This is a genomic window from Dechloromonas denitrificans (genome assembly GCF_020510665.1).
In the GTDB taxonomy this organism is placed as follows: domain Bacteria; phylum Pseudomonadota; class Gammaproteobacteria; order Burkholderiales; family Rhodocyclaceae; genus Azonexus; species Azonexus denitrificans_B.
This window is the reverse complement of the sequence record NZ_CP075187.1, coordinates 1,961,109-2,016,315: the sequence shown is the minus strand read 5'-3', so window position 1 is coordinate 2,016,315 and position 55,207 is coordinate 1,961,109. Positions and strand designations below refer to the sequence as shown.

The following is a 55,207-nucleotide window of genomic DNA, read 5'->3' as shown; positions in this document are numbered from 1 at the left end:
GTTTTTCCGGTACCGCAAGGTACATCGCTGAGTTAAGGACAACTTGCAGGGCGATTGATAAATGCTGCTAAAGCGTCGCTTGCTACCCAGCCCCCGGGTGCCGGCTTCGCCGGCTTGAACGGGGGCAGGAGCAACATCATGGTGATTACCGATTTTGAGCTGGACTCGTTTTCCAGAGAAGCATCCGGCCGTTTTCAGATTGCACTGCCTTCAGTCAGGCGACTCGCTGTGCCGGCGATCGATCAATCCGCCATCCAGCGCCAGGTCGAACAGGCAAGGTGTCGTGCCGATGCGTATGCCAATGCCTGCCGGATCGAGCGGTGGGGTGATCGATGACTGATCAGCCTGCGCGGATCAATGCGGCGCGAATGCGTTCGATGGTTTCTTCGACGGCGGCCTTGCGTGACACTTCCAGGCCCAGTGCACGGGCGATGGCGTTGACGCGTGCCGGGTTCAGGGGGATGCCGCCGCGGTCGACGGCCGAAATCAGCGCTTTTGCCTGAGCCAGTTCTGAGGGCTGGCCGGATGTGCCGATGAAACGGCGTCTGAGCCAGCTCCAGAGACTTTTGCCGGGATGTGCTTGCATGATTTCGGCTCGGTAGTTCTGGCTCAGTAGTCCTGGGTGTCCGACCACATTGCCGGCGCAAAGCGAACTACCCGGTTGCGTCCCTGTTCCTTGGCCTGGTAAAGCGCCACATCGGCGAATTTGACGGCTTGCCAGAAAGTATCGCTGTCGGTCGGAAAGTCCGAAATGCCGATCGAAATCGTCTTTTGAAGCACCGTGCCGGCAACCTGGACTTTCAGGTTTTCGATGGCTGCCCGGATATTTTCGGCAACTTGACCGGCCGCATCACCCTGGCTGTCGATCAGGATGATCAGGAATTCCTCTCCGCCGTAGCGAATGACCAGATCGGAGGAGCGCACGGATTGCTTGAGAACGGTTGATAGCGCCTTGAGCACGGCGTCGCCGGCATCGTGGCCGTAGGTGTCGTTGACCATCTTGAAGTAGTCGAGGTCGAGCATCAGGATGGCTGCGTGCGTACGCTTGCGCTGGACGCTGGCAACCAGTGTCTCGACATACTCTTCGAGGAAGCGGCGGTTGTTCAGGCCAGTCATCGGGTCGCGCAAGGTCGAGTCGCGCAGGCTTTCCATCAGGCGTTTCGTTTCCAGGACCGGGGCGGTTTCTCGCAGGTAAACGTTGATGAATGGGATCTGCGACTTCAGTTTTTCCTGCTGTGCCGGCGAGGCAATCAACTGCACAACGCTGCCGACCGAACCGGACTGGATGACCGGGAAGCAGACATGATGTCGTTCGCCGATTTCGGCCGGGGGGCGGAATGAGGTGCAGATATCCGGCGTGGTGATGCCATCGACGACATGGCCGGTACGCCGGACGCGGCAGGCCTCGGGACGCACCAGGATTTGCGGGTCGCACCAGCGGCAGGTGTCGGCCACTTCACCATCGACCATGATGCCCTTCATCTGCTTTTTGTTGCTGCTGATTTCGTAGAGCGAAAATTCCTGCAGGCCGAATTCGCTTTTCAACGTATTTGAAAGGCGCTGGTAAATCTCGGTCTTGACCTCGTCCTCCTCGATGGCCTGCTTGAAATGTGCTGCACGGGTCAGACCTTCGACCATGTCGATGGTTGCTGTCAGCAGATTCTCGCCCGGCGCCGGTGTGCGCTCGGTGAGTCGGGCGACATTGCTGCCGATCCGGTTCAGGCCATCGTCGAGGAAGGTCAGCAGGCGGTTCATATCGGTTGCGATCTGGCCGATTTCATCATCCGTCCGCTTCTCGACATGCGCCTTGAAATCACCCCGCAAAGCGTGTTGCACCGCATCTTCAACTGCATTGGCGGTATCGGAAATCGGACGCAACAAGCGGCGGAGCAGCAACACCATCAGGATGACAAAGGCCATCACGGCACCGGTAATGCCGGCTACCGTGATCAATGCCTTTTCCTTCAGCGCATCGATCGACATGCTCATGCTGACCGCGCCGAGTACGGCGCCTTCGCTGACCTTGTGGCATTGCAGGCAATTCGGGTTGCCGCTGGACGTGGCAATGTAGGGAATCGTGCCGCGAAAGATGGTTTCATCGCCCTGGGTAATCAGTTCGAAACGCGGCTTGCCTTCTGCCAGGACGGTGCGTTCTATTTCGTCGGCGGCCGATTCCACGGTCAACCCCTTGCCGAACTGTTTTTCCACTTCCGGCGAGCGCACCACGCGGGCCGACTTGAGGCCCTGGACTTCGACCAGTCGTTGGAGAAAGCGCTCGCGCTTGTCGATCACGCCGTTGATCATCGACTCCGTCAGATGAACACGGACGATTTCACCCGCCGTTCTGATGTGTTCGGTGGCCGAAGCAATCGAAAAGCTGCGGAAGGCGTACAGGCTGATCGCGACCAGAACAGCAAGCAGGCCAGCGGCGATGCCGATGAAGAAAAGAGTAACCTTGGCGTTGAGATTCACGGTGAAGTATTTCAGAAACACTATGGCTGGAAGCTGCGCATTATGTTCGATGCGCTCGTTAAGTCAAAGTGATTAGGCATAAAGTAAGTAATATTCCACAATTCGTTGTCAATGGGCCGGTTCCAGCCGTTCTCCGTGCACATGGAGCGACGCTCCGGCTACACTCGCAAATCCCCAATCCACAGGAATCAAGGCATGGCCGTTCGAACAATATTGCGCATGGGCGATCCGCGCTTGCTGGCCCCGGCGCAAGCAGTGACCGATTTTGCGACCCCGGCGCTGGCCGAATTGATCGATGACATGTTCGATACCATGGCCGCCGCCGGTGGCGTTGGCCTGGCAGCGCCGCAGATCGGCGTTGGCCTGCAAGTCGTGATCTTCGGCTTCGAGCAAAGCGAACGTTATCCCGACGCCGATGCCGTGCCGCAGACGATCCTGATCAATCCGGTCATTACGCCCCTGTCGACCGCGCAAGAAGCGGGCTGGGAAGGATGTTTGTCGGTGCCGGGGCTGCGTGGCGAGGTGCCGCGTTTTCCTGCCATCCGCTACCAGGGTTTCGATCCTTCCGGCCAGCCGATCGATCGTCGTGTCGAAGGCTTCCATGCGCGTGTTGTGCAGCATGAGTGCGACCATCTGATCGGCATGCTGTATCCGATGCGGATGCGCGATTTCAGCCGTTTTGGCTTTACCGATGTGCTTTTCCCCGAAATGGGCAAGGAGAGTTGATTGGATATGCTGCTGCCTGCAATCGAAATCGAGTCGGGTAAGAACCCGCAATACGCCGTGATCTGGCTGCACGGCTTGGGGGCGGACGGTTCGGATTTCGTCCCGGTGGTCCCTGAACTGGGGCTGGAAGAGGCTCCCGGTGTGCGCTTCATTTTTCCGCATGCGCCGGAGATTCCGGTGACCTGCAACGGCGGCTACATCATGCCGGCCTGGTACGACATCATTTCACTCGACAAGCATAGCCGGCGGGTCGATGAGGGCGGCATCCTGCATTCACGCAATGCCATTCGTCTGTTGATCGAACGCGAGATCGAGCGCGGCATTCCGTCGGAACGTATTTTCCTGGCCGGCTTTTCGCAGGGCGGGGCGATTGCCTACACCACGGCGCTGACCCATCCGGCAAAACTGGCCGGGGTCATCGCGCTGTCAACCTATATTCCATCGGCCGGCTTGCTGGCCGAGGCTAGCGCGGTCAACCGCGATATTCCGGTGTTTTCGGCGCATGGCAGCGACGATGATGTCGTGTCGATCGAACTCGGTCTGGCGGCACGCGATTGGCTGGTCGAGCACGGTTATGCGGTTGAATGGCAGGTTTATCCGATGCCGCACTCGGTTTGCATTGAAGAGGTGCAAGCCATCGGTGCCTGGCTGCAAAGCCGGATCGGCGCAGCATGAGCGACGTGGCATTCAGCCGGGCATCGCTCAGTGAAGCGGAGTTGCCACCTTATCCCGGTATCGGGCTTGAGGCGATCACGCTGGTCGCCGATGCATCAGTTGCGCAGGCGGCATTGGCCGATTTGCTCGCCGCCAAGGTGATTGGCTTCGATACTGAATCCAAGCCGACTTTCCTGAAAGGCGAAGTGTCGACCGGGCCGCATCTGGTGCAACTGGCCACTGACCGGCACACCTGGTTGTTTCCGATTGTGCGCGGACGTAGCGTGGCTGAATTGAAGGCGGTGCTTGAGTCGCCGGATTTGCTCAAGGTTGGCTTCGGGCTGGGGAACGATCACAGCGCCTTGAAATCGCGGCTCGATATCGAGGTGCGCAACGTGCTCGACCTGGGCGAAATCCTGCGGGGGCCGGCGCATCGCGGTACGGTCGGTGCCAAGGTGGCTGTCGCGCATTTTTTCGGCCAGAAATTGCAGAAATCGAAAAAGATCGGCACCAGTAACTGGTCGGCCGCCCGCCTTAACGAACGACAGGTGCTTTACGCCGCCAACGATGCCCATGTCGCGCTGCAGGTTTATTACGCCTGGCAGGCCAGCCGTCGCGCTGCGCTGCCAGCCTGATTGCTTCACTGGAAAGAGAATGATGTCCCTGTTGCCGACACTGTCGCCGATTGAAAGCCGAATCCTCGGAACGCTGGTTGAAAAGCAGCGCACTGTGCCCGATACCTACCCGCTCTCACTGAATGCGCTGGTCGCTGGTTGCAACCAGAAAACCAGCCGCAGTCCGGTGATGGAAATCAGCGAAGCCGAAGCGCTTGCCGCGGTCGACCGCCTGAAAGAGCATCAATTGGTGCACGAAGTCAGCGGCAGTCGTGTCGTTCGCTTTGCCCACAATCTGGAAAAGCAGTTCGGCATCCCGACCCAGGCGTCGGCCTTGCTCACGGTGCTGCTGTTGCGCGGCCCGCAAACGGCCGGCGAGCTTCGTCTCAATTGCGAGCGGCTGCACAAATTTGCCGATATTTCATCGGTCGAAGCATTTCTCGATGAATTGGCCTGTCGACCGGAAGGCGAGATGCTGGTCATTGAATTGCCGCGTTTGCCCGGCGCCCGTGAAAATCGCTGGATGCATCTGCTCGGTGGCGAACCGCTCATCGACGCCCCGGCCCATGCCGCCCCGGTTGGGTCATCTGGTGCCGTGATTGAAGCGCTGACCGAGCGTGTCGCAACGCTGGAGGCCGAACTGGCCGCATTGCGCAGCCGATTCGAGGCTTTTGTTGCAGAAATCGGCGGCTGAAACAGCATGATTGAGCAAATGACCGCTCCGGAGAATGAATGATATGGAACGCTGTCCCTGGTCCGAGGGTTTTGATCTTTACCGCGAATACCACGACCGGGAATGGGGCGTGCCGCTGCGCGACGACCGCGCCCTGTTTGAACTGCTGATCCTGGAAGGAGCACAGGCCGGTCTGTCATGGGCTACGGTGTTGAAAAAGCGGGCGCACTATCGACAGGTTTTCGATGGCTTCGAGCCCGCCCTGATCGTCTGTTACGACGATGTCAAAGTGGCTGCTTTGCTGGCCGATCCCGGCATTATCCGCAATCGGGCCAAGGTCGCGGCGACGATACAGAACGCCCGTTCCTACCTCGCACTGCAGGCCGAAGGGCAGTCGTTCAGCGACTTTCTCTGGCAATTCGTCGGCGGCGAGACGATCCACAACCACTGGGCGACGATGGCCGAGGTGCCGGCCAAGACGGCGCAGTCGGATGCAATGAGCAAAGCCTTGCTGCGCGCCGGCTTCAAGTTTGTCGGTTCGACCATTTGCTATGCCTTCATGCAGGCTTCAGGAATGGTCAACGATCATCTGCTCGCCTGCCCACGTCACGCCGAGGTGCAGAAGCGCCAGCCAATTCAGGCTTGATGCGAAAACGGGCCGTTTACCTGCGTCGACCGTGGCAGTTCGTGCATAGCTTGATATACTGTATGGATGAACAGTCAGTTGCGTATTGCTCATCTCGACATGGATGCTTTTTTTGCCTCCGTCGAGTTGCTGCGTTATCCCGAATTGCGTGGCCAGGCCGTGGTGGTCGGTGGGCGCAATGTCGCCCAGCCGGCGCTGCAGGCTGACGGCAAGCGGCATTTTGCCCGTTTGCGCGATTACGTCGGGCGTGGCGTGATCACGACATCGACCTACGAAGCGCGGGCGCTCGGCGTTTTTTCTGGCATGGGGCTGATGAAATCAGCCCAGCTGGCACCCGATGCCATTCTCTTGCCGGCCAACTTCGAGGCTTACCGGCACTACTCCAGAGGCTTCAAAGCGGCGGTGGCGCGCATTGTGCCGTGCATCGAGGATCGGGGCATCGATGAAATCTATATTGATTTCGGCGAGGGTGTGGAGGATGTCCGGTCGCTTGCCTTGCAAATCAAGACTGCCGTTTTCGAGGCCACCGGCTTGAGCTGTTCGATCGGCGTCTCGCCCAACAAGCTGTTGTCGAAAATTGGTTCCGATCTCGACAAGCCGAATGGCCTGACTCTTCTTGAAATGGCTGATGTGCCGGCGCGCATCTGGCCTTTGCCGGTGCGCAAGATTGGTGGCATCGGCCCGAAGGCCGGTGAAAAACTGGGGCGCCTCGGGATTCGGACCATCGGCGAACTGGCTGCCGCGGCTCCGGAATTCCTGGTCGGGAAATTCGGGCGCAGTACCGGCGAGTGGCTGCATCGCGTGGCGCATGGCATTGATGAGCGGGGCGTGGTGACCGAGTCCGAGCCCAAGTCGATCAGCCGTGAAACGACATTCGAGCGCGATTTGCATGCCCGGCATGACCGGGCCGAACTCTCCGAAATATTTACCAGCCTGTGCGTACGGGTGGCCGACGATCTGGCGCGCAAGGGCTATCTCAGTCGAACCATCGGCATCAAGCTGCGTTACGCCGATTTTCACGCCGTAACGCGTGATGTCACCTTGCCCCTGTGCATCGGCGAGGCGGCAGAGATCAGGAAGGCAGCCGGGGAATGCCTGAAGCGCGTTCCGCTGCTTCAGAAAATTCGTCTGCTCGGTGTGCGGGCTGGTGGTCTGGTGGCGCGGAACGAAACGCCGGCCGCTCACGTTGCGATCCAGGCCGAGTTGCCGTTCTGAACCGGCCGGCTGAGTTACCGGCCGCGGCCGTGTCTAGCGAAACACCCGGCAGGCGTGTTCGGTGCGCGCTTCGATCTTGCCGAACAGGCTGTTCATGTCCTGCGTCCAGTCCAGGCCAATCGCGTTGCAGGCCGGCTCGGACAGGCCGGCGACCTGATTGTCTTCACGCCCGGTCAGGTCCAGCGCATTGGACAGCACTTCGGCGACATGGATCAGGTCGACCAGTTTTTCTGCCAGGGCCGGGCTGGGGTCGTGGTGATAGCGAATCGCTGCAATGACGCGTTCGGGCAGCCCCCAGAGCGTGGCAAGTTCGCCGCCGATCTCGCAATGATCCATCCCGAAATACTGGCGCTCGACCTCGATAATGCCTCGTTCGCTGACGTTGACCGCGGTACGCACCATCTGGAATTCGAGCGGGTAGAAGCGGGCCATCCAGAGTTGGCCGATATCGTGCAGCAAGCCGCTGACCATCGCATAGTCGGCCGAGATGTGCTTGAAGCGACCGAGTTCCTGTGCCGTGATGGCAACGGCCACGCTGTGTTCCCAGAAATAGGCCGACATCCGGCTTTTGCGGGCAAATTCGGCAAGACTGACGGCGAGGACGATTTCCTTGATGCGCGACAGGCCGATCAGCGAAACGGCCATGTTCACGTCACGCAACTGGGCCTGGTGCCGCCCGGCCAGCGCGGCGGAGTTGGCGACGGAAAGCACGCGGGCCGTGATTACCGGGTCGCATTCGACAAACTGGACGAGTGCGCCGAGCGTTGCATTGTCGTCATCCAGTGTTTCGAGGATGTCATTGACGACCCGTGGGAAGGCCGGCAGGTTGATCGCGCGGTCGGCGATTTCGGTGGCGGTCAGCAGCAGGGGCATCATCCTCTCCTGAATGCGAGGACTGTTTCGTAGAGACGCGACATGACCGGGTTTTTCAGATCGGCCGAACGAAAGATGTGGCGCAGACGGGTTTCGCTGGCCGCCCATTCGGCATCGCGTTCTTCAAGGGTGCGTTCATCCGGGATCTGGATGCAGACGAATTCTGCATGGCGGACATTCATCTGGCGGATATTCGATTCAGTCAGCGCATGCCCGACCGGCAGGCTGAAGGTGTTGATCCCATGTTCGCTGAGTACGAGCGGTGCACCAAGGAGCATGCCCTCGGTGGCATCGGCAATTGGCAGGTAGCGCAGGCGGGTTTCCATGGCATCTCGGCGTTGGGTGTTGTCGGGCATGGTAGCGGTGAAATTCATTCAAGGCAACAATTAACAAAAATGACAAATGTTGTTTCGTGCCGATGGGCTGAATGCCGATTAGCACGCGGCAAGAGGCTGAACGTTGTTACCATTGTCGTTTGAGTTTATTCGCAGCCGTGCGTTCCTGCCTCGTGGCGTTGTGCATTGAAGTTGCTGGTCAGGCATCATGAATCGCGATCCTTATTCCGTCCTGGGTGTTTCCCGTGAGGCCAGTCCACATGAGGTCAAGCGCGCCTATCGCCGATTGGCCATGCGCTGGCATCCGGACCGCAATACCGATCCTGAAGCAACCGAACGCTTCAAGCAGATTCGCGCTGCCTACGACCAGCTTGCTGCGGTCGACATGCCGAAACCTGACGAAACGGTGGATCAACCTGCGCCGGCCGAAGCGCCTGCTGAAGCGTCCACCGGGCCGGAAGCCGGGCGCGCCGCCGATATCCGCCTCAATTTCGAATTGACGCTGGAGGATGCGGCTGGCGGTTGTCGCAAGACCTTGCACTACCGGCGCGGCAACGCCTGCCCGACCTGCGAGGGCAGTGGCGAACACGGCATTTCGCGGACCCGCTTTTGCGAGTGCTGTCACGGGAGCGGCCGGGTGCGCGATGCCCGGCGAACACTGGTGCCGTGCGATGCCTGTAGCGGACGCGGCTTTTTCAGCGAACGCATTTGTCCGGATTGCAGCGGGAGCGGCCGTGAAACAGCCGATGTTAGCCTTGAATTTACCGTGCCGCCCGGTATGTTGCCCGGTGATGAACTCCGCCTGGCCGGGCAGGGCGAACCGGCGAGCGGCGACTCGCTGGCCGGCGATCTGTACCTCACGCTGGTCATTGCCAGCCATGCCTTATTCACGCTGCAGGGGCGTGATTTGTCCTACCGGATGCCGGTCAGTGCGCTGGACATCATTGCCGGTGGCGAGATCGAGTTGCCCTCCTTGTTCGGGCTGATTGCGTACACGCTGGAGCCGGGGCCGGCCGATGTTCGTCAAATCCGCCTGGCCGGAAAAGGCTATCCGGGGCGCGGCAAGCTCAAGGCGGGCGATTTGCTCGTTGAGTTGCGCCCGGTTTTTCCCGAAAAGCTCGATGCCCACCAGCGCAAATTGCTGCTCCAGGCCAACGCTGCCTTGATGGCTTCGGCCTGCGATACCCTGCAGGAAGTGGCCCGCTGGCGGCAGGCGCAAGGGCTGGGCTAGCCCATGCCAGCTATTCAACTGAACGAAGCCGAAGTCGAGTTCTTCGCCATCCGGGCGCAAGGGGCCGGCGGACAAAACGTCAACAAGGTGTCGAATGCGGTGCACCTGCGTTTTGATATCGGCGCCTCCAGCCTGCCCGACGGGCTCAAGGAAAAACTGCGGGCTTTGCGTGACCAGCGAATCAGCAGCGACGGCATCGTTGTCATCAAGGCGCAGAGCCACCGCAGCCTGGAGCGTAACCGCGAGGATGCTTTGCTGCGCTTGCGCGAACTGATTGCGGCGGCGGCTTTCGTGCCGACCCTTCGGCGACCGACCAAACCCAGTCGCTCAGCCCAGCGCAAGCGCGTCGACAGCAAGGTCAAGCGCGGTCAGATCAAGCAGCAGCGCGGCCGTATTACCGACTGATCGCCTCGCTTGGGCCGCGCCATCCGGGAGCCGCTGTTCAGGTTCGCTGGATAGCTGTTTCAGCGGCTATTCCGCTCTGGGATTTCAGCAGGCTTCCTGCGGTCGACTGCACTTTTCGAGCAAATACGCGATCGACTGGTAGGTTCTGCCGGTTTCCGCCGTCAGGCCGATTTCGCAGGTGCGGTTGGTCGATACGCCGCAGGCGCAGTTGGCCGGCAGCTCGTCGTGGATCTTGCGCAGTGCATGATGGTTGAGTTCAGGCACGACGAAGCCGCGATCGCCGGCGAAGCCGCAGCAGGTGACGCCGGCTGGTTCGATGATTTGCTCGGCGCAGGCGGCGACCAGTTTCTTGAGCTTGGCATCCGAGCCGTTCTTGCGCACGCTGCAATTGATATGCAGCGCAATCGGGCCGGCTTCCGGGGTCAGGCGCAGGCGCGGCAGCAGGGCATCGTGGGCAAATTCGTGGAAGTCGTAGACCTTGAGGCGCTCGGCGACGTGTTTCTGCATCCGGATGGTGCAGGAGCTGGCATCCATGATGATCGGATAGCGGCCATTCTCCGAGGCTTTGAGCAGGGCGGCTTCGAGTTGCCGCGACATGCCGTCGGCTTCCTCGGCCATGCCCTTGCTGGCCAGCATCTGGCCGCAGCACAACTGGTCGAAACCATCGGGCAGGATGGGCGCGTAGCCGGCGCGGATCAGCAGTTCGACGACGACGTCGCCGAGTTGTTTTTCAGATGCACTCGACGGCCCGAAGATACGTCCGCCGCAAGTCGGGAAATAGACCACCGGATCGCCTTGCGTCTGGCGCGCAACCGGCGCCTTGCCGGCCAGCGGCATGTCTTTTTTCCAGGCGCCGCCGGAAACGCGGCTGAGGAAATTGTCCCCGAGCACGCCGGAGACGGCATGGCCGACTTTGAGGCCGAGCCGCGAGGCATTGGCCAGCGTACCGAAATGTTCGCCGGTCCAGGCGTTGACCGCGCGGGCCGTGTCGCCAAGCTTGCGGCCGCGCAGGCGGCGCGTCAGGTCGCCGGTATCGATGCCGACCGGGCAGGCGGTCGAGCACAGGCCGCAACCGGCGCAGGTGTCGAGGCCCATGTAGGCGTAGTCTTCGCCGACCTGGCCGGCCGGTTCGCCATTGGCGGCGCGGCGTGACAGTTCGCGGACGCTGGTGATGCGCTGGCGCGGCGAGAGGGTGAGGCGGTGCGAGGGGCAGAGCGGTTCGCAGAAACCGCACTCGATGCAGCGGTCGACAATGTCTTCGGCAGCCGGCATCGGCTTGAGGTTTTCAAGGTGAGCGTGCGGGTTGTCGTTGAGGATGACGCCCGGGTTGAGCAGGTTTTCCGGATCGAACAGACGCTTGATCTTGCGCATCAGGTCGGCGGCTTCCTTGCCCCATTCCATTTCGACAAACGGCGCCATGTTGCGGCCGGTGCCGTGCTCGGCCTTGAGCGAGCCATCGTATTTGTCGACCACCAGCTTGGCCAGTTCGTCCATGAAACGGGCGTAGCGGTCGACTTCGCTGGCATCGCCGAAATCCTGGGTGATGACGAAGTGCAGGTTGCCTTCCAGCGCGTGGCCGAAAATGATCGCCTCGTGGTAGCCGTGGTGGCGGAGCAGGGCTTGCAGGTCGAGCGTGGCGTCGGCCAGGTTTTCAATATGGAAGGCGACGTCCTCGATCAGCACCGTGGTGCCGGTGCGGCGCATGGCGCCGACGGCCGGGAAGGTGCCTTTGCGGACTTTCCAGTACATCTCGCAAGTGGCCGGATCGGTCGAAAAAACCATCGGTTCGACCGTGGCCACCCCGGCCATTGCGGCATGTACGGCCGAAATCCGTTCCTGGAGGCCGTCGACCGTGGCAGCGCGTACTTCGATCAGCAGCGCGGCAGCTTCTTCGCCGAGTTCGCGCATGATGGCCGGCAGGCCGGGCTTGTTTTCGACCGAATGCAGCGCCGGCCGATCAAGCAGTTCGACGGCGGACACCGGCTGCGGCTTGAGGCGGATGACCGCTTCGCAGGCGGTGCGGATGTCCGGGAAGAAAACCAGGGCGCTGGCCTTGTACGGGTCTTCGACGACGGTGTTGTAGGTGATCCGCGAAATGAAACCGAGCGTGCCTTCCGAGCCGATCATCAGGTGCGACAGGATGTCGATCGGGTCTTCGTAATCGACCAGCGCATTGAGGCTGTAGCCGGTCGTATTCTTGATCTTGAATTTATGGCGGATGCGCTCGGCCAGCTTGGCATTGTCGCGCGTATCGCGGCCCAGGCGCTCAAGCTCGCCGAGCAGCACGGCGTGGCTCTTGGAAAAGGCATCGATGCTGAGATGATCTTCGGTGTCGAGCAGCGTGCCGTCGGCCAGCATGACGCGCATGCCGGCCAGCGTGCGATAGCTGTTCTGCGCCGTGCCACAGCACATGCCGGAGGCGTTGTTGGCCGCGATGCCGCCGATCTTGGCCGCGCCGATCGAGGCCGGGTCCGGACCGATTTTCTTGCCGTGCGGTGCTAGCCGACGATTGACTTCGCCGCCGACAATGCCGGGACCGACCTTGACCTTGCTGGCATCGGCGTTCAGCTCGTAAGTCGCAAAACCCTCGCCGATCAGCGCCAGCACCCCGTCAGTAATCGCCTGCCCGGACAGGCTGGTGCCAGCCGCGCGGAAGGTGACCGGGCGCTGATTCTGGCGTGCTGCGGTCAACACGCTGCGCAGCTCGTTTTCCGATTCGATGACGGCAATCACTTCCGGCGTCAGACGATAGAAGCTGGCATCGGTGCCGTAAGCCAGGCGACGCAGCTCGTCGGTGATGATCTGGTTTTCCGGCAGCGACTGTTTCAGGGAATCGGTCAGTTTGGTCATGGTCTTGTCTCTATTTTTCTACGAGTGGCAATACAGCATCATTGCGAATAAAGCGAAGCAATCCAGTGTTTTCAAGATCGGCAAGCCGTCGTTATGCCCGTTCCTTGAGCATGTCCCGCAGGCGTTTCGGGGCCGGCTTGAGCGGTACGCGCACCGACGTCCACGGCCCTTGCTTCGATGGCATCAGCCAGTTGAACCGGCTGCCCAGCCAGGTTGCCAGGCGATACAGGGCCGGTGAGCGATAGACCCAGGCCCAGCCGCGCCAGATGGCCGACACCGTGGCGTTGTAACCGGCGCCCTGGCCGCGCATCGTCGGATTTTCATGCGGCGCGGAGAACGACTCTTCGCGCAGGCGCATCAGCAGTTCGGGGATCGGGATCTTGACCGGGCAGACTTCGCCGCAAGCGCCGCATAGCGACGAGGCGGTGGCCATCGTGGCAGTGGCTTCGAGGCCGAGCATGTGCGGCGAGATGATCTTGCCGATCGGACCGGGGTAGGTCGTGCCGTAGGCGTGGCCGCCGATCCGGGTGTACACCGGGCAGTGGTTCATGCAGGCGCCGCAGCGGATGCACTGCAGCGTCTTGCGCAGTTGCTCGTCGGCATAGGCTTGCGTCCGGCCATTGTCGAGCAGTACCAGGTGGACTTCCTGCGGGCCATCCTTTTCACCGGCCTTGCGTGGGCCGGAGATCATGTTGAAGTAGGTCGAGATGTTCTGGCCGGTCGCCGAGCGGGTGAGTAGCGAGTAGAGCGGCGGAATGTGGTCGAGCTTTTCGACAATCTTCTCGATGCCGGTGATGGCGATATGGACAGCTGGCGCGGTGGTGCACATCCGGCCGTTGCCTTCGTTTTCGACCAGGCACAGCGTGCCGGTTTCGGCCACGGCAAAATTGACGCCGGACAGGCCGACATCGGCTTCGAGGAATTTCTCGCGCAGCACATTGCGGCCGATCTGGATCAGTGCATCGACGTTGTCGGTGTATTCGACGCCCGGCACGTTTTCGTGGAACAGCTTGGCGATCTGTTCCTTGGTCTTGTGGATCGCCGGCATGATGATGTGCGACGGCTTTTCATGCGCCAACTGGACAATGTATTCGCCCATGTCGGATTCCAGCGCGTCGATGCCGGCGGCTTCGGCCGCATGGTTCAGTTCGATTTCCTCGCTGACCATCGACTTGCCCTTGACCATCAGCTTGGCCGAGTGCTTTTGGCACAGGCCGAGGATGATCTGGTTGGCTTCTTCGGGCGTTTCGGCCCAATGCACCTGGATGCCGTTGCGCGTCAGATTGCTTTCGAGCTGGACGAGCAGTTCGGGCAGTTTGCCGAGGTTGTACTGGCGAATCTGTTCGCCCAGCGTGCGCAGCGTTTCCAGCTCGACAGGATCGGGGAACTGGGCGGCGCGCTTGCTCATCAGGAAATCCATCGCGCCGCGGAAGCTCTGGCGCAGGAAGGGATTGTCGACGACTTCCTTGGAGCGGGCGCGGAAACCGGCCGAAGGCATGAAGTGCAGGGCGTGGGGTGTCTGCGGGGCGTTCATCAGACGTTCTCCTCGATCATCAGGACGACCAGTTCTTTCGGGCCGTGCGCGCCGTAGGCCAGCGTTTGCTGGATGTCGGCGGTTTTCGACGGGCCGGAAATGAGCAGGGAATTGGTCGGCAGGCCATTTTTCCAGCCTTCCTGCTGCATGGTTTCGTACAGGGTGTTGTAAATATTGGCCGCATCGAGCAGCACGATATGCACCGGCGGCACCAGCGACATCAGGCGCGGCTCGTCGGCGTCGGGCCAGAGGATCAGCGTGCCGGTTTCGGCAATGGCACCGCGGGCAGCGGTAAAGCTGGCCGGGATGTCGTGAAACATCGTTTCCTTCCAGTTTTCGATCGGCTCGGCGTAGCTCGGGCAATCGATGCCGAGCGCAGAAAGCTCGCTTTGGGCACGTTGACCGTGGGATGTACCGGGCGCGACGAGCAGCTTGCCGATTTGCTTGGCGCTCAATACTTCCCAGAGTTTTTGCAGCCAGCCACCGCGCGATACCGAATAGACCTCGGCGTGGGCCAGTTCGATGAAGTGGCGGAAGCGGGCCGCTTTTTCGGCCGGGGTTTCTTCCGAGCGGTGCTCGGCAAACCAGGCGGCAACGTCCGGTTCCGGCTTGTTCATGACCGGTGCAGCGTTGAGGCGGGCGAGGATGCGGTCACGGGCGCTCATTATTTGTTCCCCTTTTCAGTCCGGCGCAGCAGGAAACTGGCGATATGTTCGCCCGGCAGGCTGGGAGTTGTGCGCCCTTCCTGCTTGTCTTTCCAGGCGGCGTGGCCGAGGATGTTCATCAGGCAGCCGCAGTCGGCGCTGACGACGCGCTCAGCGCCGCTCGCCTTGAGCGCCTTGACCTTGTCTTCCACCATCGCGCCCGAAATCTCCGGCTGCTTGATCGAGAAGGTACCGCCAAAGCCGCAGCATTCGGATTCATGATCCTGCTGGGCGATCTTGACACCCTTGAGGGCGCCGAGCAGTTGCCGGCCGGTCAGGTGCACGCCCATTTCGCGACGGGCCGAGCAGGAGGTGTGAAGTACGACCGTTTCGTCGGCGCCATGATCTTCCGGCTGGAAACCGAGGACATTGACCAGGAAATCGGTCAGTTCGTAAATGCGACAGGAGAGGGCGTCGGCTTGCGGTTTGCGTACCGGGTCGGCGGCAAACAGCGTCGGGTAATGGTGCTTCATCATCCCGGCGCAGGAACCGGAAGGAACGACGACCGGCCAGTTGTTTGGAAACAGCGTCAATTGCAGCGCCGCAACCTTGCGTGCCTCATCGGGAAAACCACTGGTGTAGGCCGGTTGACCGCAGCACGTCTGTTCTTCGGGGAAGTGAACGCGGATGCCTTCGCGCTCCAGTAGACGAATCGCATCAAGGCCGGCGCCGGGGTAAAACTGGTCAACAACACAGGTGGCGAAAAAATAGACATCGGTGGGCCGAGGCGCGGTTTTTCCTTGTTCGCTCATTTTGTCTCCGTTGGTAAATTGGTCAAACCAATGCTTTGCGTGACGGAAATGTACGATACAACCGATACTTAGTCAAATATATAAGGGTTTTTCCGGTGCTTGCGCTTTACCGTTTGGCTGATTAGAATGGCGTGGTCTTACCAATCGAGTGATTACTTTTGCCCATGCCGCAAAACAAGGTGCAAGTCCCGCGTATTTCCGATGCCGTTGCCGCTTCGCTGGAGCGCCGCGTCCTGGAAGGCTCGCTCAAACCGGGCGACCGCCTGCCGCCGGAGCGCGAACTGGCGCTCGAGTTCGGTGTGTCGCGCCCCTCATTGCGTGAAGCCATCCAGAAGCTGGCTTCCAAGGGCATGTTGCAGAGCCGTCAGGGTGGCGGTACTTATGTGACCGACCGTCTCGAATCGACTTTTTCCGATCCGTGGCGCGACATGATCGGTTCGCATCCGAATTTGCACGAAGATCTGCTTGAATTCCGCCGTATGCTGGAAGGCCAGGCTGCCGAGTGGGCGGCCGAGCGCGCCACCGATGCTGACCTGCAACGTATCGACCAGTCTTTCGCGACGCTCAGCGATACTTTCGATGCCGATGATCTGGAGCGCCGCTCCAGCGCCGATATTGCCTTCCATCAGGCAATTGGCGAGGCCTCGCACAATGCGCTGATCGGCCATCTCTCCTCGGCCCTGCTACGTTTGATGCACGACAATATCCGCCTCAATCTTGGCGAATTGCAAGGCATTCCTGCCGCCGGTTCCCTGCTCAAGTCGCAACATGCTGCCATTCATGGCGCCATTCGCGATCGCAAGCCGCAGGCGGCACGTTCTGCCGCCGAGACGCATATCGATTTCGTTCGCGAAACACTGGCTCAGTCGCTGCGTTCCGCCGCCCGGCGCGAAACCGCAGCACGCCGCCTGAATACCGATTTCTTACCTTCCACCACTTCTTGATTTGACCCCCCTGAAAGGAATCCGCATGGAGCCCCTGGTTATTCCCTTTGAAAAGCTGCGCATGACCGACGTTGAACAAGTCGGCGGCAAGAATTCTTCGCTCGGCGAAATGATCAGCCAGCTGGCTGATTCCGGTGTCCGCGTTCCGGGTGGCTTTGCCACGACGGCGCAGGCTTACCGCGATTTCCTGGCGCAGAGCGGCCTGGATGAAAAGATCAATGCGGCACTCGACGCGCTGGATGTCGAAGACGTCAATGCGCTCGCCGTGTGTGGCGCGCAGATTCGCCAGTGGATCATGGAAACGCCGTTCCCGACCGCGTTGACCATCGCAATTACCGAGCAGTATCAGCGTCTGGTCGCCGATTCGACCGCCGACATGTCCTTCGCCGTGCGCTCTTCCGCCACCGCCGAAGACTTGCCGGACGCTTCCTTTGCCGGTCAGCAGGAAACCTTCCTGAACATCGTCGGCCTGGAAAACATCCTGCACGCGATCAAGGAAGTTTTCGCTTCCCTGTACAACGACCGCGCCATTTCCTACCGCGTTCACAAGGGCTTCATCCACGCTGACGTCGCCCTGTCCGCCGGTATCCAGCGCATGGTTCGCTCCGACAAGGGCGCAGCCGGCGTGTTGTTCACGCTCGATACCGAATCCGGTTTCCGTGACGCTGTTTTCGTCACCGCCAGCTACGGTCTGGGCGAAACAGTGGTGCAGGGCGCCGTCAATCCGGACGAGTTCTACGTGCACAAGCCGATGCTGGCTGCCGGCAAGAAGGCCGTCGTGCGCCGCAATCTCGGTTCCAAGATGATCAAGATGACCTTCTCGGCCGAGAAGGTTGCCGGCAAGTCCGTCGTCACCGAGGACGTCGAAGAATCCCTGCGTCACCAGTTCTCGATCAATGACGAAGAAGTCATGGAGCTGGCCCGCTACGCGATGATTATCGAAAAACACTACGGTCGTCCGATGGACATCGAGTGGGGCAAGGATGGTGTCGACGGCAAGCTGTACATCCTCCAGGCGCGTCCGGAAACCGTGCAGTCGCAGGCGCACGCCGGCAAGATCGAAAAGTTCAAGCTGAAATCCTTCTCCAAGGTGCTCGCCTCCGGCCGCGCCATTGGTCAGAAGATCGGTATCGGCCCGGTCCGCATCGTCAAGGATCCGAAGGAAATGGACCAGGTCAAGCCGGGTGACGTGCTCGTCGCCGACATGACCGACCCGAACTGGGAACCGGTCATGAAGCGCGCTTCGGCCATCGTCACCAACCGTGGCGGCCGTACCTGCCACGCCGCGATCATCGCCCGCGAACTGGGCATCCCGGCCATCGTCGGCTGCGGTGACGCAACCGAAACGCTGACTGAAGGCGAAATCGTGACCGCCTCCTGTACCGAAGGCGATACCGGCCACGTTTACCGCGGCAAGCTCGATTTCGAAGTCACCTCGCGTGACATCACCGCCATGCCGGACGTCCCGGTCAAGGTCATGATGAACGTCGGCAACCCGGAACTGGCCTTCGAATTCGCCCAGTTGCCGAACGCCGGTGTGGGTCTGGCCCGCGTCGAGTTCATCATCAACAACGTCATCGGCATTCACCCGAAGGCCATTCTTGATGTCGAGCGTCTGCCGGCTTCGAAGCGCGACGAAATCAAGCGCCGCGCTCGTGGTTACGCCACGCCGAAGGACTTCTTCGTCGAAAAGCTGGTGGAAGGTGTGTCTACCATCGCCGCCGCTTTCTGGCCGAATCCGGTCATCGTTCGTCTCTCCGACTTCAAGTCCAACGAGTACCGCAAGCTGCTCGGCGGCGAACTCTACGAGCCGGAAGAAGAAAACCCGATGCTTGGCTTCCGTGGCGCTTCTCGTTATGTCGCCCAGTCCTTCCGCGACTGTTTCGAAATGGAATGCCGCGCCATGAAGCGCGTCCGTGAAGAAATGGGCCTGACCAACGTGCAACTGATGGTGCCGTTTGTCCGTACCGTTGGCGAAGGCCAGGCTGTTGTCGATCTGCTGGCTGAACACGGCCTGAAGCAGGGCGAACACGACCTGAAGCTGATCATGATGTGCGAAATCCCGTCCAACGCCTTGTTGGCCGATGATTTCCTCAAGATCTTCGACGGCTTCTCAATCGGTTCCAACGACTTGACCCAGCTGACGCTCGGCCTCGACCGCGACTCCGGTCTGGTCGCCAACCTGTTCGACGAACGCGACCCGGCCGTCAAGATGCTGCTCGCCATGGCGATCTCTGCCGCCAACAAGGCCGGCAAGTACATCGGTATCTGCGGTCAAGGCCCGTCCGATCACCCGGATCTGGCTGAATGGCTGATGGATCAGGGCATCAGCAGCATCTCGCTGAACCCGGACACCGTGGTCGACACCTGGACCCGTCTGGCTGGCCACAAAAAGGCCTGATCGACACGGTCGACCGTAGTAAAGCAGTCAAAAGGGTGTTACTACGCAAATGACCCAAAGAGTGCCCGCTTTAGTCAGCGGGCATTTTCTTGAGGTTTTTCACTGCCAGCATTACCTTTACGAGGGGTAACCTACTTTGGATGCTCCTCGAAATGCCACGAACTTCTCCCTATCTTAAAGGCCTCGCCGAAACACGAGCCCGGGTCGACGCTGACTATGTACGTGCCTCAGAACGGCTGACTTCAGCCAATCACCAACTCAAACAAGCTCGGGCGCTCGTTGCTCGCCTTGAAAAAGCCATTCCAGCCCTCCAAACCCAGGTTCTCCTCGCCAATACCACCCGTTACGCCTGTGACACACTAATCGTTAGCCTTAACCCCGACATCGAGCCTGCGGAAATCCAACCCATTAGAGCCTGGCAAGGTCGCTACGGCAAGCGGGGCACCCTCGGCCAACTCGTCCAAGCAATCATCGAAACCGCTTACCCCGAACCAATCACCACCATAGCCGTCGCCCAGCAACTCGAAACCCAACTAAACCTTACCTTCGCCACGCCCGCCGACCGTGCTCACTGGATGAAGGCAACCGTTAACGCCCGGCTCAATTATCTCGGCCGCACCGGCGTCATCGAACGACTCCATCCAGCGACAGCCGCATACGGCAAACCCGGTATCTGGCGCGGAAAACCACACGAGCTATACCCAAGCCTCAACGCCCTAGCCACCCACGCCGGCCTCGCGACCACCAGCGCACCTGAGCAAAATGACCTCGAACTGGTGCTCGAGCCTGCCCCTGAAGAAGACGACCTCCCAAGGTAAGCCATGCGCAAAACCCCGTCCTACCTCAAAGGCCTAGCCGAAACCCGCGCCCGCGCCGCTCGTGACGTCCAGTGCTACCAGCAACTCGTGGACGAGCTGCAGATACGGCTCGCCAAAGCCCAGGCCGAGCTGGGAGCCTGCGATACGCTTATTCGGAAGTTCGATGACCGCCTAAACCCAGACCTGATTGACCCGGTTAGCCACTGGCAAGGCCGCTATGGGAAACCAGGCGCCCTCAGGGCAGCCATCCTCAAGGTGCTCCAGGACCACGCCCCCGAAGAGGTGACAACAACCCTGATTGGAGCCGCGGTTCAGGCAGAATTCCGGCTGGTGTTCTACCTACCAGTGGAGCGCGAAGCCTGGATAGGTAACTCGATACGCAACTGCTTGAAGAAGCTGGTCAAGGAAGGCTTGGCGGAGGCATGCCATGACCAGAGTAATACGGGGTTCGTGGGGCGCTGGAGGGTTACGCCCTTGCAGTTTCCTGCGTATTTGGAAAACAGAAAATAAAACAGCCCAGTCATGGGCTGTTCCAGCACTCGAGAGTGTTCCCCGCACAGGGGGAACCCGACGAATAGAAGCCTATTGATGCAGGTAAGCACCAATGAGCACTAGGAGAAACCCCGCAACCCCGCCAACCAAAGCCACCTTGATAATGGTGCTGAGAGCGTGGTCTGGCGTATCGAAATGGTCTTTTACCCAGGTTGTCATATTGTGCTCCTCAAGAGAGTACGGCTCCAAAGTGTACTACAGTATAGGCACCTCCAGCAAAGAAAGTCATGGCCACAGATGCGGTCATTGCTTTGTAATGCTTGTACCACCGAGCCCCTGAGGGGACCTCTAGCTTTGTGGGGAATACCGCCCCACCGGCCGCAACAAAGCTAGACATCACAAGTAGCAAGATTAAGCCGGATTGAACATAACCCATCGGTAGGGCGGTCCCACCGCTTACGACTTCCTTTGCTAACGAAAGTTCATAGAGCCCCGATGCACAAAAACCTGCTGCAGCCCAGCAGAGCTGCCCATCTTTGATGGGCGCCGCCCACTTAACCAGCTTTTGTGTCTTGGCCGGCAAGGGCAAAAAGCCAAAAATCATCAATAAAATGTTCGGTGCTATCAATGGCAGAGCGATGCTGACTAAGAACCAACCCATTAGGTCTCCATTCTGGGTGACTGTGGTTTTCCGCGGCGATTCACGCCTTCTGTGCGGCTTGTATTTTACAGGCATATGCCACGCCATAGCCCTTCGTGTGGAAACCCCCTTAATTCAGGCCGTCTGTAACATCAAGACCTCCGCATCAGAACGGTGCTCTTGTAGCCAATCCGGGCAACCGTCCTTTCGCTGGACCACTGGCCTTGGCCAGCCTCGGCCCCGCATGCAACAGCTCGTGCGACCGATGATTCCCGCGCGTGAAGCCGCGCCAGAACCTCGACTCGCCTACATTGGTTGCCACGTTCAAGGCCAGCCGTAGCTGCTGGCCATTTGGCAGCCGCCGGGTGTCCGACCGGAAGGCAACCTCGCAGGCATAGTCCAACATGTACTTGGGCTCGACGTTCAAGTAGATACCTTTCTCCGCCCGGTCGTAGCGCCAGTTGTATTCCTCGGCCTGGTTGTTGTTCTCACCATTCGGTCCAGACAACTCCTTGGCGTGCTCCACCGTTCGGTGCGCCAGGAACGACTTGCCGACCGAGGCATACGCCGGCGAGCTGTCCGTATTCAGATAGCTCTCGGGTATCGCTGCATACGTCGCAAGAATGCCCTCCGCCTCAGTGGCTGTTTCCGCCATGGCAATCGCCACACGGGTGCCATTGGCGCCTTTGCCTTTCTTCCCCGAACGCTGTCGAACGACCATCACGATGCGCCGGTCCTCTGGTAGGCGGCGGCCGTACTCGGGGTCCACTACGCCCTTGGGCGGGCCTTTTCTCTTGGCTTTCTGCTTGCCAGCCTGTGTCAGTATCGATGATAGCTCCTCGAGTGGCGTTTCCGAGGTCACGGGCCGACTACCTTGGGGCTTGCCGCGCTTCTCCGCAGCGCGCCGGCCAGACTGGTGAGCACCATCCATCTCCAGGTCGCCAGCCAACGGCCCTTGGTTGTACCCGCGAACCAAAGCCTCTCGCAGCTTATGCTGCAGCGTGTAAGCAGTGTTGTACGTCACGTTGAGGTGGCGCTTCAATTCGAGCGCCGGCTGCCCGCCAGCAGAGTTCAACCAAAGCAGTGTCCCCGCAATGATGGTCTGCAATGAGAGCTTACGGCTGGCAAAGACAGTCCCAGAGGTAACCGAGAAGGTGCTGCCGCAACCGGCACACTTCCAACGCTTCTGGAGCGGCCGCCAGTAGTGCTTTCCCGTCGTGCCGCAATGAGGGCAGCCCACCGTATTCCAGGAGCCAAAACGCACCTCGACCATGAAGTCCAGACATTCACGGTCGCTCCAGGCGAAGACCTGCGGCACGGATAGGCTGACCGCCTCCCGAGACATGTGCCAGTCGGCTGTACCGGACCGGCGCCGCTTGGGCTTGCTGGGTGGCGCACTCATATCGCCGAACTCAGGAACTTGATGTACAGGGTCTCGGGGGCAATCCCGAGTGGGGCATCGGGGTGCTCCAGAGCTGGCTCGCTGAACCAGTTTAGCCAAGTCCGGAAGCCAGTTCGGGCAGGCTCGACCAGCTGGTGAATCTGAATGTACGGCTTGCCCTCGACAAGCACCGGCGGCGGCGCACATAGCCCAGGCCGTGCTGGCAGCTCGGAGGTGCCAGAGAGCCGCTGGAGGCAGGCGTGCATCAGCAACTCGGCCGGCCGGAAGTAGGCCGGCGCGAATTGGAAGGGCTCTGTCCGATGGGCTTTAAGGGTGTGCTCCTCGAATGTGGCCCGGTAGATGCCACGTTGCCGCCCCGGCTGCTTGATATGAACGCTGCCTAGGGTATTTCGGCTGTCATTGGCGGAATGGTCAAGGATGGCGGACATTTCCCGGATGAAGGCACACCGTTTGCCGCCTGGCTCGACCTCAGGCACTTGCTCAGAGGTCGGCGGCTCATCAGGTAGGCTGATAGCAATGGCCCGGGCAGCTAGGTCCCAAAGGCTGGCCGACCACCGGGGGTATTGCAAGAGAGAGCGAGGCGGACGGGCATCCTGGTTGCGCGCTATGAGCGAAACCTTGTAATCGGCAACGGGGCACAGCCGCTCGTAGACAATATCGAGGCGGGCCAGCCTGCTGAAACGGTTGGCCTGTTCTGGGCTGGACGCATGGATGCTGATGGATAGCATCAGAGGGCCTTGATATCCCAGGTTTGACCGAACGCGGTACCATCTATTACCTCAGTCCCACGTATACGGATAAGTGCTCCGTCGAGCCAGATGACCTCAGCATCAAGAAGCTCAGGCAGGAGTTCGAACTCGGTGTCGCCAGTGGTGCTTAGCACCTGGGCGACGCGGACGGTTCGGCCGAGCGTGTGAATACGGTTTTCGAAGATTTTCAGTTTGCCGCAGGCTGGCGCGAGAGCGTCGCGCTCTGCTTTTTTCATGACTTTGCCACGAAGGTTCATGGGACGGATTTCGACGCGCATGGAAGAGACCTTTGGAAGTTGCCGGTTCACGTCTAGTCACCCAGAGGGGCCGAAACCCCTGGTTTGGTGGGTGCCGAGCGCGTTTTCATCAAAAATGATGAAAGGCAGGTCGAAGGTGTGCGCATGGTAGCTGTGCGTCGAGACTGGAATATCGAGGCCCGACGTCTGCTGAAGCGAGAGATGGCTTCGGCTGGTGTGGGCTACGAGGAGCTATCGGCTGCGCTGTTGCTTCAGGGCCTGAACTTGTCGCCGAAGGTGCTCGCGAACAAGGTCAATCGCGGGACGTTCACGCTGGCGTTCTTCATGCAGTGCATGGCCATCCTGAAAGTTGGTCAGGTGAGACTGGCCTAAGGCGCGGAGGTCGAGTTGGATTGTTGCACTAGGCATGATGACCTCCACGAGATGGCGATGGGACTAATTGTACTGTATGTTTATACAGCCATCAAGGGTGTGTTCGGCTGATAAAAAGATGCCGCTGTGGCTATACATGGTCTCTAATAATTGGATTCCATCATGTCTTCGACCGCACGTATCTTGGCCCCAACTGGCAATTTTGCCTCTTTGGCAGTAGTTGAGCGCGATGACTGGAATGGCGCTCGGTGCGTTTTGTTTAACCGCGAAGCATGGAGTGACGCCCGCCAACGCCCAGAGCTAAGTAATCCAGGCGTTTACGTATTAATCGGGAGTGGAGCCGCCTACGTCGGTGAGGGCGACCCCGTGGCCGACCGCCTTAGTAGCCACAATCTCAACAAGCACTTCTGGTCCCGGGCATTTGCCTTGACCAGCCAAGGCGGGCAACTAAACAAAGCCCACGTTCAGTATTTGGAAGCAAAGCTATGCGCAGTACTGGCCGAAAGCTATGAGCTAGAGAATAAAGTTGTTCCCGCCTTACCTTGCCTATCCGAGTTTGATTACGTTTGGGTAACACAGGCGCTGGCAAACGTACTCGATATGCTCAAGTGCTTTGGGTTCATCCTTAATCTGCGTCCTATCATCGAATTGCCAGCCAATGTGGCAACAGAATCCCCAGTCGTGTCCCCTCAACCCCTAGGGGTTCAGGTACTCCAAAAAATTCTAGGTATGCCTTGTTCAGGAAGTGCCACCGTTCAAGATATTTTGATTTTGTGCGAAGCGGGGCAGCCCGAGTTCGGGAAGCAGCTTGGAATACTCGGGTTGAAATACACCCCTCGAATAGGGCTGCATATCCCATCTGGGATTAATGCCCCTTTGCAGATTGAAAATCTTTTCAAAGGGACACTGCTTAGCGGCGGAGCGTGGCAAAAATTGTTGCTTAAGACGGAGGGCGTCAAGTTTACAAACCCTCGTATTGCAGGGCGACAGGGACGTGCCATCTGTATTCCCTGTTCTCTTTGCAGCCGTGGTCGATAACTGGCCACTCTTGAGCTTAGTCTTCGTAGCCGCTGCATAGGACTAACTTCGGCTATTGCCTAGACAAACCCTACCCCGTACCATGACAGGATAATTATTGAAGATACCCTGACCGTGGCAAAAAAGAAAAATAACAATCCTCTTCTTGTCAGCATTGCGCTGGTCGTTCTCGCTTTTATATTCATCCCGAAAAAGGTGCTTTGGCTTCTCCTTTTGGCGGGAGGGCCAATCCTATTGGCATACATTTTTATCAAGACTCAACGCCCCCGCGAGGTGCCGCCTGAGCAAGCAGATGCCCGAAGTTTTCCCAGCGAAAACGCAGGGGCAACAAACTCCACAAACGGGGCTTCCCCTCTGCAAATACCGACGAACGATGCTTGCTGCTCTGGCGTAGAAACTGACCAACACGGAGGCAACCCAAACGTTATTCCTGCGCCTATGAGCATACCCCCCACCAAACAAGGCTCCCCGCGCGCAGTTGTGCATGCTGACAGCTTGGTATCAATCCGCATCTCCGGTCACCAAGATAGGGTTCACCCAATTCCGGCCGCCCCTGCGGGCCTATCAAAGGGGGTTCAATGGGTGCCGCCAGGTGAATCGGTTACCGTGGGCGGGCTTGAAATACCCGGCGGCATGCTGTTTGTCGGCATCCCGCATAAGAATAGTCCAGAGCCGGACCCATCGCTTATCGACCCTCGGCTCTCCATTGCTTCAGCTCATCCCGACCTTTCGCTGAAACAGATGGGCTACTGGCCCAGCTACTCGACTATTTCGCCGGAGGCAAGGAAGGCATACCTGTCGTGGCTTGCAGGTGGGCGCAAGGACCCGTCGGTGGATATTGGGTACGTGTTTTTGTTCTTCTATGGGCTCGAGCGCCGAGTTCTGGAAGACACGACCAGTGAACCTAAAGGCAGCCCAGAGTTATCCGCGATTGAAGCCGAAACGCAAAGGCTGCTAGCCGCTTACGGCCACAATCGCTCGTTTAAGGGCTACGCCAGCCGCTTCTTGGAATTCGCCTTCGCCCCCTCCGACCCGGAGACCCCAGGTGCTCCGCCCGTTCTCCCAGATGAAAAAGGGTTTGAGCTGCCACTCAGCCTCCGAATCGGATTGGGACTATTTGCGCGCGACCAAAAACCAGTTCCCGCCGAGTGGGCACTGGCCTGGCTAAGGGCCGACCCCAACACCTATCTCCGGACACCTGCCCTGCGATGCTACGAACAATTCGAGGTTCTGTTTAAGCAGCAGTATGTCGATGTGTTCCGGGGCGGCCTGCGCCTGAAGGTTAATCGGACGAAACTCAAAATCACCTACCAGCCTGCATCTTCTGGGCTGCGGTATGCGGAGTATTCCCGCACGCTACCGGGATTGCCCGATGTGGGGGCCGTGACGGCACCTGTCGCCGAGTTGCGAGAGCTCGCAAATAAATGCACCGATGCGCTGGATGCGTACAGTCGCTACCTTGGCCGGAATCCAGACAAGGCACAGGCCCTGGAAGGGCTTCTTTTGCTGCCCATAGCCCTTTGGCCTACCGAGGTTCGGGCAGAGCTCGAAACCCTGAAGAGCCGCGTTGGCGATGGAATGATACTGATAACCTTTGGGGACTTGACCAACCGCCTGAAGAGTTCGGGCCCATTGTCTCGTGACAAGATGCTTGGCCTGGCCCACGCCCTTGAGAGCCTAAGCCTCGGAATAGAACCCGATGTCATTGCGGGCAGCAAGGCACCAAAGGCTGAAGACAAAATCGTGCTGTTTCCGACACTGCCTGAAGAGGGGGCAATGCGGCGCACCCCAACCTATGAAGCGGCAACTGTCACGCTAGACTTGAGTTGCGCTGCCGCCCATGTCGACGGGGAGGCGTCATCCCATGAGCTGCTCCACCTAAGCAGGCAAATCGACTCCTGGGCACACCTCAGTGATGCACACCGGAAACGGCTCAAGGCACGCCTGCGCTTGGGGTTGGAGCAGCCCCCCGCACTTGCCTCGCTTAAGAAGAAATTAGAGCCGCTGGCGGCGGAAGCCAAGCGAGCGGTCGGTCAATTCCTCGCCCACCTCTGCCAAGCAGACGGCCAAGTCTCCCCGGAAGAAGTCAAATTCCTCGAGCGCGTCTACAAGACCCTGAGTTTGGACTCGCAACTCGTATATTCTGACCTTCACGTTGCTCCAGGGGAACCGCGCAAGGTCGCAGCTGCCTCACTCCCCACGTCGAGGTCAGACCCTCAGAAGGCCGGACTTCCCCAAGGCTTTACTCTCGACCATGCTCGCATCGCGCAGCTCCACAAAGAAACAGAAGCAGTATCCGCCTTGCTTGCACGCGTCTTCACCGATGGCACGCCTGACGAGGCGGAGGTCGCCCAGGCCGACGTGCCTGCAGAAGAGCCGGCCAATGTTGAAAGCCGCATACTCGGCCTGAGCGACGACTATTCGTCGTTTATTCGCCACCTGGTGTCCCGCCCGCACTGGAGCCGGGAGGACCTGGGTGATGTTGCCGCCGATATGGAGTTGATGCTGGACGGAGCGCTCGAGCATATTAACGAGGCGATGCTAGACATGTTTGAAGCGCCCCTCACCGAAGGGGACGACCCCATCGAAATTAACCAAGAACTTCTGGAGCAGATACCCCTATGAGCACCATCCGACCTAAGGACCGCGACGCCCTGGTCCAATCTCTCCGCGCCGGCGTGGTGCCTCGTACCGGCCAGCACTTGGTTCAGGTTGGCCGCGTCAAAGAGCTAGAGGCGCTCATGCGCGATGTGGAACGCATTGCCGACAGCGGGTCAGGCTTCCGTGTCGTTATCGGGGAGTACGGCTCGGGTAAAACGTTCTTCCTGAACCTGGTTCGCGCGATTGCGCTTGAGAAGAAATTGGTCACGATGCATGCGGACCTGAATCCCGATAGGCGGTTGCATGCAAGCGGCGGTCAGGCACGCTCTCTCTATGCCGAGCTGACGAAGAACATGGCAACCCGGACCAAACCCGAGGGCGGTGCTCTGGCTGGCGTTGTCGAAAAGTTCGTAGCGCAAGCAAAGGCCGATGCAAAAACGGGAGGAATGACAACGGAGGACGTCATCCGCCAGCGCCTGGGGCAACTCGCCGAGATGGTCAATGGCTACGATTTTGCGGAAGTCATCGCTGCGTATTGTCGTGGGTTCGAGGATGGCAATGAGCAGCTCAAGGCCGACGCCATCCGTTGGCTTCGGGGCGAGTTCTCGACCAAAACTGATGCTCGGGCGGCGCTTGGGGTCCGCACCATCGTTGATGACGCCTCGGTCTATGACCAGTTGAAGCTGTTGGCCCGGTTCGTCCGCTTGGCCGGCTACAGCGGCCTCATGGTATGCCTGGATGAACTCGTCAATCTGTACAAGCTGGCGAACACGCAGGCCAGAAACTCGAACTACGAGCAGATTCTTCGCATTTTGAACGATTCGCTGCAGGGTTCAGCCGAAGGGCTGGGCTTTGTCCTCGGGGGAACGCCGGAATTCCTGCTGGATACTCGGCGAGGCCTGTACAGCTACGCGGCGCTCCAGTCGCGGCTCGCCGAGAACACCTTTGCCCGGGCGGGAATGGTTGATTACTCGGGCCCGGTGATGCGTCTTGCCAGCCTGACCCCAGAAGACTTCTATGTGCTGCTTCATAAGCTGAGGCATGTCTACGCCTCAGGGGATGTTGCACGCTACCTATTGCCCGATGAGGCTATCCCTGCATTCATGGAGCACTGCGCCTCCCGACTCGGAGAAGCGTATTTCAGGACCCCGCGCACGACGATTACGGCATTCGTCAACCTCCTGGCTGTCCTTGAGCAGAACCCTGACGTCGAATGGCGAGAATTCATCGGTTCAACAGAAATTGCCAGTGACAACGGCGGTGCGGCCGACCATTCGGTTGAGGATGATGACGAGCTTGCAAGCTTCCAACTCTGAGTCGTCATCCGGGTTTGCTCGGCTAGATGAGCGAATTCAGCGATGGATATGGACTGAAGGCTGGACCGAGCTAAGAGACGCTCAAGAAAGGGCCATCCCGGCCCTTATCGATGCTGACCGTGATGTCATTGTGGCTGCGGCCACGGCGGCCGGGAAGACTGAAGCCGCCTTCTTCCCCATTCTGACCCATCTGCTTCAGCAGCCGTCCACCTCAGGCCTCGTCGTTTATGTCAGCCCGCTCAAGGCGTTGATTAACGACCAGTGGGGTCGGCTGACTGGGTTGTGCGAGTCGCTGGACATCCCCGTTGTCGGTTGGCATGGAGACATCGCCGCCAGTAAAAAGCATCGATTTCTGAAGTCGCCTCAAGGAGTCTTGTTGATTACCCCGGAGTCGCTGGAAGCCTTATTCGTTACGCGCGGCACCTCGATGTCCGGCCTCATGGCGAACCTTCGCTATGTGGTCATTGATGAACTCCATGCCTTCATCGGCTCGGAGCGAGGCAAGCAACTCCAGTCCTTGCTTCATCGACTGGAGCGGGTAGCTGGGCACCATGTGCCGCGTGTCGGCTTGTCCGCCACGCTGGGGGACATGCGATTGGCTGCCCATTTTCTCCGGAGCACCGACCCCGAAAAAGTCGAACTCATCGAATCGAAAGGTGGCGGCCAGGAGCTTAAGGTCCTGGTGAAGGGCTATGGGCTCAAGCCACCGCGGATTGAACTTGAGCCGGACATTGCCCATCCGGAGACGGAAGACCTTGTCAGCGGGAGTTTTCTTGATGTTGCGGCCCATCTCTACAAAGTCTTGCGGGGCACCAACAATCTGGTGTTCCCGAATAGCCGGCAAAAGGTTGAGACCTTCACGGACCTGCTTCGAAGGAAGTGCGAGCGCGACTGTGTTCCAAACGAGTTCTGGGCCCACCATGGTAGCCTTTCGAAGGAATATCGAGAGGAAGCCGAGCAAGCGCTAAAGGACGGAAGCCGACCCGCAACGGCGATTTGCACGACCACCCTAGAGCTGGGCATCGATATTGGCTCGGTCAAGAGCATCTGCCAGGTTGGTGAGCCGCCCTCGGTTGCAAGTCTTCGTCAGCGTCTGGGTCGTTCAGGACGTCGCAAAGGCGAGTCTGCAATCCTCCGGGCCTACTGCATTGAGCCCCAACTGGAACAAAGCTCGTCCACATCGGATTGCCTGCGCGAAGGCCTTGTCCAGTCAATCGCAATGATTCGCCTGCTGATAGCTGGATGGTTCGAACCGCCGCGGGTAAGCGGGCTGCACGGCTCGACGCTGATTCAACAAATCTTGTCGATTATTGCCGAGCGAGGCGGGGCTACGGCAGCACAGCTGTGGTCGGCCTTGGTCGCGACCGATGGCCCCTTCGCGGGAGTATCAAAAGACGACTTCGTCGCCTTGCTACGGCACTTGGGAACGTTACGCGTTCTCACCCAGGAAAGCTCGGGCTTGCTTCTCCACGGCGAGGTCGGGGAGCAACTGGTTAACCATTACACCTTCTACGCAGCCTTCGCCACGGAAGAGGAATTCCGCTTGGTTTGTGACGGGAAAACGCTAGGCACGCTCCCGCTCAGTCGTCCGCTATTGCCACAGCAAGGTGTGATTTTTGCCGGAAGACGTTGGCGAGTGCTTGATGTCGATACCGAGAAGAAGCTGATTGTTGTTTCGCCCGACAAAGGAGGGGCTCCTCCTATGTTTGAGAGTGGCCACTCCATGGTTCACGACAAAATTCGGCAGGAGATGCGAAAGGTGCTTGCGGAGACTCACGCTATTGCGTTTCTCGACCATGAAGCCCAGCAACTCCTTCAAGAAGGGCGTGAGCACTACAGACGTGCAGGCCTCGAAAGGACGCAGGTTACTCATCGAGGTGCTGAGGTTGAACTACTGACTTGGCGCGGAGACTGGTGCAACGATGCTCTGGCGCTTCTTCTGACCCAACGAGGATTGGTGTCTAACAATGACGGCCTGGTAATCAGCGTTTCCGGGGGCTCAATGGACAAGGTCATTGAAGTGCTTCGGGACATCTCGCAACTTGACGACCTCGACCCCGTTGTCCTACTGGCGCAGGCAAAAAATACGCTTCGAGAGAAGTGGGATTGGGCCATGCCGGATGAAATGGCAAGGCGTTCATTTGTGTCGCTATGCCTCGACCTCGAAGGGGCGATGGAGACGGCTCGAGTCTTGTGCGGGAGCATTGAGTAGTTCTGGTGGCCGCGGGACGGCCATCCCGCGGCTATTTATTTTTTTTTTTGCTAAAAAGATTAGCTAACCCATTGAGACTAAAGGGAATGGGTCAGCTGCGTAGTAACACCCAGTCAAAATGAGAAAGGCCGGGAGCGATCCCGGCCTTTTTGTTATTTTTACATATCTGCTTGGTCAGAATCGACCCGCATCGATTTCAACAAGGATTTCGGTAACAACCATATCAAAGACAAGCGTTTTCCTGCCTTTGTGGTCTTTCAGGAAATCTGCTGCGTCAACCTTGTTTGCCAACGGCACCAATTCGTGTCCCATTGGGCCGAGAACATCGGAACCGATGACGAATACGGCCTTACGTGCATCAATCTGTTCAAGATTGTAAAAGTCGGTGACGTAAACTCCGGTGATATCTTCCTTGCGGTGCCCCGGTGCATACTTGGGCAGGTCGTGAAGAAACTTGAACATATCCTTTGCACCATCAAAAAAATGAGCATGCCCATTTTTCCAGGTTACGACGGCTGTCCAGTTTGGATATTTTGATACCAGCATGCCACAGACCGGGCAAAGGTCCTTGGATCCAGGTTTGGGCTGGCTCTGGGCAATCGCAAAGGGTGCCCAGAGTAGAATCAGAATGACAGGAAGCAAGCGACGGAACATTAGCTCTTCTTCATCTCCGCCGCACGCTTGCGACGTTCTTCACGGTTTTTTCGGATCATGCCGACGTCGGAGGCCATATCGAGATAGGACTCGCGCAGTGCATCGTTGAAATTGCCCAGTGAGCCACCATGCTTAGCCTGGAACTCCTTGGCTGTGCTCAGTGAGGCGAAGGAATGTTTCGAGCGTTTTGTCATTGCGTGCTTGAGATCGGCTCCAATCAGATAAACCATGCCATCGACCGATACCAATGGGCGCGGTTCGATAGTGGCGCCGTAGTCCGGGCCCCAGATATTCTTCGGTTCGCGGTCGATATTGACGCCCAGGCTGAGCGACAGGCAGTGGATTGAGCAGACGCCATCGCTCAGGTCATCGGCGTACTGGACCAACATGCGGGCACGATGATGCTCCTTGCGGTCCATGCCGCAATATGGGCACTTCGGATATTTTTCGAACTCATTCTCCAGTGGCTTGGCATCGGCTGGTTTCTTGGGAATGAATTGGTTCGGCGTACCGTCGGTGGTGCATGCCGTGTTGGCGGTTGCTTGCATCGAAGTGGCGGCCAAGCCTGAAAGGACTGATATCTTGAGAAGGTCACGGCGTTTCATTCTGCTCTCCCTGTAGCTGTTTATTGGCCGTGAAATATTAGCCCTCGATGATGCTTTTGAAGTGCGACATAGTGTCACACCTAACCTAGAAGATTGCGCATCACGGCATAGTAGCGAATGCCTTGCCAGAACGTTGTTGCGCCCAGTGCAATCACGAATAATGCAGCCCCCTTGAGCAGCCACCCACGCAATTTAGGACCAAGCTTGCCAAACAGGAATGAGGCTGACAGCATCGAGGGCAGGGTGCCGATACCAAAGGCCAGCATCAGCAGGCCACCTTCCAGTATCGAAGGGGCTGTCGTTGCCTTGACGGCCATAGCCATGGTCATCGAGCAGGGCATCAGGCCATTGATCGCGCCACCGATTAGCGCACCGACCACTGGGCCTTTCTGTACTGCCTGCGTGAACTGCTTGCGTAGCCAGGCGATGGGCGCAAAACCGAGACGGTTGCGGAATGGTGATACGCCAAGCAGATCGAAGCCGAGCAGCATGACGACGATCCCGGCAATGATCTGCAACATACCTTGCAATTTGCCGAATTGGCCCGTTGAAATGAGTACGGCACCAATTGCGGCGGCAATCAGGCCAACAACCGAGTAGATGCCGACTCGAGCACTGTGATAAGCCAAATATGGCCAAATACCTTTGGCGCCGAGTTTCATGAAAAAACCGGAAACCAGCCCGCCACACATCCCCAGGCAATGGCCGCTACCAAGCAGCCCGGTCATGAAGGCCAACCAGTAGGAAAATTCGGTGATGGCGTGGTGGTGGCTATGGTCCATGGCAATTCACAAAAAGTAAGCGAGCAGAGTCTAACAAATGCCGTGAGTATGAATAGGCGCTGTGGAAACTGCAGCCTCCTGAACCGTGTGTGCTGGATTGATTGCCCAAGGTCTTCACGTTGCCGCGGTCAACGGTCGAAACAGTCAGTAATTCAGTAGGTCTTTCTCGTCTGCCTTGCCCGGTTCGCATCCTGGGAGACCAGCGTCAAGGCCGGGATATCAACCCGATAGTTTCGGCCGTTCGGGCCTCGGCCAGCCTTCATCAGTATTTCGCTATCCATCAGTTCATTCAGCAAACGGCTGACCGTTTCAGGGGCAATGCCAAGGATGGCCCCGAAATCAACAATGCTCAAGCGATGCGCCCGGTCGCTTTCTCCAATACGCAATCGCAACAGCAGCCTGGCCAGACGAACTTTGGCCGGTACGGTGTTGCTGACCAGTTCAGACAGCCAGTTATCCGCATCCCGCAACGCTTCCTGGGATTTCTCGAAAAGACGCAGTTGCAACGCCGGATGTTCGGCAATGAATTGGCGAAAATGCACTATGGGAATTCGACATAAGTGTGCTTCGGTCAGTGCAATTGCCGTGTGGTGTTGCTCTTCCGAAAAGACCGAGTCGAGCCCAAGCACGTCATTTTTCTTGAGAAATCGAACGATGCGCTGGTTGCCACTGACATCGTAACGAACCAGCTTGACTACTCCGTGACGAATGCAATAGACGGCCGAAGCACGGTCGGTCATGTTGTAGATGGTCGCATCCTTTTCAAAAACCAGATCATCAATCGGTGTATGAAAAGCGAGGAGATCCTCCAGGCTGACATCTGCGCAAACCATTGTGCTGCGCAGGGAGCAGGTAAAGCAATTGCTGCGTCCGTTGCACTTGTGGGTTCTGTTGAGGGTGGTCATTATTTATTTGGTTGTGCTGTCAAAAGCGGAGAACGCAATTTTCAGAATAGCGGAACGTGAATCTTTGATCGAGATTAAGTTCTCCGGTGGCCATCTCTGCAAAGGCAGTAAAAGGCCAAGAAATATCGAATACATCACTCCGAATTGCCGAATGTGCGGCAATTAGTCGCATGCTCACGAAAGCCAGAGCTTCTAAAATCGCGGCCATCAAATCTGCAAGATTCAATATTGCCCCACGCGTCCTATGGCCAGCGCGATTACCTGCCTTTATATCGAACACATCGGTGAGATCCGTCGTTTCCTGAAGAGACGGCTTTCCTGCGTCGAAGTGGCTGCAGAATTGGCCCATGAGGTTTTTATCCGGTACATGGCTGCAGCACCTGAGTTGCCGATTCAGAATCCTCGGGCATTTTTATTCCGAATTGCCGGCAACATGGCGATCGACCATGCTCGGGCCAACCCGCTTAAAGCCGGGCAATGGCTCGATATTGAAGCGTGCGACGAGTTGGCTTCGGACTACCCGTCACCGGAACGGTTTGCCATTGCCCGCCAGGAGCTTGACCGTTTACGTCAAGCGATCGAGGAACTTCCCCCAAAATGCCGCGAGGTGTTTGTCCTGCATAAATTTGATGGCATTCCACAGGCAAGTCTGGCCCAAAAATATCAGGTGACCTTGAATGCGATCGAGAAACACCTTGTTCGTGCCTTGATCCATTTGCGCCTTCGGGTGATGCAGGCATGACCCGGGAGGCGAGTCATTCTTGTGACAATCTTCGTCATCCTGAGCCTGAATTGCTGGCGGAGGAGGCTGCTACCTGGTTTCTCAGGATGCGCGAACCGCAGGTTGCCGATCAAGAGCGACAGCGGTTTCAGCACTGGTTATCCGCCTCTGAGCGACACCGGAGGGAGTACGCCAGTTTTGAAAAACTATGGGGAGTTCTTGATGGCATGTCACGACCTTGCCCACGGAAGAAACGCATCACCAGAAGTGTTGTCGGGATTGTTGCCGCTATTGCCCTGGCTTTCATTTGCTCGATTACCACGGTCGACCAGCTCCAAATAACAAAAATTGGCGAGACTCGCCAGCTTGTCTTGTCCGATGGATCTGTGATCGAACTGGATGCAGTAACGGCGTTGCGCATTGAGTACACGCTGTGGCAACGTCGGATTACGCTCGAGCGTGGCCAGGCACTGTTCAAGGTTGCCCCGGGGCTGCGGCCATTTGAAGTCAAGGCCGGTACAGGCACTTTGCGAGATATCGGTACAACCTTCAATGTGCTCGAAGATCAGGGCCTGGTCACTGTATCCGTCAAAGAAGGTGCAGTCGAGATCAGCCTTGATTCCTTGTCGAAGAAAAGCCTGCTGACTGGTGGCCAGCAAGCGGGTTACCGTGCTGGTGAAATTTATGCAGCCAAGGCCATCAATCCGGAGGCAGTCGAGGCATGGCTAGGCAACCGCTGGATTTTTGAAAATGTATCGCTCGGTGAGGTCGTGCGTCAGATTAATCGACAGCATGAACGTCAGATCAGCCTTGCTGATACATCGCTTGGCAATTATCGGGTTACTGGTGTTTTTGACCGGACGGATCGGGTCGGACTACTCAAGGCTCTTGGCGTCATCCTGCCGATCCGGGCGGAAGAAACACCGGATGGCACCCGGTTGCGTCAACGTTGAGCACACTGAAAATTAATTTCGCGACCAATGTCAGGGTGAAGCTTCCCTTTACGTCTTAAGCAGTGTCGGACCGATGCGTCCGCTCAAAACAACGTAACAGGGGAAGCCTCATGCACCAACCACTACGCCTCGCGCTGCTTGTCGCCGCTATTTATTCCGGTAGCGCTTTCGCTCAAACCAAACCAATCGATATCTCAGCCCAAAGCCTGGGAGGCGCCTTGACTTCCCTGGCGACTCAAAGCGGGATCCAGATATTGTTCAATGCGGATGAAGTTAAGGGTACCAAGTCTGTCGCGCTACATGGCCAGATCGCTCCGGAAGAAGCATTGCGCAAGCTGCTCGAAGGCAGCGGGTTTGTGTTTGGCAATACGGGTAAGGGAACTTATGTCATCAAGCGGTCAGCGACAGGATTGACGGTCTTGCCTGAAGTCTTGGTGACAGCGGACGCAGAGCGTGGTTACAAGGCAAATAAAACTACTATTGCAGGCAAAACCCCCCAAACGCTTCGCGAAATTCCTAATTCGGTTTCTGTACTGACTCGCGATCAGATGAATGACCAGAATATGGTGACAACGTGGGATGCTTTGTCACAAATAGCTGGTGTTCAGGCCATTTCAAATGACATTACCCAAGGCCAGTACCATTCACGTGGGGGGGCTTTGGAATTGCAAAACGATGGATCGCCCTCCTCAATGCCGCTTTCAGGCTATCAACAGTTCGATTTGGCAATGTACGAGCGCGTTGAGGTGTTGCGTGGTCCTTCCGGTGTGTTGCAAGGCTCAGGTTCCTTCTCCGGGACTGTGAATTTTGTCAGAAAGCGCCCAACGGATGTCTTTACTGCCAACTGGCTGGTCTCTGGTGGCACTTGGGATAACTATCGTCTTGAAGGTGACGTAAGCGGCCCGCTTAATGACAACAAGAGCCTGCGTGGTAGAGCGGTCATTTCCTATGTCGACCGTGGCTATGTCTACAACAGGGCCCATGACCAAAAAATGTTGGCCTACGGGACGCTGGATCTCGATATTACCCCGGTAACTACGGCCAATGTTTTCGTGGCCTATCAGAATAACGACTCTACGGGGTTTTCTGGCTTACCTGCTTATACCAACGGGACTTTCCTGTCCGTTCCACGGTCATTCAATCCCTACCCGGACTGGAACAAGCTTGAATGGGAAACGACAGACATTGGTGGTGAGTTAACGCACAAATTTGACAGTGAATGGGTTACCACTCTGAAGCTAAACCGCCGAGATCAACGTTTCTTTTTCAAAGATAGTTATCCAACAACCGGTGTAACTCCGGGCACGATGATGATTGGTAACTACGCACGCCGTGAATTCGAGTACGAATATGTGCATGAGAGTGCAGATTTGTTTACCAGCGGCCCATTCAATTTACTGGGAAGAAAGCATAACTTACTGATTGGTGCTAACTACAGCAATTACGAAAGTACTGGCCGTGGGGCGAATCCGAACTCTTCCGGTAGTTCTTACTTGAATGTTCCCAATGTTTCGCTGGCCGATCCACCCGCTGTGCCTGAGCCAAACGTGATCTACAGGGCCGGAAGCCAGAGTGTGACGACACAATCAGGGCTGTACGGAAAGTTGACGCTGAATCTTGCTGATCCGCTCAAGGCAATTCTTGGTGGCCGTTTCTCTAACTACGACTACAAATCACGCAATATTGCTCCAAACCCGACACCGACTGACTGGAGCCAGGGGGGTAAAGCCAACGGTGAATTCACCCCCTACGCTGGTTTGATTTATGACGTCACTCGCGATATTTCGCTCTATGGCAGCTACGCTGATATTTTTGTCCCACAAACCCAGAAGCGAGTGGACAACACCGTGCTTGATCCGCGTGTAGGCAAACAGTATGAGCTTGGCAGCAAAGTTGATCTTTTCGGTGGAAAACTGGCTGTTACAGGTGCTTTTTTCGATATACGCGATACCAACCGGGCATTGTCTGATGCCAACAATCCCGGTTATTACATCTCGGCAGGTGAATTGGAAAGCAAGGGCTGGGAACTGGAAGTGGTCGGCAGTCCGTTGGCACGATTGGATATTTCAGCCAGTTATACCAATTTGACCACCAAGTGGCTGAATAATGGAACGAGCACTGGCCAACCTGTCAGTTTCTGGTACCCCAAGGAAATGTACAAACTGTGGAGTAAATATCGGTTTGGGGAAGGTACGCTCAGTGGCTTTAGCATTGGCCTTGGCATCAACGGTGCCACTCAGTCAGCTAGCGGCACGCCAACTCCGACTGTTGCTGCACGTGAGCAAAATGGTTATACGGTCGTCAAAGCACAGATTGGCTACAAAATCGACAAAAATTATGCTGTGACGCTGGATATCAATAATCTCTTCGACGAAAAGTATTACACCCGTCTTGGTGGGACAAATACCTACAACACCTATGGTGATCCGCGTAATGTGGTACTGACTCTGCGGGGCAGTTACTGATGGTCTGAGGTTTACCCAGGGAGAGCTTTCCCCGGGTGCTCACAGGAGATTTTATGAAAAGAAGAACATTGCTTGGCAGTGCAATCCTGCTGGCCATGTCGGGCAGGGCCTCCGCACAGGAAAAAAATGACGTCCGTCCAGAGGATATCGACCCCGTTCCGCTCGACAACGAACTGGAAAAATACCCGCGTTGCGTCATCTGCAACATGGACCGCCGCAAGTTCCACTACGCCCGGCACTTGCTGCATTACGCCGATGGCCATGTGCAGGGCACCTGCTCGGTACATTGTGTTGGCGAGTGCATGCTGCGTGAGCGGCGGCGTGGTTTTCTGGCCATCTACGCGCCGGACTTTGCCGCAACGGTGGAACCGAAACCGATGATTGAGGTTTCGTCTGTAACTTATCTGATCGGTAGTGACCTGCGCGGCGTGATGACGCCGGTCAGCAAGGTTTCATTCGCCAGCCGGGAGGCTGCGGTGCGGGCCAGATTGACCTACGGCGGTGAAATCGGCAGCTTTGCAACGGCAATCAGTGCCTCAATGGAAGAAGTTGCGACGGGGTTGATCCGGCGCTATGGAAATGATCGTGAGCGCTTGCGACGCAAGCAGGCCAATCCATCTGCTACTTGATCGGTATTGCTGCCACCGCTTGTAACAGGGGGCAGCAATACCGCGGTCAACTGTAGAAATTAGCTAAATTGAGAAATTAAACGTTGCCGATGCAGCGTGTTGGCGACGTCAGAGCTTGAACTCTTTGCCATCGCTGCTGTAAAAATCATAAGCTGAAAACGGCCAAAATCGATAAATTCACCGCTGCAAACGCAGCGAGTTGGCGACGACCGAGGTTGAACTCATCGCCATTGCAGCGGCCGCGATCATCGGGTTGAGTCGGCCGGCTGCGGCGACCGGGATGGCGATGACGTTGTAGCCGAGCGCCCAGAACAGGTTCTGGCGAATGATCGCCATGGTCCGGCGTGACAGGTCGATACCGGCTGCAACGCGGGCGATATCGCCGCCGACCAGCGTGATGTCGGCCGATTCGACGGCAATGTCGGCACCGCCGCCGATGGCAAAACCGACGTCGGATGCCGCCAGTGCCGGCGCATCGTTGATGCCGTCGCCGATCATGCCGACCTTTTCGCCGGCTTCCTGCAACTGGCGAATGGCCGCCAGCTTGTCGGCCGGGGTGCAGCGGGCCAGCACATGGTCGATGCCGACCTCGCGGGCGACGTGGCTGGCGACGGCTTCGAGGTCACCGGTCGCCATCACGGTTTTCAGGCCGAGGCGATGGAGCAGCGCGATGGCTTCGCGGGCGCCCTGGCGGGCCTGGTCGGCGATGGCGAAAATGGCGACCGTATGGCCGTCGACCGCAGCAAAGACGGGCGTCTTGCCCTGTTCGGCCAGGCGGTGCGCTTCATCGGCCAGCGGCGCACAGGCAATGCCCATTTCGTCAAGCAGGGCGGCATTGCCGATGATGATGTCCAGCCCATCGACCTGCGCCGTGACGCCGCGCCCCGGGTGGGCGGCAAAGGATTCGGCGACCAGCGTGTCTTTCCGGCGCGGCTTGCTCCACTCGGCCAGGGCGCGCGCCAGGAAATGCTCGGAACCCGCTTCGGCCGCGCCGATCAGGCTGGCCAGCCGGGCTTCGTCGACGCCGGGTAGGATGAAAGTGTCGGTGACGACCGGCTTGCCTTCGGTGATCGTGCCGGTCTTGTCGAAAACGATGGTGGTCAGCTTGGCCGCCGTTTCGAGCGCCTCGCCGTTGCGGATGTAGATGCCGCGCTTGGCGGCCTGGCCGGTGCCGACCATGATCGCCGTCGGCGTGGCCAGGCCAAGGGCGCAGGGGCAGGCGATGAGCAGGACGGCGACGGAATGGGCCAGCGCGGCGGACACCGGGGCGCCGGCCATGGCCCAGCCACCGAAGGTCAGCGCGGCAATGCCGCCGACAGCCGGCACAAAGCGCGCCGAGATGCGGTCGGCCAGTTTCTGCACCGGCAGCTTGCTGCCCTGGGCCTGATCGACCAATTTGACGATGCCGGACAGCACGGTGTCGCCGCCGACGGCGGTCACCGTCATGACGAAACTGCCGTTGCCGTTCAGGCAGCCGCCGATCACCTTGTCGCCGGCAGCCTTCGCCACTGGCAGCGATTCGCCGGTGATCATCGCTTCATCGACCGAGGAAGCGCCTTCGAGCACGCAGCCATCGGTCGGAATCTTGTCGCCGGCCCGCACGCGCAGGCGGTCGCCGATCTGCACGTCGTCGATGGATACTTCAAATTCGGTACCGTCGGCCTCGATGCGCAGCGCCGTTTCCGGCTGCAGTTCGATCAGCTTGCGGATCGCTTCGCCAGCCTTGCCCTTGGCGCGTTCTTCCATGTAGCGGCCGAGCAGCACGAAGGTGCAGATGCCGGCCGCCGATTCGAAATAGACGTGATGGTGCATCTTGAGCACGCCAGGAATGCTGTAGGCCCAGGCGGCGCCGGCGCCGATGGCGATCAGCGTGTCCATGTTGGCCTCACCCTGCTTGGCCAGCATCCAGGCCTTGCGGAAAATGCTGTTGCTGCTGCCGAACAGGATGGCCGACGACAGCGCGAACTCCATGACGCGCAGGGCAGGCAAACGGTGCATGGCCATGCCGGAAATCATCACCGGCACGGTCAGGATGGCGGCCTGGATGAAGCGTTTCTTGGCTTCCTCGACGCGTTCCTTTTCGCGCTCGACGATCAGCCGGCGCTGGGCCAGCGTATCCATCGGCCGCGTCGAATAGCCGAGTGCGCCGACGACTTTCGACACCGCCTCGCGGTCGATGACGCCATTGACCGTCACCGTCTCGGCGGCGAAATTGACCGAGGCGTAGCGCACGCGCGGGTCGCGCTTGAGCTTCATTTCAATGAGCAGGGCGCAGGACGCGCAGCTCATGCCTTCGATGGCCAGCGAACATTCCTGCACCGGGCCGTCGACCGGCACGGCAACGACCGGCGCCGTCTTGGGCGCGGCGATCAGGTTACCGAGCACGGCGTCCAGCGTTGCCAGCAAGCGCTCTTCCGGCAAGGTCGCCGGGTCGTATTCGACGACCAGCGAACCGATGTCGGCGACGATGCGCACCTCCTTGATGGCCGGATGCTTGCGCAGCAGGATTTCCAGGATGTAGCAGCGCTCCTGCTCTTTTTCGAGCGAGGGGGCCAGCACCCGAAGGCGGCGGCGCAGGCGGTGGGCGATCCGGAAATGCTTGGGGGTCACTTGGTTTTGCGGTAACGAACGAGCAGGAAGACGAGGTAGAACACCGTCAGCCAGGCATTGCTGTTGGCCACCGGGTTCTGCAGCCAGCGCTTGGTGATCAGGTCCCAATGGACACGGATCAGGTAGAAGGCGACGATGTCGTTGAAGAAATTGGTGATCGCCTTCTCGGTCAGCGCGCTTTCGACCATCGGCTGGAAACGCGCTTGCAGCGAACCTTCGGGCGGCGGCGCGGCCGGGATGATGATCGCCTTGAGTTTGTCGAGCAGCGGCTGGAAGCCGTTGTTCAGGTCGATGGACGGGGCGGCTTCCGGTTCGGCAGCCGGCGCTTCGTCCAGCGGCAGACCGGGCAGCAGGCTGAACAGGTGGCGGGCGACCTCGGGCGTGCTCAAAATCTGCGCATCGAAGCGGATGGAAATCCGCTTCCAGCCACGGTCGACCGCAGCACTGCTCAGACCATCCAAGGTTTTCATGCCGGCTTCGATAGCGTCAACGGCGGTTTCACCGCAGATTTCAGGTGGCAGTTCGAGGTGCAGGTAGCCCAACGAGCGGTGCAGGACGACGATGCGTTGTGCCAATTCGGCGATTTGCATCATGCACTCTCCATCAAGCTCGTGGGCTTGCGCTGGCCGGCGGTGGATTGCCCTCGAATTTTTCCTGGGTTTCAGCCATCAGGTCGTTGAGGTTTTCCTTCTGATGCAGCGCAAATTCCTTGCCCATGCCCGTTGCCTTGGACAGGCCATCAACGATTTCCTTCTGGTACTTGAAGAGCAGGAAACCGGCCGCAATACCGCCGGCGGCACCAACTGCCAGCAAGGCCAGTGGGTTGTGCAGTACGGCCCGGCTGAGCAGACCCTTGCCGGCGGCAAATCCAGCACCGGCCATCATCGCCCCGGTAGCCATCGGCTTGCTCATCATGTGGCCGGCCTGACTCATCATGTGCGGCATTTGCTTGATCATTTCTTCAGTCATCATGGTCGTTTCCTTTCAGGATTTCTTGTCTGCATTCTGGTTATTTTGAACCGGCGTTTCCTTGATGTCATGCAACATCTGGTAAATCCCCTGGCAGCCCTCGCAGCAGAACTGGTATTGCTTTTCCGGCGTATTGAGCACGAAGGGCTTGACCCCGACGTCGAGGCTGCACAGGTCGCAGGCGCGGTTCTCGCTCATTGCAGCAGCGCCTGGGCATGGCGGGCGAAGGTGGCTTCATCAGCCTCTCCGACGATCTTGGCGCGAACGATACCCTTGCTATCGATGAAGAAGGTGGTCGGCAGGCCAACCACGCCGTAGCTGCGGGCGATGGCCGAGTTTTCGTCGAGCAGGGCGGGGTAGGTGACGCCAATCTTCTTGATGAAGGCATTGATCGTCGCCTTGTCCTGCCCGGCGTTGATGGCCAGCACCTGCAGCTTGCCCTTGTTGGCCTGATAGACCGTTTCGATGGCCTTCATTTCACCCTCGCAATACTTGCACCAGTCGGCCCAGAAACGGATGACCAGCGGCTTGCCGAAATAGGCAGCGGGGAAATGCTCGGCCCCGCCATCGGCCCGGAAAGTCTGGAAGGTGGGCGCAATGCTGCCGATGTTGACGTTGGCCTTGGGCGCTTCCTTGCCGCAGGCACTTAGAAACAGGGCGAGAATCAGGAGAAAAATGCGCATCTCAATGTTCGATCAGGATCAGGTTGGAGGTCAGCACGAACCAGGTGGCCAGCGCCGTGAACAGAATATAGCCTGCCACGGTCAACCCGGAAAAACGGCGGGAAACGGCAGGGATGATCCTGGCCAGACTCGGCACCCGGGCGAACGGCTGCATGGCCCCGGCGCCCAGCCCGGCGGCCGTGGCGACGAACAGCGGGACATAGAGCCAGTAGCCCTGGTAGTCGTATTCCGGCTTCAGGATGCAGAACGGGCAGTGGTGGTGGGGATGCTCGTAGATGTAAAGCGAAATGAAGGACAACACGCCGGTGATGGCCGCCACGAAGCCGCCGGCACTGGTCAGCGCCAGCAGGTAGCCGCTGGTCCGTCCCCCCCGTTGCCAGTGCCACGAGGCGACGCCGATGGCGGCCACCATCGCGCCATAGAACAGCCAGATGGCGGTCAGCGGTTCGAGGCCGGAGGCTTCGGCGGCGATGGTCTTGGCGTCGCCGGAGAACAGGCTGCCGCAGCAGGAGGTGATTACATTCGCCTTGAGACCGGAGAAATACTGGAACTCCAGCCAGAAAGCGGTGGCCAGCACGGGCAGCAGGAGCAGTAGCAGGCCGTACTTGATGCGCACCAGCGGGTAATCGCGGGCCTGGGTATCGACGTAGTTTATGGCCAGCCACATGGCAGCCAGGAAGAAGATGGCCATCTGCGTGATCAGCGACGGAAAACCGTAGCCATTGACGTTGAGCGTGCCGACTGCGCACATGGCACCGACGAACATCACCGATAGCCGGTCGGCATTGAAGACGAAGAGCAGCAGCGCCGCCAGCTGGGCGAGCATGACGAAGGACAGCAGCGTCGAGAACAGGTAGGTACGGCGTTCGAGCGCCAGTTGCCGCTCGGAGCCGCTGTTGATGTCCCAGTGGCGGATGACCTGCACGGCGAAGGGTGCAGCGGCGAGCAGCATCAGGACCGCGACGCCGGCGGCCATGAGCAGCGCGATGATGGCGGGTTGGAAGAGCATCAGAGCCTATGAAGAAATCGTAGCGAGCGGTCCGAGTGCGAGGCGGACGGAGCGCAGCGACGAGACATATCAAGTGGATAGGCGAGGAGCGAGCACCGCCCAACGAAGCAATCGGATCGCGCAGTAGATTTATTCATGGGCTCTCAGGCTTCGGTCAGCCGGCCGTCGCGCATACCGACGACGCGATGCACGGCACTCGATTCGACGACCAGTGGATCGTGGCTGGTCAGCAATACCGTCTTGCCGGCGGCGGTGAAGCCTTCGAGGATGGCCATGAATTCCTTGGACAGCGCGGTGTCGAGGTTGGCCGTCGGTTCGTCGGCGATGATCACTTCCGGGTCGTTGATCAGGGCGCGGGCGATGGCGACGCGCTGCTGCTCGCCGCCGGACAACCATTCGACCTTGGCGGCGCTGCGGTGGCCGAGCTTGAGCTGGTCGAAGATGCCGCCCGCCTTCGTGACCAGTTCGCTGCGTGGCCGGCCGGTCGGGAAGGCCGGCAGGATGACGTTTTCCAGCGCCGAAAGGCCCTTGATCAGGTTGAACTGCTGGAAAATGAAGCCGAAGCTCTGCCGGCGAATATCTGTCAGGAAACGCTCGGGCAGGCCGGAAATATCCTCGCCCTTGAAGCGCACGCGGCCGCTGGTCGGGCGGCTCAAACAGCCGACGATGGTCAGCAGCGTGGTCTTGCCAGACCCGCTCGGGCCGCGGAAGGCGGTGACCTTGCCGGCCTCGATATTCAGGTCGATGCCGTGCAGCGCCCAGTATTCGTTGGGCTGGTTCTGGTTGAAGGCTTTCTTGATATTGCTGAGTTCGATCATCGCATCACCGCATCAGGGTCGGTGATTGCCGCCCGCCAGATCGGCACCAATACTGCCGCCGTGTAGGGAAACACCGTGAAGAAGAATAGGGTGGCGATCTGCAGGCCGTCCACTGCCGGCACCAGCGTGAATTTCGGGTAGAGCACCGACCAGCCCTTGAGTACCGGCTCGAAAATCGCCGCACCGAAATGGAAGACATGGAGGTAGGCGGCGATGAAACCGAGTAGGAAAGCGGTCAGCGAAATGAGCAGGCCCTCCCAGGTCTTCATGCGGATGACGTCGCCGGTTTCCCAGCCGATGGCCTTGAGGATGCCGATTTCACGCTTTTCCTCGGCCGACAAGCCGGACGCCTTCTCCCAGGCGAGGATAACGAAGGCGAGGATGGCGCCGGCCAGCACGGTCAGGATGATGCCCTCGCGCCAGTCGAAGACGCTCTGATAGGTGCGCAGTACTTCCTCGCGCAGGATGGGGCGGGAATCGGGCAGGGCACTCGACAGCTTGGCGGCGACGGTGCGGACTTCCTGCGGATTGGCCACCGATAGTGCGATGTCAGTGTAATGGCCATCCGGGTATTCGAAGAACTTTCGGAAGTCGTTTTCGGAGAGCAGTACCAGGTCGGCTGATAGCAGTTCCGAGTCCGGCGACAGTACGGCTGAAACTTCGAAGGTAAACAGTTTGCCGGAGTAGGATCGGAAGGAAATGGTGTTGTGTGCGACCAAGCCGCGCTCGCGGGCCAGTGCATTACCGACCATGATCTGACCGTCGGCGACCTCGTCGGCCGGCCGGGCCATGAAGGTGTAATTGGCGTTGACCACCGGGTCGTAGTAATAGCCCCAGAGCCGGCCTTCCTTCTTCTGCACGCCGCGAATGCGGCCGATCTTGTCAAGGTAGCCGGACGGGATCAGGTCATGCCGGCCGGCCACCATGCGTTGCAAAATCACCTCCGGCGAACCGGCCAGGACGAAGGTGGCCTCGCTGCGCAGGGCGTGGGTGAATAGCGTCAGCGAGGCGAGCACGAAGACGAGCAACGTGTAGGCCAGCAGCAGGCCGATGTTCTTCGTCTTGCGCCGGGCCAGCGAGGCCAGCGTGAAATCAATCAGGTGACGTTGTTTTTCCAGCCAGAGGCGCATGGGTTTTCGTCAGTAAGGCCGGGGGAGGAAAGATTGACCCGGTTGGAAAGTGGTCGAAGGCACCCGGATGATCCTGCAAGGCCGAATGTAGGTCAGCCTGGCTTGGGTGGCGGGTGTAACGGGCTTCGGTGAACAAGGCTAGATCTGTTAGGCCGACTCTTTCGGCCAGCGCACGATTGGCCTGCAGTTTTTCATGATTTGCTGCGGTCGACCGCCAGGATAGGCCCAAAATCAAAAGGCAGGTAACCATCAATATGGCCAGCAGACTCAAAGCCACATTCGATGAGCGCATCAAAAAAGCTTTCGGACAGTGGCAACGATTTTCTCGTTCGATGCGCCCAGTTCAAGAACCGACGCCAGTTTGCCGTCAGGGCCGACAACGTAAGTCGAAACCGTGTGATCGACGGCGTAGCTGCCATCCGGCTTTGGTGCCTGCTTGACGTAGCCAGCACCAAAAGCCTTGGCAAGGGTTGCCAGTTGCTCAACTGTTCCGGTGACACCCAGCATTTCCGGGTGGAAGAAGGCAGTGTATTCCTTGAGGTGCTGCACAGTGTCACGCTCGGGATCGACCGAGATCATGAGTAGCTTGATACGGCTGCGTTCTTCAGTATTCAAGGTCTTCAGTACTTGCCCTCCAGCAGCCAGAGAGGCTGGACAGACATCAGGGCAATTGGTGTAACCAAAATAGATCAGCAACACCTTGCCGCGTAGTGTTTTGGAGTCAATTGGACCATCGGCAGATTGCAGAACGAAGTCTGCCCCCATCGGTAGCTTTGGATCACGATCGGGCGTCCCGTTCCGTATCAGAAGGGTTATACCTAGCAACAGGGCAAGGCTAAAAGCCACGCCAACCAAAATGTATTTTTTCATGGGATGCAAGTGCAAGATGCAGACATGCAGTCTGCTTGTGTTGGTGCAACCTTGATCGTGATCAGATCAGAACCGGTTTGCTGCTCGCATCAAGGCACCACGCAAGGCAATAGTCACACTTGAACCGAGCCCAACGCGTTGGGCTACCGCGGGAAGGATGATCAATGAGGCCAGGGCAAAACCTGCGCCAAGAAGCAGAGAAGCCATTTCCGGCTGGTTTTGAGTGTTTTGTTTTTGGTTCATGGCGCTCTCTCCCAAAGGCACGAGGCTTCATGCTAACCAGTTTGAACTGCACAGGGTATGCGACATATTGTCGCAGTCGGAGGTCTGCTAGCTTTTCTGGGAGCCAAAATCAACTACATAACCGCGAGTCAGATGCACGCCATTGATACGTGTTGTGGCTAGAACACCACTTCTCTCCAGTCCCTTGATGATGCGTGAAATGGTTTCGGAACGCAGATCGGTAATATCGGCAATATCCTGACGCGCTGGCAGGACAAGCTGGCCGGTCTTGTCAGTCAGCATCTGAATAAGACTGATGACGCGGCCAACTGCCTGGCCGCCGCGCAATGCCACAAGATCGGCCGCACGTTTTTGTGAAATGGCCAGCGAAGCAAGCAGTGACTCACCTGAGAGTGCGCCTTCGCCCTCTGGCCAGGGTGTCAATTGACATTGGGTGAGCGCTAACGCATTGAAAGTATAGGTGCCAAAGAGCATGGTTTCACAACCAAGGATGTCACCGGCAATAGCCAGGCTGGCAAAGCATGGCTCCTTTTCGGCATTCATCGTGTCAAGGCGAATCACACCGTTGCGTACGCGCCAGGCCAAGCCGGCATCGTTTGCCTGATAGATCGTTTCTCCCGCATCCAATGTCCAGGTACATCTCATATTTAATTTTCCGGGCCGAGAATTCCTGGGCCGGGTGCCGTGGATACCTCGGTGGCATTGATGTTCGCCAACACAAATTAACTTTCGTTATCGATAAACCATTCAATACTACGGTGAATGCCAATTTGTGCGATGTGGCAAATTGTCGCGCGACAATTTGTCTGGTTCACACCAGTTGATGACGGAGATTAGGATATTGCACATTTTGTGCTGCCATCTCCCGTTTTTAACCCCCGTGAAAGCCATTGGAAGAGGTCTATCGCTGGTTTGCCACGTATCGGAAGCGCCATCTTCCTACGGGCATGAGCTCAAAATAACTGTTCTGAGGAGCTGTGATGCTGGTTGAACCTGACGCATGGAAAAAAGAAGTAGCTGGTGGTTGCATCCCGATTGAAACTGTCTTTTTTGTGACTAGTCTTATCCGTGCTAAGCGGTTCTATAACCGGATCTTCAAGAGCAAGCCGGATCATAGTGATCTCCTTGGCGGCACAGTACGATATTCGCTAGCAGAAGGCGCCGTCAGGTTGAAAACTATCAGGAATCGGGTTGTCGTTGCGGTCAATGCTGAGTTCCAGATTCCGGTGGATGATTTCCTCTACGAATATCAGCGCCTCCAATCGCTTGGCGTCGAGCAGATTGGTGCGGTGATCGAAAATCAGCATGGTGAAACATCGATGCAAATTACCGATGAGGATGGAAATACCCTGACCATTGTTGCCAGAAGTGCTTCCGTGCCTGCCGGTTAGAACCAAATAAGGCCATGCCTAGTCTTGATGGCGGATTGGTTCCACGGGGCTGTTCGCCTAGCATGACAGCGATTATTGATCGGGGTTTTACCCCATGGAAGGATTGCATGGACGGCGATCAGATACCATCAGGACTGGAGCTTGAACTGACGGATGAGGACATCCTCGATGCCTTGGCTGCAGTACCGGGCTATATCGATATTTCGACGGAGGATTTTCGTACGGTTTACCACCTGGCCTGGCGTCACGCCCTGTTGCGTTTGCAGGCCGGGCAGCGCAGCGCTCCAGAGGATGGTGAATCTTGAAGATGGAAACGCGGCGGAGCGAGTATTTCCGCAAAATGCGTGGCACAACGCGTGGTAGTCCGCCGCGTGTCAGCAATGAGGAAATCGTGCTTTCCTGGCTGGGTTCGTTCATCGGCATTGCAACTCTGGGCCTGATTGGCCAGCGGTTTTTTGCCGAGGGAGATCTGGTCTTGCTGATTGGTTCGTTCGGCGCTTCCGCGGTGCTGGTTTTCGGGGCTGTCCGCAGCCCGCTGGCGCAGCCAAGAAATTTGCTCGGTGGTCACATGCTGTCGGCGCTGGTGGGTGTCGTGTGCTGGAAATGCCTGTTCTTCATGCCCTGGCTTGCCGGTGCGCTGGCTGTTTCGACAGCAATCGCGCTGATGCACGCGACACGGACGCTGCATCCTCCCGGCGGGGCAACGGCCTTGATTGCCGTGATCGGCTCAGCCGAAATTCATCGCCTGGGATTCTGGTATGCCCTGGTGCCAGGTTTGATCGGACCTTTGATCATGCTGGTGGTCGCCTTGCTGTTCAATAATTTGCCGGTTTCCCGGCGCTATCCGGAAATCTGGTTTTAGCCTGGATTTTTGCGTGCCGCCTTTCTGATCTTGGTCAGCTCTGCGAAAATGCTGCTTTTCCCCGCCAGGTGTTCGCATGATTCAAGGCCAGTTCCGTTATTCCATTCTTCAGGTGCCTGTGGAGATCAGCCCGCTCAAGTTTCGTGCTTATGTGCGCAAGGAAATCGAGGCGGTTCAGGCGACGGCCAAGGACGAAGAAGACATCATCCTGGTGCGCCTGTTTGTCCTTGAAAAAATCCTGTTCGGCTTGGGGATGAAGAAGATGGACAGCATCCTGCACAGCCTGGTTGGCAAGTGCCCGAACATTCAGCGCATCGAACTGGAGCCGCTGTTGCGGCCGCTGACGGCCGAGGAAATGCAGGAGGCGGCGGACGATGCGCAATCCACCTTGCAGGCTTTGAGCCAGCAGGTCATGGCGTCCGGCGGGCAGTTGCGCCCGGCCAGTTGAACCCATTTGCCGGGGCGGGTGAGATAGCTGACTGATTTCCGGCCAAGCCGCGTATCCTTGTTGCCCGCGTCAGCTCCACCTTATTCATGTCCACTGCGCTTTCCCCCCGTTCCGAACGTTTTTTCCTGCTGACCCTGGCCGGCATCCAGTTCAGTCATGTGCTCGATTTCATGATCATGATGCCGCTCGGGCCGATCCTGATGGCGGCTTTTGGCATCGGTACGCATGAGTTCGGCTTGCTGGTTGCGTCCTACAGTTTCAGCGCCGCCGTCTCGGGTATTCTCGCCGCCACCTTTGTCGATCTCTTCGAGCGCAAGCGCCTGTTGCTGATCAGTTTTGCACTGTTTGCGCTGGCGACGCTGGCCTGTGGTCTGGCGCCGGGCTATTCGAGCCTGATGCTGGCGCGCGGACTGGCGGGCGTGTTCGGCGGCATCATGGGCGCTCTGATCCACACCATGATCGGCGACGCGATCCCGTTTTCCCGGCGGGCGAGGGCGAGCGGCATTGTCTCCAGTGCCTTTTCGATTTCGACGATTGCCGGCGTGCCGTTGTCCTTGTGGCTGGCCAATCATCTCGGCTGGCGTGCGCCCTTCGTGCTGATTGCCGCGTTCAGCGTATTTTTCCTGATCGTCGGCCTGCGTTTCCTGCCGGAATTGCGCCATCACCTGAGCGAGGAAAAGCGCGCCCATCTGCTCTCGGCCACCTTCAGCGTGCTGGGCGATGCCAACCATCTGCGCGCCTTGCTCTTTTCCGCGCTGATCATTTTTTCCGGCTTTACGGTGATTCCCTACATCACCGTCTATGCAGTGAATAACGTCGGCATCGATCAACATGATGTGCCCATCGTCTATCTGTTCGGCGGCTTTGCCACCTTCATCAGCGCCCGCCTGATCGGCCATTGGGCCGACAAATACGGCAAGGTCGAGGTCTATCGCCGGGTCGCGCTGCTCGCCACGCTGCCGCTGCTGGTCCTGACGCATGCCGGCATCTGGCCGTTGTGGGCCTGGCTGATCTGCTCGACCAGCTTTTTCGTGCTGACCTCGGGGCGCATGATCCCGGCCATGGCGATTATTGCTTCATCGGCCCAGCCCAAGCTGCGCGGCACCTTCATGTCGCTCAACGGTACGGTGCAGTCACTGGCCATGGGCCTGGCGACGACGCTGGCCGGTTTTCTCATCTCGCTGGATGGCAGCGGCAAAATTATCGGTTATCCGCTGGTCGGCTACGTTGCCGTCGCAGCCAATCTGCTGGCCATCTGGTTTGTCTCGCGCATCGTCATGCATGGGCGTCACGAGTAAGGCCGGGCGAGCGTTGTCGGCCCACATTCTTTGGGAGAGTTCATGAATCAACCGGCTTACTGGATCTTGCGCTGCGAACACCGCCTGCTAATGGTTTCGGGCCAGGGCGAAGATGCAACATTTCCATCGGCAACGGCCGCTGATTTCGGTCATCTGCCCAATGCGCTGCAGGTTGGCGAGTTGCACGGTTTGCCGTGTTTCGCGGTCGACGTAGCCCAACACCCAGAAATCGATGGCGGTACGGCGACGCATTTGCGGGCTGTTTTTCAGCTGGCCGGGCCGGAAATTTTTGCGCTGGCCGGGCGGGCGACGCAGTTGCTCGATTGGCAGAACAACCATCGGTTCTGCGGCAAATGCGGTACGCCAACCGAACTCAAGACCGGTGAGCATGCCATGCAATGCCCGGCCTGCGGTCTGCTGGCTTATCCCCGCCTGTCGCCGGCCATCATGGTGCTGGTGCGTGACGGCGAAAAACTGCTGCTGGCCCGCAGCCCGCATTTCAAACCCGGCGTGTTCAGCGCCCTGGCCGGCTTTGTTGAACCAGGTGAAACGCTGGAAGAATGCGCCCGGCGCGAAGTACGCGAGGAAGTCGGCATCGAAATCGCCAACCTGCGCTATTTCGATAGCCAGCCATGGCCGTTTCCCAATTCGCTGATGATCGCCTTCTTTGCCGATTATGCCGGCGGCGAGCTCATGCCCGATCCCGCCGAAATCGAAGCGGCAGCATGGTTCACCGCCGATGCGCTACCTATCCTGCCAGACCGGATCAGCATTTCGCGGCGCTTGATCGATGCTGCCCTGGGTTAAGCACGTTTCAGGCTGATTATCGCGGTCGACCGCGACAATCAGCCTGAATTCAGCGAATCCTCAGCGCCTGAGAAAGGCCGAGGCGAGCATCGGCCATTGGTGCAGGCCGAGGCCGAGCGTGATCAGGCCGGCGCCCAGCCAGACGCGAGGTTCGATCATCTCGCCGTTCAGCACATTGCCGAGAATCAGGGCGATGACCGGGGTGATCAGCGTAATCAGCGATACCTTGCCGGCATCCATGTGCTTGATCACGTAGTAGTACAGCGCAAAACCGAGTACCGAGCCAAAAATCCCGAGATAGACGATCGCCGCGCCGGCGCGTGGGGGGATGTCGGTTGGTATCTGCCCATCAACCAGCCACCAGGCCAGGATGAACAGTGGCAATGCGACAAGCAGCGTGCCGGCCGTCGTGGCCAGCGGCGGGCTGTGATCGCCGATGCGCTTGACGCCGACCAGGCTGGCTGAATAGAGGAAGACGGCAAGCAGCAGGGCGGCAATGCCGAGTACGGCCTGATGTCCCGAGACTTCATGGCCGGTAGCAAAAATAAGTGCCAGACCAAGGATGCCGAGAGCCATGCCGATCAGCTTGGCCGGACGCAATGCGCGTTCGCCCAGCCAGAACACGGCGAGTACGCTGGTTGCCAGCGGCGTCAGTCCGAACAGGACGGATACCAGCCCGGAATGAATGTATTGGGCGCCCCAGTAGGTGCTCAGCATGGCGCCGAACATGCCGAGCCCGCCGACCAGGTAGCTTTGGCGTGCCTTGCGGTGGAGTGGAAAACCAATGCGCCAGACAACGATCAGGACAAGGGCAAGGGTGGCGCCGATCAGCATGCGGGCCATGACGGCAAAGGCAAAACCGGTGCCGAGCGCACTCCATTGAATGGCGAGCGGGGTGGTGGACCAGATGGCAACAATCGTGAAATAAGCAATCGGAATAGGCATGAACGTTCTTTCGTCAATCAATCGGGGGAGGTGGGTTGCCTGGCATGCCGGTTGCGGCTTTGGGCCAGCAAAAGGCCGGGTTGCGACGAATCATTCGGTCGATTGGACGTAGGGTGTGCATGGTGTTCTCCTTGGAAAAAGGCAATAAAAAAGCCGCGGACCTGAGGGTTTCGCGGCTTTCGGATGGGTAATGCTGAACTTGCTACATGACAACTCCGGTGGCCTCGAAACCATGGCGCGCAAACCAGCGGCGCAGTAGCGCGCAGCGGGCAGTCAGCAAGGCAGATTTCGGGAAGGAGTGCATCGCTTCAGTGTAGTGGCCGGGCTTGGAAGGCGTCAAGCTGGATTGTCCGGACGCTGGATGAACGCCAGGATTTTTTCCGGCGGGCGGGCAATGACAGCTTTGCCGGCTTGAACAAAAATCGGTCGCTCGATCAGGTTCGGATTTTTCGCCAGCGTGGCAATCAACGCCGCTTGCGTGTGTGCCGGATTGTCCAGATCCAGCGCGCTGTACTCGGTTTCCCCCTTGCGCATCATGGCGCGGGCATCGGTCAGGCCCAGTTGGGCGAGCAAGGCAGTCAACTGCTCGATGCCTGGCGCTTGTTCAAGATAAGTGATCAGTTGCGGCTCGATCCCGTGCGCCTGGAGCAGGGCGAGTGCCTGGCGGCACTTCGAGCAGCGTGGGTTGAAATAAAGTTGGGACATGGGCTGTATCACCGGTCAGATATCAATGACAAGGCCGTGATTGTCGCCCGAAAACCATCCGGCAGCGAAGTTGAAATTCCAGCCGGTTGCGCTAAGCTTCAGTCTGAATCTACCGGAGTTTGTTGTGAATCTTTCGTCCCTCTCTTCTGCAAGCTCGCTGTATGGCGCCAATGCGATCAGTTCGCGGGTGTCGGAGGCGCTCGCCAGACCGCAAGCGCGGCTGGAGCAGCAGGCCGAGAGTACGCGCGTCCAGTTGAGTGCTTACGGGCAGGTGCGTTCGGCTACGGCACAGCTTGAATCAGCCGCCAGCAAGCTGCAGGAAAACAAGCAGCTTTCCAGTGTCGATGGACTGACCAAGGCGGTTCAGGGCTTTGCCGATGCGGTCAATGGCCGGCTTGCCACGGTCAACCGGGTTTCCGGCAACGATTCGGCAAACCGGACAAGCGGCGTTCTGGCCGATGATGGCAAGGTGCGGGCGGCCAATAACGAAACACGGCGCACCCTTGAAGGGGTCAATGGCAGTAATCGCGATGCGCTGAAACAGATCGGCATTACGGTTGCGCAGGATGGCGGCGTCAAGGTCGATCGTCAGGCGCTGCAGAATGCCTTTGCGGCAAATCCCGATCAGGTCCGCCAGACGCTGAACAGCGTCGGCCAGCAAGTTGCCCGGCAAAGTACGCAGCAGTTGTCGGCCACGGGGTCGGTCAGTGCGCCGATCAACCGGCTCAACGAGCAACTGGGAAGCATCGAGCAGCGTCAGGCTGACAACCAGTCGCGCATCGAGCAGTCGCAGCAGGCCGTACAACAACGTGATCGCCAGATGGCGCAAGCCCAGCAGGCAGTCCAGCAGGGGTTTGTCTTTACTGGCATTCCGGCTTACAACCGTATCTTTTCCAGCTGATTTTCTGCCATCCGGTATCTGCCCAGGCCGGAATATCTCCCTGTTTCTGTTAAGATTCGCCCCGTTTTTTCAGGTTCATTCCGGTTCATTCCCCTTTGTCGTCCCTCCAGGAAATTTTTGCTCCAGACGGGCTGCTGGCCCGTGCCATCGGCGGCTATCGCGTGCGCGATCAGCAAGTCGAGATGGCCGAGCGCATCGCGGCTGCGATCAATAGCTGTTCGGTGTTCATCGCCGAGGCGGGGACCGGCACGGGCAAGACATTTGCCTATCTCGTTCCGGCGCTCAAATCGGGCGGCAAGGTGATTGTCTCGACCGGGACCAAGACGCTGCAGGATCAGCTGTTCAACAAGGACCTGCCGATGGTCCGCGACATTCTCAAGGCGCCGGTCAAGATTGCCCTGCTCAAGGGCCGGGCCAATTACGTTTGCCATTACCACCTTGAACACGCCCAGGCCGACGGTCGTTTCCTGACCCGCGAAGATGCGGCCGATGCGCGGCGCATCTCGATTTTTGCCAAGGTCACGCAGAGCGGCGACAAGGCCGAATGTCTGGAAGTCTCCGAAAGCTCGCCGGTCTGGGCGCACATGACCTCGACGCGCGAAAACTGTCTTGGTCAGGATTGCCCGAATTACAAGGAATGCTTCGTCATGCAGGCGCGCCGCGAGGCGATGGCGGCTGATCTGGTGGTAGTCAATCATCACTTGTTCTTTGCCGACGTGATGCTGCGCGATGAAGGTATGGCCGAACTGCTGCCGGCCTGCAATACGGTGATTTTCGACGAAGCCCATCAGTTGCCGGAAGTCGCCACGCTATTCTTCGGCGATACCGTGTCGACCGCGCAAATCCTCGATCTGGCGCGCGATGCGCGATCCGAGGCG

The 55,207-nt window shown here is 58.6% G+C and carries 60 protein-coding genes (1 of these 60 running past the window's edge); 30 read left to right on the top strand and 30 right to left on the bottom strand.

Annotation, left to right across the window (positions count from 1 at the left end; translation table 11 throughout):
* Positions 1-138: 138 nt before the first annotated feature.
* Positions 139-336 (top strand): hypothetical protein, encoded by a 198-nt coding sequence (locus KI614_RS09515; RefSeq protein WP_226405065.1) that lies wholly within the window; start codon positions 139-141, stop codon positions 334-336.
* Positions 337-340: 4 nt separating this feature from the next.
* On the opposite strand, the gene KI614_RS09510 is transcribed toward KI614_RS09515, so the two are convergent.
* Both KI614_RS09510 and KI614_RS09505 read right to left on the bottom strand, forming a co-directional pair.
* A complete protein-coding gene (locus KI614_RS09510; RefSeq protein WP_226405063.1) occupies positions 341-586 on the bottom strand; it encodes a hypothetical protein in 246 nt (81 codons plus the stop codon).
* A gap of 23 nt (positions 587-609) precedes the next feature.
* On the bottom strand, positions 610-2,493 hold the full coding sequence (locus tag KI614_RS09505) for a diguanylate cyclase (protein ID WP_226405061.1): 1,884 nt from the start codon (positions 2,491-2,493) through the stop codon (positions 610-612).
* 174 nt (positions 2,494-2,667) lie between these two features.
* Between KI614_RS09505 and def the strand changes: the two genes are divergently transcribed.
* From def to KI614_RS09475, 6 genes are all read left to right on the top strand, one after another.
* A complete protein-coding gene (gene def, locus KI614_RS09500) occupies positions 2,668-3,198 on the top strand; it encodes a peptide deformylase (RefSeq protein WP_226405059.1) in 531 nt (176 codons plus the stop codon).
* 6 nt (positions 3,199-3,204) lie between these two features.
* Positions 3,205-3,873: an alpha/beta hydrolase gene (locus tag KI614_RS09495; protein ID WP_226405057.1), complete on the top strand. Its 669-nt coding sequence runs from the start codon at positions 3,205-3,207 to the stop codon at positions 3,871-3,873.
* A complete protein-coding gene (locus tag KI614_RS09490) occupies positions 3,870-4,487 on the top strand; it encodes a 3'-5' exonuclease (RefSeq protein ID WP_226405055.1) in 618 nt (205 codons plus the stop codon). The genes KI614_RS09495 and KI614_RS09490 overlap by 4 nt, the downstream gene beginning before the upstream one ends.
* Positions 4,488-4,506: 19 nt before the next feature.
* Positions 4,507-5,160, top strand: coding sequence for a YceH family protein (locus KI614_RS09485; RefSeq protein ID WP_226405053.1), 654 nt, complete (start codon positions 4,507-4,509; stop codon positions 5,158-5,160).
* A 43-nt stretch (positions 5,161-5,203) separates the two neighbouring features.
* The gene (locus tag KI614_RS09480) at positions 5,204-5,785 is read left to right on the top strand and encodes a DNA-3-methyladenine glycosylase I (protein ID WP_413464143.1); all 582 of its coding nucleotides are present in this window, start codon (positions 5,204-5,206) and stop codon (positions 5,783-5,785) included.
* A gap of 66 nt (positions 5,786-5,851) precedes the next feature.
* Positions 5,852-7,000: a DNA polymerase thumb domain-containing protein gene (locus KI614_RS09475; protein WP_226405049.1), complete on the top strand. Its 1,149-nt coding sequence runs from the start codon at positions 5,852-5,854 to the stop codon at positions 6,998-7,000.
* A gap of 33 nt (positions 7,001-7,033) precedes the next feature.
* Here the strand turns inward: KI614_RS09475 and KI614_RS09470 are convergent, their stop codons facing one another.
* A complete protein-coding gene (locus KI614_RS09470) occupies positions 7,034-7,876 on the bottom strand; it encodes an HDOD domain-containing protein (RefSeq protein WP_203466854.1) in 843 nt (280 codons plus the stop codon).
* The gene (locus KI614_RS09465; protein ID WP_226405047.1) at positions 7,873-8,247 is read right to left on the bottom strand and encodes a hypothetical protein; all 375 of its coding nucleotides are present in this window, start codon (positions 8,245-8,247) and stop codon (positions 7,873-7,875) included. The genes KI614_RS09470 and KI614_RS09465 overlap by 4 nt, the downstream gene beginning before the upstream one ends.
* Before the next feature lie 169 nt (positions 8,248-8,416).
* Between KI614_RS09465 and KI614_RS09460 the strand changes: the two genes are divergently transcribed.
* Together KI614_RS09460 and arfB are read left to right on the top strand one after the other, a co-directional pair.
* On the top strand, positions 8,417-9,439 hold the full coding sequence (locus KI614_RS09460; protein ID WP_226405045.1) for a DnaJ C-terminal domain-containing protein: 1,023 nt from the start codon (positions 8,417-8,419) through the stop codon (positions 9,437-9,439).
* A gap of 3 nt (positions 9,440-9,442) precedes the next feature.
* Positions 9,443-9,844, top strand: coding sequence for an alternative ribosome rescue aminoacyl-tRNA hydrolase ArfB (arfB, locus tag KI614_RS09455; protein WP_226405042.1), 402 nt, complete (start codon positions 9,443-9,445; stop codon positions 9,842-9,844).
* Positions 9,845-9,928: 84 nt separating this feature from the next.
* Here the strand turns inward: arfB and KI614_RS09450 are convergent, their stop codons facing one another.
* The 4 genes from KI614_RS09450 to KI614_RS09435 all read right to left on the bottom strand — a co-directional run bounded on the left by KI614_RS09450 (position 9,929) and on the right by KI614_RS09435 (position 15,684).
* Positions 9,929-12,694, bottom strand: coding sequence for an FAD-binding and (Fe-S)-binding domain-containing protein (locus KI614_RS09450; RefSeq protein ID WP_226405040.1), 2,766 nt, complete (start codon positions 12,692-12,694; stop codon positions 9,929-9,931).
* A 91-nt stretch (positions 12,695-12,785) separates the two neighbouring features.
* Positions 12,786-14,228, bottom strand: a complete 1,443-nt coding sequence (locus tag KI614_RS09445) for a LutB/LldF family L-lactate oxidation iron-sulfur protein (protein ID WP_226405038.1) — start codon at positions 14,226-14,228, stop codon at positions 12,786-12,788.
* Entirely contained in the window at positions 14,228-14,893 is a 666-nt protein-coding gene (locus KI614_RS09440; RefSeq protein ID WP_226405036.1) for a LutC/YkgG family protein, read from the bottom strand. Before KI614_RS09440 ends, KI614_RS09445 begins: the two co-directional genes overlap by 1 nt.
* Positions 14,893-15,684, bottom strand: coding sequence for a (Fe-S)-binding protein (locus KI614_RS09435; protein ID WP_226405034.1), 792 nt, complete (start codon positions 15,682-15,684; stop codon positions 14,893-14,895). Before KI614_RS09435 ends, KI614_RS09440 begins: the two co-directional genes overlap by 1 nt.
* A gap of 164 nt (positions 15,685-15,848) precedes the next feature.
* On the opposite strand from KI614_RS09435, the gene KI614_RS09430 reads away from it, so the two are divergent.
* From KI614_RS09430 to KI614_RS09415, 4 genes are all read left to right on the top strand, one after another.
* Entirely contained in the window at positions 15,849-16,628 is a 780-nt protein-coding gene (locus KI614_RS09430) for an FCD domain-containing protein (protein WP_226405032.1), read from the top strand.
* Positions 16,629-16,653: 25 nt separating this feature from the next.
* Entirely contained in the window at positions 16,654-19,029 is a 2,376-nt protein-coding gene (gene ppsA / locus KI614_RS09425; RefSeq protein WP_226405018.1) for a phosphoenolpyruvate synthase, read from the top strand.
* 140 nt (positions 19,030-19,169) lie between these two features.
* A complete protein-coding gene (locus tag KI614_RS09420) occupies positions 19,170-19,847 on the top strand; it encodes a hypothetical protein (protein ID WP_226405016.1) in 678 nt (225 codons plus the stop codon).
* Between the two features lie 3 nt (positions 19,848-19,850).
* Positions 19,851-20,357, top strand: a complete 507-nt coding sequence (locus tag KI614_RS09415) for a hypothetical protein (protein WP_226405014.1) — start codon at positions 19,851-19,853, stop codon at positions 20,355-20,357.
* A 211-nt stretch (positions 20,358-20,568) separates the two neighbouring features.
* On the opposite strand, the gene KI614_RS09410 is transcribed toward KI614_RS09415, so the two are convergent.
* The 4 genes from KI614_RS09410 to KI614_RS09395 form a co-directional block, all read right to left on the bottom strand.
* Positions 20,569-21,000 carry a hypothetical protein gene (locus KI614_RS09410; RefSeq protein ID WP_226405012.1) on the bottom strand — a complete coding sequence of 144 codons (432 nt, stop codon included), beginning with the start codon at positions 20,998-21,000 and terminating at the stop codon, positions 20,569-20,571.
* A 145-nt stretch (positions 21,001-21,145) separates the two neighbouring features.
* Entirely contained in the window at positions 21,146-22,297 is a 1,152-nt protein-coding gene (locus tag KI614_RS09405; protein WP_226405010.1) for a transposase, read from the bottom strand.
* An 80-nt stretch (positions 22,298-22,377) separates the two neighbouring features.
* Positions 22,378-23,109: a hypothetical protein gene (locus KI614_RS09400; RefSeq protein ID WP_226405008.1), complete on the bottom strand. Its 732-nt coding sequence runs from the start codon at positions 23,107-23,109 to the stop codon at positions 22,378-22,380.
* Entirely contained in the window at positions 23,109-23,408 is a 300-nt protein-coding gene (locus KI614_RS09395; RefSeq protein ID WP_226405006.1) for a hypothetical protein, read from the bottom strand. Before KI614_RS09395 ends, KI614_RS09400 begins: the two co-directional genes overlap by 1 nt.
* Positions 23,409-23,531: 123 nt before the next feature.
* On the opposite strand from KI614_RS09395, the gene KI614_RS09390 reads away from it, so the two are divergent.
* The 5 genes from KI614_RS09390 to KI614_RS09370 all read left to right on the top strand — a co-directional run bounded on the left by KI614_RS09390 (position 23,532) and on the right by KI614_RS09370 (position 30,926).
* Positions 23,532-23,759, top strand: a complete 228-nt coding sequence (locus tag KI614_RS09390; RefSeq protein WP_226405004.1) for a DUF6471 domain-containing protein — start codon at positions 23,532-23,534, stop codon at positions 23,757-23,759.
* Positions 23,760-23,921: 162 nt separating this feature from the next.
* Positions 23,922-24,797 carry a GIY-YIG nuclease family protein gene (locus KI614_RS09385; RefSeq protein WP_226405002.1) on the top strand — a complete coding sequence of 292 codons (876 nt, stop codon included), beginning with the start codon at positions 23,922-23,924 and terminating at the stop codon, positions 24,795-24,797.
* 114 nt (positions 24,798-24,911) lie between these two features.
* Positions 24,912-27,422, top strand: coding sequence for a TerB N-terminal domain-containing protein (locus KI614_RS09380; RefSeq protein ID WP_226405000.1), 2,511 nt, complete (start codon positions 24,912-24,914; stop codon positions 27,420-27,422).
* Positions 27,419-28,714: an ATP-binding protein gene (locus KI614_RS09375; protein WP_226404998.1), complete on the top strand. Its 1,296-nt coding sequence runs from the start codon at positions 27,419-27,421 to the stop codon at positions 28,712-28,714. Before KI614_RS09380 ends, KI614_RS09375 begins: the two co-directional genes overlap by 4 nt.
* A complete protein-coding gene (locus KI614_RS09370) occupies positions 28,686-30,926 on the top strand; it encodes a DEAD/DEAH box helicase (RefSeq protein WP_226409291.1) in 2,241 nt (746 codons plus the stop codon). Before KI614_RS09375 ends, KI614_RS09370 begins: the two co-directional genes overlap by 29 nt.
* Positions 30,927-31,100: 174 nt before the next feature.
* Here KI614_RS09370 and KI614_RS09365 read toward each other — a convergent pair whose 3' ends face one another.
* From KI614_RS09365 to KI614_RS09350, 4 genes are all read right to left on the bottom strand, one after another.
* Positions 31,101-31,580 (bottom strand): nitrous oxide reductase accessory protein NosL, encoded by a 480-nt coding sequence (locus tag KI614_RS09365; RefSeq protein WP_226404996.1) that lies wholly within the window; start codon positions 31,578-31,580, stop codon positions 31,101-31,103.
* Positions 31,580-32,185, bottom strand: a complete 606-nt coding sequence (locus KI614_RS09360) for a nitrous oxide reductase accessory protein NosL (protein ID WP_226404994.1) — start codon at positions 32,183-32,185, stop codon at positions 31,580-31,582. Before KI614_RS09360 ends, KI614_RS09365 begins: the two co-directional genes overlap by 1 nt.
* An 80-nt stretch (positions 32,186-32,265) precedes the next feature.
* Positions 32,266-32,967 (bottom strand): sulfite exporter TauE/SafE family protein, encoded by a 702-nt coding sequence (locus KI614_RS09355; RefSeq protein WP_226404991.1) that lies wholly within the window; start codon positions 32,965-32,967, stop codon positions 32,266-32,268.
* 152 nt (positions 32,968-33,119) lie between these two features.
* Positions 33,120-33,872 carry a Crp/Fnr family transcriptional regulator gene (locus tag KI614_RS09350; protein ID WP_226404989.1) on the bottom strand — a complete coding sequence of 251 codons (753 nt, stop codon included), beginning with the start codon at positions 33,870-33,872 and terminating at the stop codon, positions 33,120-33,122.
* Positions 33,873-34,116: 244 nt separating this feature from the next.
* On the opposite strand from KI614_RS09350, the gene KI614_RS09345 reads away from it, so the two are divergent.
* From KI614_RS09345 to KI614_RS09330, 4 genes are all read left to right on the top strand, one after another.
* Positions 34,117-34,614, top strand: coding sequence for an RNA polymerase sigma factor (locus KI614_RS09345; protein WP_226404987.1), 498 nt, complete (start codon positions 34,117-34,119; stop codon positions 34,612-34,614).
* On the top strand, positions 34,611-35,546 hold the full coding sequence (locus tag KI614_RS09340; protein WP_226404985.1) for a FecR family protein: 936 nt from the start codon (positions 34,611-34,613) through the stop codon (positions 35,544-35,546). The genes KI614_RS09345 and KI614_RS09340 overlap by 4 nt, the downstream gene beginning before the upstream one ends.
* 110 nt (positions 35,547-35,656) lie before the next feature.
* On the top strand, positions 35,657-38,011 hold the full coding sequence (locus KI614_RS09335; RefSeq protein ID WP_226404982.1) for a TonB-dependent siderophore receptor: 2,355 nt from the start codon (positions 35,657-35,659) through the stop codon (positions 38,009-38,011).
* A gap of 53 nt (positions 38,012-38,064) precedes the next feature.
* Entirely contained in the window at positions 38,065-38,640 is a 576-nt protein-coding gene (locus KI614_RS09330) for a nitrous oxide reductase accessory protein NosL (protein ID WP_226404980.1), read from the top strand.
* A gap of 177 nt (positions 38,641-38,817) precedes the next feature.
* On the opposite strand, the gene KI614_RS09325 is transcribed toward KI614_RS09330, so the two are convergent.
* From KI614_RS09325 to KI614_RS09275, 11 genes are all read right to left on the bottom strand, one after another.
* A complete protein-coding gene (locus tag KI614_RS09325) occupies positions 38,818-41,250 on the bottom strand; it encodes a heavy metal translocating P-type ATPase (protein WP_226404978.1) in 2,433 nt (810 codons plus the stop codon).
* Complete coding sequence (locus KI614_RS09320; protein ID WP_226404976.1) at positions 41,247-41,843, bottom strand: hypothetical protein; 597 nt, start codon at positions 41,841-41,843, stop codon at positions 41,247-41,249. The genes KI614_RS09325 and KI614_RS09320 overlap by 4 nt, the downstream gene beginning before the upstream one ends.
* A gap of 10 nt (positions 41,844-41,853) precedes the next feature.
* The gene (locus KI614_RS09315) at positions 41,854-42,222 is read right to left on the bottom strand and encodes a hypothetical protein (protein ID WP_226404974.1); all 369 of its coding nucleotides are present in this window, start codon (positions 42,220-42,222) and stop codon (positions 41,854-41,856) included.
* A gap of 12 nt (positions 42,223-42,234) precedes the next feature.
* A complete protein-coding gene (locus tag KI614_RS09310; protein ID WP_226404972.1) occupies positions 42,235-42,417 on the bottom strand; it encodes a heavy metal translocating P-type ATPase metal-binding domain-containing protein in 183 nt (60 codons plus the stop codon).
* Positions 42,414-42,902 carry a TlpA family protein disulfide reductase gene (locus KI614_RS09305; RefSeq protein WP_226404970.1) on the bottom strand — a complete coding sequence of 163 codons (489 nt, stop codon included), beginning with the start codon at positions 42,900-42,902 and terminating at the stop codon, positions 42,414-42,416. The genes KI614_RS09310 and KI614_RS09305 overlap by 4 nt, the downstream gene beginning before the upstream one ends.
* 1 nt (position 42,903) lies before the next feature.
* Positions 42,904-43,911 (bottom strand): hypothetical protein, encoded by a 1,008-nt coding sequence (locus KI614_RS09300; protein WP_226404968.1) that lies wholly within the window; start codon positions 43,909-43,911, stop codon positions 42,904-42,906.
* A 143-nt stretch (positions 43,912-44,054) separates the two neighbouring features.
* Positions 44,055-44,729, bottom strand: coding sequence for an ABC transporter ATP-binding protein (locus KI614_RS09295; RefSeq protein ID WP_226404966.1), 675 nt, complete (start codon positions 44,727-44,729; stop codon positions 44,055-44,057).
* The gene (locus tag KI614_RS09290) at positions 44,726-45,859 is read right to left on the bottom strand and encodes an ABC transporter permease (protein WP_226404963.1); all 1,134 of its coding nucleotides are present in this window, start codon (positions 45,857-45,859) and stop codon (positions 44,726-44,728) included. The genes KI614_RS09295 and KI614_RS09290 overlap by 4 nt, the downstream gene beginning before the upstream one ends.
* Positions 45,860-46,150: 291 nt before the next feature.
* Positions 46,151-46,729 carry an SCO family protein gene (locus KI614_RS09285; protein ID WP_226404961.1) on the bottom strand — a complete coding sequence of 193 codons (579 nt, stop codon included), beginning with the start codon at positions 46,727-46,729 and terminating at the stop codon, positions 46,151-46,153.
* A gap of 66 nt (positions 46,730-46,795) precedes the next feature.
* On the bottom strand, positions 46,796-46,972 hold the full coding sequence (locus tag KI614_RS09280; RefSeq protein ID WP_226404959.1) for a hypothetical protein: 177 nt from the start codon (positions 46,970-46,972) through the stop codon (positions 46,796-46,798).
* Positions 46,973-47,059: 87 nt separating this feature from the next.
* Positions 47,060-47,617, bottom strand: a complete 558-nt coding sequence (locus KI614_RS09275; protein WP_226404946.1) for a Crp/Fnr family transcriptional regulator — start codon at positions 47,615-47,617, stop codon at positions 47,060-47,062.
* Between the two features lie 335 nt (positions 47,618-47,952).
* Here KI614_RS09275 and KI614_RS09270 point away from each other — a divergent pair, with 335 nt between their 5' ends.
* The 6 genes from KI614_RS09270 (at position 47,953) to nudC (ending at position 51,778) form a co-directional block, all read left to right on the top strand.
* Positions 47,953-48,363, top strand: a complete 411-nt coding sequence (locus tag KI614_RS09270; RefSeq protein ID WP_226404944.1) for a VOC family protein — start codon at positions 47,953-47,955, stop codon at positions 48,361-48,363.
* A gap of 107 nt (positions 48,364-48,470) precedes the next feature.
* Complete coding sequence (locus tag KI614_RS09265; RefSeq protein WP_226404942.1) at positions 48,471-48,668, top strand: hypothetical protein; 198 nt, start codon at positions 48,471-48,473, stop codon at positions 48,666-48,668.
* A 2-nt stretch (positions 48,669-48,670) separates the two neighbouring features.
* Positions 48,671-49,225, top strand: coding sequence for an HPP family protein (locus tag KI614_RS09260; protein WP_226409289.1), 555 nt, complete (start codon positions 48,671-48,673; stop codon positions 49,223-49,225).
* A gap of 76 nt (positions 49,226-49,301) precedes the next feature.
* Complete coding sequence (locus tag KI614_RS09255; protein WP_226404940.1) at positions 49,302-49,673, top strand: hypothetical protein; 372 nt, start codon at positions 49,302-49,304, stop codon at positions 49,671-49,673.
* Between the two features lie 86 nt (positions 49,674-49,759).
* The gene (locus tag KI614_RS09250) at positions 49,760-50,971 is read left to right on the top strand and encodes an MFS transporter (RefSeq protein WP_226404937.1); all 1,212 of its coding nucleotides are present in this window, start codon (positions 49,760-49,762) and stop codon (positions 50,969-50,971) included.
* Positions 50,972-51,013: 42 nt separating this feature from the next.
* Positions 51,014-51,778, top strand: a complete 765-nt coding sequence (gene nudC, locus KI614_RS09245; protein ID WP_226404935.1) for an NAD(+) diphosphatase — start codon at positions 51,014-51,016, stop codon at positions 51,776-51,778.
* Between the two features lie 60 nt (positions 51,779-51,838).
* Here nudC and KI614_RS09240 read toward each other — a convergent pair whose 3' ends face one another.
* The 3 genes from KI614_RS09240 to arsC all read right to left on the bottom strand — a co-directional run bounded on the left by KI614_RS09240 (position 51,839) and on the right by arsC (position 53,428).
* Positions 51,839-52,723, bottom strand: a complete 885-nt coding sequence (locus KI614_RS09240; RefSeq protein ID WP_226404921.1) for a DMT family transporter — start codon at positions 52,721-52,723, stop codon at positions 51,839-51,841.
* Positions 52,724-52,925: 202 nt separating this feature from the next.
* Positions 52,926-53,063 (bottom strand): hypothetical protein, encoded by a 138-nt coding sequence (locus tag KI614_RS09235; protein ID WP_203466834.1) that lies wholly within the window; start codon positions 53,061-53,063, stop codon positions 52,926-52,928.
* Entirely contained in the window at positions 53,060-53,428 is a 369-nt protein-coding gene (gene arsC, locus KI614_RS09230) for an arsenate reductase (glutaredoxin) (protein WP_226404919.1), read from the bottom strand. The genes KI614_RS09235 and arsC overlap by 4 nt, the downstream gene beginning before the upstream one ends.
* Before the next feature lie 124 nt (positions 53,429-53,552).
* On the opposite strand from arsC, the gene fliD reads away from it, so the two are divergent.
* Entirely contained in the window at positions 53,553-54,329 is a 777-nt protein-coding gene (gene fliD, locus KI614_RS09225; RefSeq protein ID WP_226404917.1) for a flagellar filament capping protein FliD, read from the top strand.
* Between the two features lie 95 nt (positions 54,330-54,424).
* A protein-coding gene (locus KI614_RS09220) for an ATP-dependent DNA helicase (protein WP_226404915.1) crosses the window boundary here: on the top strand, positions 54,425-55,207 show its beginning. The gene runs 1,155 nt beyond the window's last position; 783 of the gene's 1,938 nt are visible here — the first part of the coding sequence; its start codon is at positions 54,425-54,427; its stop codon lies beyond the right edge, outside the window.

Excerpts from the sequence above, each read along its gene's own strand:
- nudC (WP_226404935.1), top strand. The coding sequence starts at position 51,014 with ATGAATCAACCGGCTTACTGGATCTTGCGCTGCGAACACCGCCTGCTA.
- KI614_RS09305 (WP_226404970.1), bottom strand. The coding sequence starts at position 42,902 with ATGCGCATTTTTCTCCTGATTCTCGCCCTGTTTCTAAGTGCCTGCGGC.
- KI614_RS09375 (WP_226404998.1), top strand. The coding sequence starts at position 27,419 with ATGAGCACCATCCGACCTAAGGACCGCGACGCCCTGGTCCAATCTCTC.
- arfB (WP_226405042.1), top strand. The coding sequence starts at position 9,443 with ATGCCAGCTATTCAACTGAACGAAGCCGAAGTCGAGTTCTTCGCCATC.
- KI614_RS09430 (WP_226405032.1), top strand. The coding sequence starts at position 15,849 with ATGCCGCAAAACAAGGTGCAAGTCCCGCGTATTTCCGATGCCGTTGCC.
- KI614_RS09270 (WP_226404944.1), top strand. The coding sequence starts at position 47,953 with ATGCTGGTTGAACCTGACGCATGGAAAAAAGAAGTAGCTGGTGGTTGC.
- KI614_RS09300 (WP_226404968.1), bottom strand. The coding sequence starts at position 43,911 with ATGCTCTTCCAACCCGCCATCATCGCGCTGCTCATGGCCGCCGGCGTC.
- KI614_RS09490 (WP_226405055.1), top strand. The coding sequence starts at position 3,870 with ATGAGCGACGTGGCATTCAGCCGGGCATCGCTCAGTGAAGCGGAGTTG.
- KI614_RS09320 (WP_226404976.1), bottom strand. The coding sequence starts at position 41,843 with ATGATGCAAATCGCCGAATTGGCACAACGCATCGTCGTCCTGCACCGC.
- KI614_RS09385 (WP_226405002.1), top strand. The coding sequence starts at position 23,922 with ATGTCTTCGACCGCACGTATCTTGGCCCCAACTGGCAATTTTGCCTCT.
- KI614_RS09255 (WP_226404940.1), top strand. The coding sequence starts at position 49,302 with ATGATTCAAGGCCAGTTCCGTTATTCCATTCTTCAGGTGCCTGTGGAG.
- KI614_RS09260 (WP_226409289.1), top strand. The coding sequence starts at position 48,671 with ATGGAAACGCGGCGGAGCGAGTATTTCCGCAAAATGCGTGGCACAACG.
- KI614_RS09295 (WP_226404966.1), bottom strand. The coding sequence starts at position 44,729 with ATGATCGAACTCAGCAATATCAAGAAAGCCTTCAACCAGAACCAGCCC.
- KI614_RS09445 (WP_226405038.1), bottom strand. The coding sequence starts at position 14,228 with ATGAACGCCCCGCAGACACCCCACGCCCTGCACTTCATGCCTTCGGCC.
- KI614_RS09450 (WP_226405040.1), bottom strand. The coding sequence starts at position 12,694 with ATGACCAAACTGACCGATTCCCTGAAACAGTCGCTGCCGGAAAACCAG.
- KI614_RS09395 (WP_226405006.1), bottom strand. The coding sequence starts at position 23,408 with ATGCGCGTCGAAATCCGTCCCATGAACCTTCGTGGCAAAGTCATGAAA.
- KI614_RS09515 (WP_226405065.1), top strand. The coding sequence starts at position 139 with ATGGTGATTACCGATTTTGAGCTGGACTCGTTTTCCAGAGAAGCATCC.
- KI614_RS09410 (WP_226405012.1), bottom strand. The coding sequence starts at position 21,000 with ATGGGTTGGTTCTTAGTCAGCATCGCTCTGCCATTGATAGCACCGAAC.
- ppsA (WP_226405018.1), top strand. The coding sequence starts at position 16,654 with ATGGAGCCCCTGGTTATTCCCTTTGAAAAGCTGCGCATGACCGACGTT.
- KI614_RS09340 (WP_226404985.1), top strand. The coding sequence starts at position 34,611 with ATGACCCGGGAGGCGAGTCATTCTTGTGACAATCTTCGTCATCCTGAG.
- KI614_RS09400 (WP_226405008.1), bottom strand. The coding sequence starts at position 23,109 with ATGCTATCCATCAGCATCCATGCGTCCAGCCCAGAACAGGCCAACCGT.
- KI614_RS09275 (WP_226404946.1), bottom strand. The coding sequence starts at position 47,617 with ATGAGATGTACCTGGACATTGGATGCGGGAGAAACGATCTATCAGGCA.
- KI614_RS09420 (WP_226405016.1), top strand. The coding sequence starts at position 19,170 with ATGCTCCTCGAAATGCCACGAACTTCTCCCTATCTTAAAGGCCTCGCC.
- arsC (WP_226404919.1), bottom strand. The coding sequence starts at position 53,428 with ATGTCCCAACTTTATTTCAACCCACGCTGCTCGAAGTGCCGCCAGGCA.
- KI614_RS09390 (WP_226405004.1), top strand. The coding sequence starts at position 23,532 with ATGGTAGCTGTGCGTCGAGACTGGAATATCGAGGCCCGACGTCTGCTG.
- KI614_RS09290 (WP_226404963.1), bottom strand. The coding sequence starts at position 45,859 with ATGCGCCTCTGGCTGGAAAAACAACGTCACCTGATTGATTTCACGCTG.
- KI614_RS09285 (WP_226404961.1), bottom strand. The coding sequence starts at position 46,729 with ATGAAAAAATACATTTTGGTTGGCGTGGCTTTTAGCCTTGCCCTGTTG.
- KI614_RS09330 (WP_226404980.1), top strand. The coding sequence starts at position 38,065 with ATGAAAAGAAGAACATTGCTTGGCAGTGCAATCCTGCTGGCCATGTCG.
- KI614_RS09315 (WP_226404974.1), bottom strand. The coding sequence starts at position 42,222 with ATGATGACTGAAGAAATGATCAAGCAAATGCCGCACATGATGAGTCAG.
- KI614_RS09360 (WP_226404994.1), bottom strand. The coding sequence starts at position 32,185 with ATGAAACGCCGTGACCTTCTCAAGATATCAGTCCTTTCAGGCTTGGCC.
- KI614_RS09485 (WP_226405053.1), top strand. The coding sequence starts at position 4,507 with ATGATGTCCCTGTTGCCGACACTGTCGCCGATTGAAAGCCGAATCCTC.
- KI614_RS09250 (WP_226404937.1), top strand. The coding sequence starts at position 49,760 with ATGTCCACTGCGCTTTCCCCCCGTTCCGAACGTTTTTTCCTGCTGACC.
- KI614_RS09435 (WP_226405034.1), bottom strand. The coding sequence starts at position 15,684 with ATGAGCGAACAAGGAAAAACCGCGCCTCGGCCCACCGATGTCTATTTT.
- KI614_RS09475 (WP_226405049.1), top strand. The coding sequence starts at position 5,852 with ATGAACAGTCAGTTGCGTATTGCTCATCTCGACATGGATGCTTTTTTT.
- KI614_RS09465 (WP_226405047.1), bottom strand. The coding sequence starts at position 8,247 with ATGAATTTCACCGCTACCATGCCCGACAACACCCAACGCCGAGATGCC.
- KI614_RS09495 (WP_226405057.1), top strand. The coding sequence starts at position 3,205 with ATGCTGCTGCCTGCAATCGAAATCGAGTCGGGTAAGAACCCGCAATAC.
- KI614_RS09460 (WP_226405045.1), top strand. The coding sequence starts at position 8,417 with ATGAATCGCGATCCTTATTCCGTCCTGGGTGTTTCCCGTGAGGCCAGT.
- KI614_RS09370 (WP_226409291.1), top strand. The coding sequence starts at position 28,686 with ATGACGAGCTTGCAAGCTTCCAACTCTGAGTCGTCATCCGGGTTTGCT.
- KI614_RS09365 (WP_226404996.1), bottom strand. The coding sequence starts at position 31,580 with ATGTTCCGTCGCTTGCTTCCTGTCATTCTGATTCTACTCTGGGCACCC.
- KI614_RS09510 (WP_226405063.1), bottom strand. The coding sequence starts at position 586 with ATGCAAGCACATCCCGGCAAAAGTCTCTGGAGCTGGCTCAGACGCCGT.
- KI614_RS09280 (WP_226404959.1), bottom strand. The coding sequence starts at position 46,972 with ATGAACCAAAAACAAAACACTCAAAACCAGCCGGAAATGGCTTCTCTG.
- KI614_RS09310 (WP_226404972.1), bottom strand. The coding sequence starts at position 42,417 with ATGAGCGAGAACCGCGCCTGCGACCTGTGCAGCCTCGACGTCGGGGTC.
- KI614_RS09240 (WP_226404921.1), bottom strand. The coding sequence starts at position 52,723 with ATGCCTATTCCGATTGCTTATTTCACGATTGTTGCCATCTGGTCCACC.
- KI614_RS09345 (WP_226404987.1), top strand. The coding sequence starts at position 34,117 with ATGGCCAGCGCGATTACCTGCCTTTATATCGAACACATCGGTGAGATC.
- KI614_RS09335 (WP_226404982.1), top strand. The coding sequence starts at position 35,657 with ATGCACCAACCACTACGCCTCGCGCTGCTTGTCGCCGCTATTTATTCC.
- KI614_RS09265 (WP_226404942.1), top strand. The coding sequence starts at position 48,471 with ATGGACGGCGATCAGATACCATCAGGACTGGAGCTTGAACTGACGGAT.
- KI614_RS09470 (WP_203466854.1), bottom strand. The coding sequence starts at position 7,876 with ATGATGCCCCTGCTGCTGACCGCCACCGAAATCGCCGACCGCGCGATC.
- KI614_RS09415 (WP_226405014.1), top strand. The coding sequence starts at position 19,851 with ATGCGCAAAACCCCGTCCTACCTCAAAGGCCTAGCCGAAACCCGCGCC.
- KI614_RS09480 (WP_413464143.1), top strand. The coding sequence starts at position 5,204 with ATGGAACGCTGTCCCTGGTCCGAGGGTTTTGATCTTTACCGCGAATAC.
- def (WP_226405059.1), top strand. The coding sequence starts at position 2,668 with ATGGCCGTTCGAACAATATTGCGCATGGGCGATCCGCGCTTGCTGGCC.
- KI614_RS09440 (WP_226405036.1), bottom strand. The coding sequence starts at position 14,893 with ATGAGCGCCCGTGACCGCATCCTCGCCCGCCTCAACGCTGCACCGGTC.
- KI614_RS09350 (WP_226404989.1), bottom strand. The coding sequence starts at position 33,872 with ATGACCACCCTCAACAGAACCCACAAGTGCAACGGACGCAGCAATTGC.
- KI614_RS09355 (WP_226404991.1), bottom strand. The coding sequence starts at position 32,967 with ATGGACCATAGCCACCACCACGCCATCACCGAATTTTCCTACTGGTTG.